This is a genomic window from Saccharopolyspora mangrovi, from assembly GCF_035320975.1.
GTDB classification, from domain to species: Bacteria; Actinomycetota; Actinomycetes; order Mycobacteriales; family Pseudonocardiaceae; genus Saccharopolyspora; species Saccharopolyspora mangrovi.
Map to the genome: position 1 here is coordinate 125378 of NZ_JAWLNX010000015.1, position 56759 is coordinate 182136.

Here is a 56759-nt window from a genome sequence, read left to right on the forward strand (position 1 = left end):
GGTGCTCAACGCGCCTCCCGCCCGACTGTCAGCGAAGAGCTCATCTTCCGCTCGCGCACGGTGATCGTCAACGGCCCGCCCGCGCCGCGGTGATCGCGCTCAGCGCCACCACCAGCAGCGTCATCGCCAGCGACAGGACCGTCACCGAGGCGTCCTGGGTGGGTCCGTGCCCGGCGAGCCCGGTCAGCAGCGCCTTGGCGCCGATGAACACCAGCACCGCCGAGAATCCCACGGACACGTCCGGGATCCGCGCGCACAGCCGGGCGGTCAGCCGCACCAGCCGGACCGCGCCGAGCAGCGCGAGCAGGTTCGCGCACAGCACCGTCGCGGACCCGCCGCCGGTGGCCGAGACCGCGAACGCGCCGAGCGCGACGGCGACCGGGATCGCGGCCGGTGCGACCGCCGCGGCTGCGGGAAGTCCGGGTTCGCCGTGCCGGAACAGCCACCACGCTCCGGCCAGCACCACCAGACCGAACAGCGCCGAAACCCACGCCAGGCCGGGGACGCCGGTGGCCACGAGCACGATCCGGGCCAGCACCGAGGCCGCCACGGCCAGCGAGACGAGTCGTCGCGCGCCGGGTGCGCGGTGCGCGAGCACCACCAGCAGGACGACCAGGTCGACGGTGACCGCGAAGGCCGAGCCCCAGGCCGCTAGGAACTCCCCGGCCCACCGCGGTGCGTCGAGGCTGAGGCCGGCTGCGACCAGCGGTGCGGCGCCGATTCCAGCGCCGGGTACGAGCAGGTCGTGCCGGGTGGGGGCGCGTCCGCGGGCGCAGGCGAGCAGGTCGGCGGTCACCGCTGCGAGCAGCACGACCACGGCTGCGGACGGGAGTAACGCGGGCACGCTCATGGGCGCCTCCGGCTTTGGGGAGCTCTCGTCGGTCCCCGCAGGCCTCGGCTCTCGGGCCTGGCACCGGTGGTTGTAGCCCGGCGGGGCGGTGGTGTCCAGGACCACACTGGTTATCCATCCGTTCGGCCCAAACCCTGGTCCACACTGGACGAATCGGTTGCGCCGGGCGCCACATCGGGCAAATCGGCTGGCATACTGTATGCTAAAGCCACGGGCTGAGCCCGCGGCCATCATCGGCACGAGCAACCGGAGCTGACCGCATGTCGCTGACCTCGAAACTGACCGAGGGCATCGCCGCTCGCCAAGTAGCGCGCCCGGTCCCGCTGCGCGAGACGGTCTACGAGGCCATCCTCGAACTGATCATCACCGGCGAGCTCAAACCGGGCCAGCACCTGGTCGAGAAGGAGCTGGCCGAGGCCCTGGGCGTGTCCCGCCAGCCGGTCCGCGAAGCCCTCCAGTGGCTCAAGAAGGACGAGTGGGTCGACCTGCGGCCCGGCTACGGCGCCTTCGTCCACAGCCCCACTCCCGAGGAGGCCGACCAGCTGCTGGGCGTGCGGACCCTCCTGGAAGCCGAATCGGCGCGGTTGGCCGCGCTGAACTCCACCAAGGACGGCGTCGCCGAGCTCAAGCGGATCTACAAGTCGGGCCTGGCCGCGCTCAAGGCCGACGACATCGAGTCCGTCGTGGCCGCCAACGCCGAACTGCACGCCACGATCACCGAGATGTCGGGCAACAAGGTCCTCAACGAACTGGCCGCGCAGATCAACCGCCGGGTCCGCTGGTACCACACGCCCGTCGCCAAGACCCGCGGCAAGCAGGCCTGGGACGAGCACTCCGCGCTCATCGACGCCATCTCCAAGAAGGACGCCGACACCGCGGCCCGCCTCATGCGCGAGCACACCGAGCACACCCGGCAGAGCTACCTCGACCAGAGCACCGAGGACTAGATCAACTCCACACGCTCGGCTTTTCCCGTTGTGAAAGTCCGGAGAAAGCTCGGTCGTGCACCATTCGTGGTGCCTGCCTGGGGCACGGGGCGTCCGGCTGATTCGTTTCGACGGTCGCTCAGGTGGCCGGGCGCCGGTTCGATGGGTGATGGGGGATTCATCGCACCGGCGCCGGCGTCACCGTTCAGGAGGGGGACCAAGAGGGCGGTCGCTTGTGGGGAGCGGCCGTCCTTCTCCCGTTTTCAGGGGACTTGCAGGAGCGGTCTGCCGCAGGTGGTCCTGCCGAGCTGGTCGAGGCACTGCTCGGCCGTCAGCTGGCCGTGGGCCGCGGTGTGGGCGTCGCGGAACCTGCGTTCCACACCGTAGTCCTCGCGGAAGGCGTGCTGGCCGCACACCTTGATGCCCAGTTCCGCCACCTGGATGGCGTTCTCGGCGCTGAGGGCCCGCGCTTCCAGCAGCCGTTGCAGGCCGTCGGCGTACCGGTGGGCCTGGACGGCGTCGGTGAGCACCAGGTCGCCGGTGTCGACCTTCATCCGCATGCGCGCCAGGTCGGCCCGGACCTCCGGTTGCCGGGTGGGCGGGTCCTGCCAGCGCGACCAGGACGGTTGCGGGCCGGTGACGCACTCGACGCTGCGCGCCAGCACCGACTGCATCAGGCCCAGCGCCAGCGCGGCCTGCAGCGCGCAGACCCACGGGGTGATCACCTCGATGAGGGCCTGCGCTGTTGCGCCGTCGGCGCCGATCACTGCGGATTCGGGCACGCGCACGGGATCTGCGGTGATCGTGGCGGTGGCGCTGCCGCGCAGCCCCACCGCCTCGGCGGTCGCGGGCACGCACAGCCCGGGCGCGTGGGCCGGGACCAGCCACAGCGACAGGCCGCCGCCCGCACCGGCGGGCGGGCTCGACCAGACGTAGCTGTCGGCTTCACCGGCGGCGGCGACCCAGTTCTTGCGCGCCGTCAGGGCGATCACTCCCCCGCCGCGTTCGGCCCGCCCACCGGGCACCAGCCCGGGGTTGCCGGTCTCGGCCAGGGCCAGGGTGCTGAGGTGGTGCCCGGTGGCGATGGCGCGCAGCAGGTCGGGTTCCGCGTGCCGGGCCAGGACCGCGGTGGCGGCGTAGTGGGAGGCCAGCACCGCTGCGGTGGAGGCGCAGACGCGGGCGAGGCGTTTGATCACCTCCACGGCTTCGCCGAGGTCGTGACCAGCGCCGCCGTGGCGCGTCGGCAGCGTCAGGCCCAGCAGTCCCGCGCGGGCGAGGGCGTCGACGTTCTGGCGCGGGAAGCGCCCTCGGTCGTCGACCTGCCGGGCGTGCGGCTCGATGGTGGTGCGCAGGACGCGGTCGAGGGCGTCCCGGTGGTTGCGGGCCGTCATGTCCGGCCCCGGGCCGGGCCCGCCGCTGGTGGGCGGCGGACCCGGCTGGTGCGGTCGAGCATGCTCACTCCCGTGGTGTCGGCACGGCCGCGGCGGGTTCGCGCGGGGTGACGCGTTGGCCGAGCAGGTCGCCGAGGGCGTTGACGGTGCGCAGCGTGGGGGCGTCGGCGCCCACCAGGTCGGCGAGTTCGACGACCGCGGTGAGCATCGCCGCCAGTTCCAGGGGTTTTCCCTTCTCCAGGTCTTGCAGGGTGGAGGTCTTGTGCTCGCCGGTGCGTTCGGCACCGGCCAGCCGGCGTTCGACGGCGATGTCGGGATGGCAGCCCAGGGCGGCCGCGATCTCGAGGGTTTCGCGCATCAGGGAGGCCACGACCTCCCGGACGTCGGGGTGCCGGCACATCCCGGCGAGGGTGGCGCCGGTGAGCGCGCTGATCGGGTTGAAGGCGACGTTGCCCATCAGCTTGATCCAGATGTCGCGTCGGATGTCGTCCTCGACCGGGCACTTCAGGCCACCGGCGATCATGGCGTCGCTGAACTCGCGGCAGCGCTGGGAATCGCTGCCGTCGGGTTCGCCGATGGAGAAGCGGGTTCCTTCCAGGTGCCGCACCACTCCGGGGGCGTCGAGTTCGGTGGCGGCGTAGACGACGCAGCCGATGGCGCGGTGCGGCGGCAGGACCCGGGTGACGGCACCGCCGGGGTCGACGGTGCTGACGCGGTGGTTCTCGTGGGGGCCGCGCAGTCCGTGGAAGTACCACCACGGAATGCCGTTCTGCGCGGCGATGATCGAGGTGTCCTCCTTGAGCAGGGGGTGGACGAGTGGTCCGCAGGTGGCGTAGGAGTAGGCCTTGAGGCCGAGGATGACGTGATCGACCGGGCCGATCTCGCCCGGATCGTCGGTGGCGTGCGGCTTGACCTGGAAGTCCCCTCGGAGGCTGATCACCTGCACGCCGCGGGCGCGCAGCGCGGTCAGGTTGTCCCCTCGGGCTATCAGGCTCACGTCCGCTCCCGCCCGATGCAGGCAGGCACCCATGTACGCGCCGATGGCACCGGCGCCGACAACAGCGACTCTCACCATTGATCTCCGCTCTGGTCATGCGGGCCAAGCGTGGGTGTCGGTGCATTCAGTATACAGTATGTGAATCCAACGGCAAACTTTTCGCCCTCCCCCGCCGCCACTCGCCACCGCGAAATGCCCTTCCACCAGGGAGAACGTGGCACGTTCAGTCCACACTGGACACCGGTGCTGCGTCCCGACTACTCGGCTCGGGCTATGGACACCCGCCCTTCGCTGCGGTATCCCTGAAACACACCTCATACGGTATGCAGTATGTCGACGACCGTGGACGCGTCTTTTCAAAGGGGATGAGCGCAGATGGCCCAGGCATCCGACAACGCAGGCGAACCCGAGCAGATCTCCGGCGGTCACCTCGTCGCCAAGGCGCTCAAGGCCGAAGGCGTGGACACGATCTTCACCCTCTGCGGTGGCCACATCATCGACATCTACGACGGCTGCGTCGACGAGGGCATCGACGTCATCGACGTGCGCCACGAGCAGGTCGCCGCCCACGCCGCCGACGGCTACTCCCGCATCACCGGCAAACCCGGGTGCGCGGTGGTGACCGCGGGCCCGGGCACCACCGACGCGGTCACCGGTGTCGCCAACGCCTTCCGCGCCGAGAGCCCCATGCTGCTCATCGGCGGGCAAGGTGCGCTGTCACAGCACAAGATGGGCTCGCTGCAGGACCTGCCGCACGTGGACATGATGAACCCGATCACCAAGTTCGCCGCGACCGTCCCGCACACCGAACGCGCCGCCGACATGGTCTCGATGGCCTTCCGCGAGTGCTACCACGGCTCCCCCGGCCCGTCGTTCCTGGAGATCCCGCGCGACGTGCTCGACGCCAAGGTGCCGGTGGCCGGGGCCCGCATCCCGCAGTCGGGCGGCTACCGCGCCAGCACCCGCTCGGCCGGCGACCCCGACGCCGTGCAGAAGCTGGCGGACCTGCTGGTCAAGGCCGAGAAGCCGTGCATCCTGCTGGGGAGCCAGACCTGGACCTGCCGAGCCACGGACTCGGCGGTGAAGCTGGTCCGCGAGCTGAACGTGCCCGCTTTCTGCAACGGTGCCGGCCGGGGCACGCTTCCGCCCGCGGACCCGCTGCACTTCCAGCTGGCGCGGCGCTACGCCTTCCAGAACTCGGACCTGATCATCATCCTGGGCACGCCCTTCGACTTCCGGATGGGCTACGGCAAGCGCCTGTCCGCCGAGGCGACCGTGGTCCAGATCGACCTGGACTACCGCACCGTCGGCCGCAACCGCGACATCGACCTGGGCATCGTCGGCGACGCCGACGCGGTGCTCACCGCCCTGTCGCAGGCCGCATCCGGGCGCACCGACAACGGTGCCAGCCGCCGCAAGGCGTGGGTGCAGGAACTGCGCGAGGTGGAGAACGCCGCTCTGCAGAAGCGCCTGCCGCGCCAGCACTCCGACGCCTCCCCCATCGACCCCTACCGGCTGGTGCACGAGATCAACGAGTTCCTCACCGAGGACTCGATCTACATCGGCGACGGCGGCGACATCGTCACCTTCTCCGGCCAGGTCATCCAGCCCAAGTCCCCGGGCCACTGGATGGACCCCGGGCCGCTGGGAACCCTCGGCGTCGGCGTGCCGTTCGCGATGGCCGCCAAGAAGGCCCGCCCCGACAAGGAAGTGGTGTGCCTGTTCGGCGACGGCGCGTTCAGCCTCACCGGCTGGGACTTCGAGACGATGGTGCGCTTCGACCTGCCGTTCATCGGCATCGTCGGCAACAACTCCTCGATGAACCAGATCCGCTACGGCCAGATCGCCAAGTACGGCGAGGACCGCGGCCGGGTCGGCAACACCCTCGGCGACATCTCCTACAGCAAGTTCGCGCAGATGCTCGGCGGCTACGGCGAAGAGGTCGACGACCCCGCCGACATCGCCCCCGCGCTGCAGCGCGCCCGCGAGTCCGGCAAGCCGTCGTTGATCAACGTCTGGGTCGACCCCGAGGTCTACGCCCCGGGAACCATGAACCAGACCATGTACAAGTGAAAACCCGGAAACTGGGCTTCCTCTGCGTTGCGGTGCCAGTAGCGGAACCTCAGAGCCCTTCTCAGTCCGGGATCCCCGACTTATGCATGCCAATGCACGGCGTCGGGGCTGTCCTCCCGAGAAGTGCTCTGAGAACCCGCGGCGGTGCCAGTTGCGAGAGTCGACCAAGCGGCTTCGCCGCTTCAAAGGCAAAGAGGTGTCAGTCATGAGTGCATTGGAAGGTGTGCGCGTCCTGGACATGACCCACGTCCAGTCCGGGCCGTCGGCGACGCAGATCCTGGCCTGGCTCGGGGCCGACGTGGTCAAGCTCGAGGCACCCACCGGAGACATCACCCGCAAGCAGCTGCGCGACGTCGACGACGCCGACAGCCTCTACTTCACGATGCTCAACTGCAACAAGCGCAGCATCACGCTGAACATGAAGTCCGAGGCGGGCAAGGAGATCTTCACCAAGCTGGTGGCCGAGTCCGACGTGCTGGTGGAGAACTTCGGCCCCGGCACCGTGGACCGGATGGGATTCACCTGGGAGAAGCTGCGCGAGATCAACCCCAAGCTGGTCTACGCCTCCATCAAGGGATTCGGCGACGGCCCCTACACCCACTTCAAGGCCTACGAGGTGGTCGCCCAGGCGATGGGCGGGTCGATGTCGACCACCGGTTTCGAGGACGGTCCGCCGCTGGCCACCGGCGCGCAGATCGGTGACTCCGGAACCGGGATCCACACCGTGGCCGGCATCCTCGCCGCCCTGCTGCAGCGCGAGCGCACCGGGGAGGGCCAGCGGGTGTCGGTGGCGATGCAGCACGCGGTGCTCAACCTGTGCCGGGTCAAGCTGCGCGACCAGCAGCGGCTGGCGCACGGTCCGCTGCGCGAGTACCCCAACGCCGAGTTCGGCGACGAGGTCCCGCGGTCGGGCAACGCCTCCGGCGGTGGCCAGCCCGGATGGGCGGTGCGCTGCAAGCCGGGCGGCGAGAACGACTACATCTACGTCATCGTGCAGCCGCAGGGCTGGGCGCCGATCGCCAACCTCATCGGCAGGCCGGAGCTGGTCGACGACCCGGACTGGGCAACCCCGGAAGCCCGTCTGTCCAAACTGGACAAGATGTTCAGCATGATCGAGGAATGGACGCTCGGGCACGACAAGTGGACCGTGCTGGCCGCGCTCAACGAGCACAACGTGCCGTGCGGCCCGATCCTGTCGACCAAGGAGATCATCGAGGACTCCTCGCTGGCCGACAACGACATGATCGTCAGCGTCGATCACCCCGAGCGCGGCGAGTTCAAGACGGTCGGCTGCCCGATCAAGCTCTCCGACTCCCCCGTGCAGGTCCAGCGCTCTCCCCTGCTCGGCGAGCACACCGCCGAGGTCTTCCGGGAACGGCTGGGCATCGACGAGTCCGAACTGGCCGACCTCAAGGCGAACGGAGTGATCTGAAGTGGCATACGACGGTGCCCGCGTGCGGGAGGTGCTCGACGCGGTGCGGTCCGAGGGCCGGGCGGCGCTGACCGCGCCGGAGGCCAAGCAGCTGTGCGACGCCTACGGCATCCCCACCGCCGGGGAAGGTCTGGCCACCAGCTCCGACGAGGCGGTGGCGCTGGCCGCCGAGTTCGACGGGCCGGTGGCGTTGAAGATCGTCTCGCCGGACATCCTGCACAAGACCGACGCCGGGTGCGTGCTCGTCGACGTCAGCGGCGCCGACGACGTGCGGGCCGGCTACGAGCGGATCCTGTCCAACGCCCACGCCCACACCGAGAACCCGGCCATCGCCGGGGTGCAGGTGCAGCAGATGGTCAGCGGCCAGGAGGTGATCGTCGGTGCCACCACCGATCCCACCTTCGGCAAGGTGGTGGCCTTCGGGCTCGGCGGCGTGCTGGTGGAGGTGCTCAAGGACGTCACCTTCCGGCTGGCTCCGCTGAGCGCGGACCAGGCGCGGGCGATGCTCGACGACATCGCCGCGGCCGAGGTGCTGCGCGGCGCCCGAGGCGCCGAGCCGGTGGACGCCGAGGCGCTCGCCGACGTGCTGCGCCGGGTGTCGGAGCTGGTCAGCGACTTCCCGGAGATCGCGGAGCTGGACCTCAACCCGGTGTTCGCGACGGCCTCGGGCGCGACGGCTGCGGACGTGCGGATCGTGCTGCAGACCGAGGAGCCGGTGGCGGTGCCGCAGCGCTCGCCGGAGGAGATCCTGGAGTCGATGCGGCGGCTGATGACGCCGAGCAGCGTGGCGGTGATCGGGGCCTCCAACGAGGAGGGCAAGATCGGCAACTCGGTGATGAAGAACCTGATCAACGGCGGCTACGCGGGCGAGATCCACCCGATCAACCCCAAGGCCGACGAGATCATGGGCCGCACGGCGTTCAAGAGCATCACCGAGGTGCCGGGGCCGGTGGACGTCGCGGTGTTCACGGTGCCGGCGAAGTTCGTGGCCTCCGCGCTGGAGGAGTGCGGCGCCAAGGGCGTGGCGGCGGCGGTGCTGATCCCCTCGGGGTTCGCCGAGACCGGCAACCACGAGCTGCAGGAGGAGGTCGTCGCGGTCGCCCGCGAGCACGGGATCCGGCTGCTCGGCCCGAACATCTACGGCTACTACTACACGCCGCAGAACCTGTGCGCGACGTTCTGCACGCCCTACGACGTGCGCGGCGGGGTGGCGCTGACCTCGCAGAGCGGCGGCATCGGCATGGCCATCCTGGGCTTCTCGCGGACCACGAAGATGGGCGTGTCGGCCATCGTGGGCCTGGGCAACAAGTCCGATGTGGACGAAGATGACCTGCTGACGTTCTTCGAGCACGACGACAACACCAACGTCGTGGCCATGCACCTGGAAGACCTCAAGGACGGACGCGCGTTCGTCGACGCCGCCAAGAGCATCACCAAGAAGAAGCCGGTGGTGGTGCTCAAGGCCGGGCGCACCGACATGGGCGCGCGAGCGGCCAGCTCGCACACCGGGGCGCTGGCCGGCAACGACAAGGTCTACGACGACATCCTGCGCCAGTCGGGCGTGGTGCGGGCACCGGGGCTCAACGAGATGCTGGAGTACGCGCGCGGCCTCCCGGTGCTGCCGACTCCGCAGGGCGAGAACGTCGTGATCATCACCGGCGCCGGCGGGTCCGGGGTGCTGCTGTCGGACGCCTGCGTGGCCAACGGGGTGACGCTGATGGACATCCCGCCGGACCTCGACGAGGAGTTCCGGCGCTACATCCCGCCGTTCGGCGCGGCGGGCAACCCGGTCGACATCACCGGTGGCGAGCCGCCGAGCACCTACGAGGCCACCATCCGGCTCGGGTTGCGCGACCCGCGGATCCACTCGCTGATCCTGGGTTACTGGCACACCATAGTCACGCCACCGATGGTGTTCGCCGAACTGGCTTCCCGCGTGGCCGAGGAGGCGCGCGCGGAAGGGATCGACAAGCCGATCGTGGTGTCGCTGGCCGGCGACACCGAGGTGGAGAAGGCGGCGGACTACCTGTTCGACCACGGCATCGTCGCCTTCCCCTACACCACCGAGAAACCCGTCGCGGTCCTGGGCGCCAAGTACCAGTGGGCCCGCTCCGCAGGACTCCTCGGCTGATCGGCTCCGGGCCCCGGGGCGAGGACTGCGGTGTTCGTCAGTGCGAGAACTGCGGTTCTCGCCCCGGGGCCCGGTGAGCACTCCCCACGGAAGGTCCAACAATGGACAAGGAGGTCCGATGTGGACGCTGAGAAGGCGCCCGGGAGAGACGATCAAGAACCGGTATTAGAAGGGGACGGCAGGGTTTGGCGCGCGGGCGGGCTGGAGCCGATGCCCATCCGCAAGTTGCCCGACGCACCGCCGTCCATCCACCTGCTCGGCCCCACCGTGTTCCTCGTGGCGCTCGGTGTGGGCATGGGCGAGTCCTACATGTGGCCCCGGCTGGTGCTGATCTTCGGCCCGGAGATCCGCTGGCTGTTCCTGATCGGGGTCACGCTGCAGGCCGTGGTCATGCTGGAGATGGCGCGCTACGCGATGGCCACCGGGGAGAGCATCTTCTCCGGTGCGGCGCGCGTGGCGAAACCGGTCATGTGGTTCTTCTTCATCACCGCCATCGCCGTCTACATCTGGCCCGGTCACCTCTCGGCGGGCGCGGCGGCGCTGGAGCAGATCACCGGAATACCCTGGTACGTCTCGGGATGCGTCGGTCTGCTGCTGGTCGGGGTCATCTTCACGATGGCCAAGGTGATCTACAGCCTGCTGGAGAACGTCCTGTCGATCCTGATCGGCCTGCTGGTGGTCGGCACCGCGGTGATCGCCTCGCTGGTGGGCAGCCTGCAGGACCTGACCAGCACGATCGCCGGGATGTTCCACTTCGGGTACTTCCCGGAGGCGGCGATGTCGCCGGAGTGGTTCCCGGTCGTGGTCGGCGCGATCGCCTTCGCGGGCCCGTCGGGCATGCAGCAGATGTGGTACACGCTGCACCTGCGCGATTCGGGTGCCGGCATGGGTTCGCACATCCCCCGCATCCGCGGCCTCAGGCACGCGGGCGAGGAGGAGGCCATGCCTTCGCGCGGGTTCATGTTCGACACCGACGACCCGGCCGAGCTGGCCAAGTGGAAGGGCTGGCGCCGCTGGGTCACCTTCGACGCGCTGCTGCTGTTCTGGGGCGTGACGATGCTGGTGACGATCTCGTTCACGGTGCTGGCCCAGGCCGCGTCGCGGGAGAACCCGGACGTGAAGTCGCTGATCGAGACCGGCGAGCGGGAAGCGGCGCTGTCGGCGATGTCCGATGCGTTCTCCTCGGCGGGGTCACCGGTGCTGGGCACGGTGTTCCTCGGGTTCATCGCCTTGATCGGGCTCAACGCGACGCTGGGCCTGTTCGACTCGTTCTCCCGGGGCCAGGCCGACATGACCTACAACTTCGTGCCCGGGGCGAAGCGGTTCGGGATCTCGCGCCTGTACGCCGCGTTCCTGTGGGGCGTGATCATCTTCGGGATCCTGATCCTGCTGTTCGGACCGGCCGACGGGCCGAGCGCGATCCTGGACATCCTCGCGTTCCTGTCCACCTTCGCGATGGGCGCCTACTGCGTGGTGCTGCTGCTGGTGAACAACCGGATGCTGCCCAAGCCCATCCGGCCGAGGTGGTGGTCCAACCTGATCATCGGGCTGGGCGCGGTGTTCTACCTCGGGATGCTGTTCTATAGCCTGGTGAAGTTCGGCGTGGTCGTGAGCTGAGATGACCGAGACGACGAGGATCACCGCGCCGGGTTTGGTCATCGGCGGCGTCGCGGGGTTGTTCACGGCGCTGTTCATGCTGGTCGCCGGGGCGCCGCCGGGCTGGGCGGTGACCGGCGGGCTGATGCTGGCGGTGCCGCTGGCGGCGTTCGGGGCCGGCTGCAGCGCGCTGCGGCTGCGCGGGGTGTTCCGCGGCGGGGCGTTCGCGCCCATCGCCCTGTACTGGCTGATCGCGTTCCCGCTGGCGCGGCTGGTGCAGGAGGTGGGCACCAGGCTGGTGGTGGACGAGAGCTTCTCGCTGCCGCCGCAGCCGGTTTCGTTCCTGGCCTACCAGGCGCTGATCAGCGTCGGGTTCGCGATCGGGTTCGTGTGGGTGCAGGAGCGGCTGGTGCGGGGTGGTGCCGGGACATGAGCGCACCGGGCACCACCACCGGCGATCAGCTGTGCGCGTCGACGAGTCGCCCCTCGTCGTCGTGCTTCGGCTCGGGCCGCGCGCCTCCGCGCCGGTCGTGCTGACGAGCCGATCGGATCGCGGCGGACGTGGCCAGTCCCAGCATGCGCCCGTCCGCCGCGTATCCACGCGGCATGCGTTCGAAATGGCGCAGGATGGTTCCGATGATCCGCATTGTCCTCACCTCCTCCCATCATCGTTCTGTGCATACAGTATGCCGCCGATCTGTCCGGTTGGCGAAGTCCTTGTGAGCAGCAACACCTCACCCCGCAGACGAAGCTGGTGATGTCGATGCGCGAGCAACCGGCGATGATCGGGCTGCACACCCCGCGGCTGGAGGTGCGCGACCACCACGGCCGCCGCTACCGCGTCGGCGAGCAGCCGCGCGAGCTCACCGGCCGCTCGCGCGCGAGCACGCTGTGGGCCTGCTGGCTTCCGATGCTGCTGGTCGGAGCCATGCAGTACGCCTTCGGCGCGGCGATCCCCGACCTGTTGGCCGCCGGCCACGACCTGGCCGGGCTGTGCTGGACGCTGGCCGGCTGGACCGTCCTGCAAGCAGGCGCCGGTTATCCCGCCGCGGTGCTGCGCCAGCACGGCCGGATCGGACCGCGAGCCATGCTGATCACCGGCGGCGTGCTGTGCGCGGCCGGGGCCTTCAGCCTCGGGCAGGGCGTGACCACCGGGTACTGGCTGCTCGGCGGGACCGGTGCGGGCCTGGTCTACGCGGTGTGCACCTCCACCACCGAGAAGTGGTTCCCGGAGAACTCCGCCGCGCGCGTCGGTGTGGTCACCGGCGCGTTCGCCTACGGCGCCACGCCTTTCGTCCTGCTGCTCGGCCTGGCGCCCGGCCACGTCGAGGCGGAGCTGAGCGCCTTCGCCGCCGTCCTGCTCGTCGCCGTGGCCGGGTGCGGGCTGCTGGTGGCCGACCCGCCTCGGCACTGGTGGCCGGCGCACGTCGACCACCGCCGCTGGGCGCGGGCGAATCCGCCCGCCGCGCGCGAGTTCTCGGCCGCCGAGGCCCTGCGGACCCCGGCGTTGCCGGTGCTGGCGGCGTGCCTGTTCTGCGCGGCGGCGGTGTCGCTGTTCGACGCGGCGTTCCTGGCGCTGCTGGCCGCTCCGCTGTCCCCGACCGCGGCGCTCGCGTTGTTCGTGGCCACCAACGGCGCGGGCCGGGCCGTGGCGATCCCGGCCTCGCACCGGCTGGGGCGGCGCCGCGCGCTGCGCTGGGTGATGGCCGTGCAGGCCCTGGGCCAGGTCCTGCTGCTGATCGCCATCACGCAGGGCTCGCCCGGGTGGCTGCTGGCCGGCGCGACGGTGGCCGGGGCCGGTGGTGGCGCGTTCTACCCGTTGTTCGCGGCGCTGGCGCGGGAGTGCTTCGGGCAGCGCCGCAGCATCGAGGTGCACGGGCTGGTCTACAGCGCGAAGGCGGTCAGCGGGGTGGTCGGGATCGGGCTCGGCTGGGCGGCGCTGGCGGCCTGGGGCGCGCCGGTGGCGCTGGCGCTGGCGGTCGTGCTGTCACTGGGCTCGGCGGTGCTGTCCGGACTGCTGCGCAGGCCCGGGTTCCCGAAAACCCTTCCCACCGGCGGGCCTTGATCGGTCTAGCGACGAATGCGAAGATCCTTCCGCTTTGTTGTGGTGATCATGAGCCCGGGTCCGGGCGCTCGGGAGGGTCGGCTGGATGAGTGTCGAGGTCGATGTCATCGTTGTCGGATCCGGCATCAACGGCATGGTCGCCGCAGCCGAGCTGGCCCGGGCGGGCCGCTCGGTCCTGCTGGTCGAGCGCAACGCCCGGCTGGGCGGGTTCATCGTCTCCGAGCAGCGCACCGTTCCCGGCTACATCCACGACACCTACTCGTCGTGGCACCCGCTGTTCCTGGCAGGCCCCGCCTACGCCTCCCTCGGCGAGCAGCTACACGAGCAAGGGCTGGTCTACCGCAACACCGATTCCTGGGCGGCGGCCAGCGTCGCCGACGACGGCCGGGTGACCTTGGGGCACCGGGATCCCGCCAAGACGGTCGAAGCCTTCGAGCACGACGTCGACCGCGCGGCTTATCTGTCCATGCTGGACAGGATCGGCGAGAACATCGCCGCCATCAACGGTTTCCTCGGCGGTGAGCTGCGGTCCTGGTCGCTGCTGTGGCACGGCGCCAAGCTGATCAACAGCGGCGGGGTGCGCGGCGCCGAGGGCTGGTTGCGGCAGCTGGCCACCAGCGGCCGGGCCTTCACCCGGCGCGAGTTCCGCGGCCGCGAGGTCGACCACCTCTTCACGCCGTGGCTGCTGCACGCCGGGCTGGGTCCCGACCACGCCTTTGGCGGCCTGATGACCGGACTGCTCGCGGCCGGGCTGCACGGCGCCGGTCTGCCCGTGGTGGAAGGCGGCGCGGACAAGTTCGTGGCCGCGTTCTCCAAGCTGATGGACTCGCTGGGCGTTCAGGTGCGCACCGACACCGAGGTCGAGCGGATCCTGGTCGACAACGGCCGCGCGATCGGCGTGGTCGCCGGCGGCCGCGTCCTGCGCGCCCGCACGGGCGTGCTGGCCTCCGTCGCGCCCTCGGCGCTCTACGGACGGCTGCTGCCGCCGAGCGCCGTGACACCGCACCTGGTGCGCCAGGCCGCGCAGTTCCGCTACGGGCGGGCGGCGATGCAGATCCACGTCGCGCTGTCGGCGCCGCTGACGTGGCGCGACGAGCGGCTGGCGGAGTTCCCGATCGTGCACCTCACCGATGGGTCGGCCAGCACCGGCATCGCCTGCGCCGAGGCCGAAGCGGGCCTGCTGCCGCGCCGCCCCACCGTGGTCGTGGGGCGGCAGTACCTCCTGGACGAGACCCGGGTGCCCAAGGGCGCGGCGTCGCTGTGGCTGCAGCTGCAGGAACTGCCGTTCCACCCCACCGGCGACTCCGCCGGGGAGCTCGACACCAGCCAGGGCTGGACCCGCGAGCTCGCCGAGGGCTACGCGCGCCGGGTCTTCGACCGGCTCGACGCCCACGCGCCCGGTGTGCACGACCTGGTGTGCGCGGTCGACATCATCACCCCGCCCGAGCTCACCGCCCACAACCCCAGCACCGCACAGGGCGACCCGTACGGCGGCAGCACCGAGCTCGACCAGAACTACCTGTGGCGGCCACTGCCCGCCGCCGGCAACCACGCCACCCCGATCCCCGGCCTGTGGCACATCGGCTCCGCCACCCACCCGGGCCCGGGCATGGGTGGCGGTTCGGGTTACGCGGCGGCAAACGCCGTCCTCAAGCGCAGCCGCTGAGGTCTCCTCGCGGTGATGCCCTCCCGGGTCGGGGGCCGTTCTCGAACCGTCCGTGATCGAGAACCCCTTCGCGCCCGGGCATTTCGGGCAAGAACTGCCGCTCGGCAACGTCACGCGCTCGTTCACATCAACGCGGAGCCCGTGCCCGCTACCGCGGGAGCGACGCCTGTCCGGCGCGTTTTCGGAGGGCGGAATCACGTTGTTGATCGCTTTCATGGATTCACCCAAGAAAAACGGGAATGTGGCTGGGAATTTTCGGATCAACCGACAAAAGCCACTTCCACCGCAGGTCATGCGACATCTGTTAGCGTTTCCCCACGGATCCGGAGCCCATTCGTCCTTGACTCGACCAGGGGCCCGAATTATGGTCCAGACCACTAACTGATTCGGCGAATCCCCTTCCGCGACAGGAATTCGAACAGTCGGCACCCACCATCGGCGCCGCTGTTCGGAATCGATTCACACTGCCGCGAATTCCCCCGAAGGAGCTGACAATGCCCAATCGCAAGATCTCCGCAGCCATCGTCGGTGCCGCCGTCGCACCGTTCCTGATCGCGATCCCCGCCGGGACCGCCAGCGCCCACGGCTACGTCGACGCGCCGCCGAGCCGCCAGGCCCAGTGCGCCGCGGGCACCGTGCAGTGCGGCTCGATCACCTGGGAACCGCAGAGCGTCGAAGGCCCCAAGGGCCTCAAGAGCTGCAGCGGCGGCAACGAGAGCTTCGCCGAGCTCGACGACGACTCCAAGGGCTGGACCGCCACCCCGGTCGGCACCCAGGCCACCTTCAACTGGAAGCTGACCGCCGCCCACAAGACCGCCACCTGGGAGTACTACATCGGCGACAAGCTGGTGGGCTCGTTCGACCAGGGTGGCCAGCAGCCGCCGCAGCAGCTGTCGCACAACGTCGACCTGTCCGGCTTCTCCGGCCCGCAGAAGGTGCTCGCGGTGTGGAACGTCGCCGACACCGCCAACGCCTTCTACGCCTGCATCGACGTCAACGTCGGCGCGATCAAGTAAGCAGCACCGAGTCGACGCACCGCTCCGGCGCGCGTCACCGCAGGCGGGCCCGGTCCCCGACACGCCGGGCCCGCCTTCTCGCACCTCGACCACAGTGGACACCGACCGAGTTTCCCCCACCGCGCATGTGGTGTATCCAGGGTCGGTGACCGAGTTGGTGCTGGGCCCGCTGCTGCGCTACGTCGACCGGAACCGGGCGACCGTGTGGGTGGAGACCGACGGTCCCTGCACCGTCGAGGTCCTCGACTCCGCCGAGGACACCTTCCACGTCGGCGGCCACCACTACGCCCTGCTCACCGTGCGAGCCACCGGCCCCACGCCCTACCAGGTCCGGCTGGACGGACGCGTGGTCTGGCCCGAACCCGGTTTCACCCCCAGCGTGATCCGCCCCGTCACCGCCACCGACCGTCTCACCGCGCTGTTCGGCTCCTGCCACTTCGACCGCCCCGCGTCGGGGCGCGACCGGCTCGGCCCCGACGCGCTGACCGCCACCGCCGCCCGCCTCGCCGGAACCCCCGAGGACGAGCGACCCGACGTGCTCCTGCTGCTCGGCGACCAGGTCTACGCCGACCAGCCCACCACCCACGTGCTCCGGGAACTGGCCGCCCACCGCGACCTGCACCGCCCGCCCGGCGGCGAGGTCGCCAACTTCGAGGAGTACACGCGCCTGTACCGGCACGCCTGGCAGGACCCGCCGGTGCGCTGGCTGCTGTCGACGCTGCCCAGCATGATGATCTTCGACGACCACGACGTGCGCGACGACTGGAACACCTCGCGGGCCTGGCGCACGGCGATGTCCGGCCAGGCCTGGTGGCGCGAACGCCTGCTGGGCGGGCTGATGGCCTACTGGATCTACCAGCACATCGGCAACCTCTCCCCCGACGAGCTCGAAGCCGATCCGGTCTTCCGCGAGGTGCGCGAGGTCGGCAGGCACGGCGACGCGCTGCCGGTGCTGCGCGAGATGGCCGCTATCGCCGACCGCGAGGAGCGCGGTCGGAAAGGCGTGCGCTGGAGCTACTTCCGCGATCTCGGCGGCGTGCGGCTGGTCGTGCTCGACACCCGCTGCGGCCGGATCCTGGAGACGGACGACCGCGCCATGCTCTCGAAGACCGATTTCACCTGGCTGACCGAGGTCGCCGCCGCCGACCGGCGGCACCTGGCGCTGGCGTCGTCGCTGCCCTGGCTGCTGCCGCCCGCCATCCACCACCTGCAGTCGTGGAACGAACACGCCTGCTCCGGAGGTCACGCGGCACTCGCCGAGAAGGTCCGCCAGGCCGGCGATCTGGAGCACTGGGCCGCTTTCCGCGATTCCTTCGACCGGCTCGCCGGTCTCATCGGCGACCGCGCGGCCGGGCCCGGCGCGCCCACCACGATCAGCGTCCTGTCCGGCGACGTCCACCACAGCTACTTCGCCGAGGCCGACTACCCGCGTCCGCTGAACTCCCGCATCACCCAGCTGACCTGCTCACCGCTGCACAACCAGGCGCCGAGAGCGCTGCGCGGACCGCTGCACGCGGCCTGGTCGAGCGCCCCGTCGCGGCTGCTGCACCGGATGGCGCTGCGCGCCGGGGTGCCACCGCTACCGCTGGACTGGCGCCGCACCGACGGGCCGTTCTTCGGCAACGCCATCGCTCAGCTCGACTACCGCGGCGACCACGCCCAGGTGACCCTCTGGGAAGCCACCTCCGACGACGAGCTGCAGGAGTCCTGCATCCGCCGCCTGACCTAGACCAGGAAGGAGAACAGGGGTGAACCGGGCGAGACCTGCTCGATCTGCAGAGGCGATTCCTTCATCCGCGTCAGCAGGTCGTCGAGGTCGTCGGCGTTGTCGAGTTCGATGCCGACCAGCGCCGGACCGGTCTCGCGGTTGTTCTTCTTGACGTACTCGAAGGCCACGATGTCCTGCCCGTCGACGAGCACGTCGTCGAGGAAGTGCCGCAGCGCACCGGGTTCCTGCGGGAACGTCACCAGGAAGTAGTGCCGCAGGCCCTCGTGCAGCAGGGAGCGCTCGACGATCTCGCCGTAGCGGCTGAGGTCGTTGTTGCCGCCGGAGACCACGCACACCACCGGGCCGCGCGGAGTGCGCTCCAGCATCCGGGAGGCGGCGCTGGCCAGCGCTCCTGCGGGCTCGGCGATGATGCCCTCGGTCTGGTAGAGCTCGATCATCTCGGTGCACACCGCGCCTTCGGGCACGGCGACGAGCTCGTCGACCAGTTCCCGCGCCACCTCGTAGCCGAGGTCGCCGACGCGGCCGACGGCGGCACCGTCGACGAAGGTGTCCACGGCGGGCAGCTTCACCGGCGCACCTTCGTCGAACGCCGCCCGCATGCTCGCCGCCCCCGCGGGTTCGGCGCCCACGACGCGGATCTCCGGGAAGTGCTCCTTGAGCCACAGCACGATGCCGGCGAGCAGTCCGCCACCGCCCACGGGAACGATCACGGTGTCGATCGGACCGTCGTGCTGCTCGGCGATCTCCAAGCCCACGGTGCCCTGACCTGCGATGGTGCGCGGGTCGTCGAACGGGTGGACGTAGACCGCGCCGGTCTCCTCCGAATCGGCCTTGGACGCTGCGCTGGCCTCGTCGAACGAGGAACCGGCGATGATCGGATCGACCCACTCGCCACCGATGGAGGCGATCCGCTTGCGCTTCTGCCGGGGCGTGTTGGCCGGCAGGTACACCCGGCCCTTGATCCGCAGCTCCCGGCAGGCGAAGGCCAGACCCTGCGCGTGGTTGCCCGCGCTGGCGCACACGACGCCGCGCTCGCGCTCGTCGGCGTCGAGTCCGGAGATCAGGTTGTAGGCACCGCGCACCTTGTAGGAGCGGCAGACCTGCAGATCCTCGCGCTTGAGGCGCACCGGGACCCCCAGCTCCGCGCTCAGGCGGCTGCTGGTTTCCAGCGGCGTGCGCCGGACCACCTGCCGAAGACGGGTGCCGGCCCGGAAGATCGCGGCGGGACTGAGCTCAACGGACACCAGATGATACTAAAGCCGCAGGTGAATCCAGAGGTCGCCGGGTGGCTCAGCTCTCAGGCGGATGCTGCCGCCACACGGCACCAGGGACAGCACCACGCCGATGGGCGCGATCTGCAGCAGCCCCCGGACCAGGACCCGCAGCACCCAGGTCCGGCAGGTCGCGTCGTGCAGCACCCAGTCCCGGTACCGCTCGGGCAACCGTCCCCCGTACTGGTGGAACACCCACCGAAGCGGCCCGGGACGAATCATCGGGCAAGCATAGGACCCGCAGGACCACCGTCTGGCGGACGCTGACATCCCCACCGTTCGCGGAGTGGTGATCTCAGGTGTTCGAGCTGCGAACCTGGGGCAACCCCCTGGTCAAAGCGAAGGACCCAGAGATGTTCAACGTGGAGAAAGTAAAGCTGGCCGGTGCTGGTGTGGAGCTTCCCCGGATGTTCCCCATCGAGCAGCGCTTCGCCGCCGAGTCGGTCGAGGACCTCGAAGGCACCATCCGCTCGCAGGTCGCCGAGCACGACCGCGCCCGCCCGGTCAGCGGCAAGCGGATCGCGGTGACGGTCGGCAGCCGGGGCATCGCCCAGCTGGATCGGATCGTGATCGCCCTGGTGGGGGCGCTGGCCGAGCACGGGGCGAAGCCGTTCGTGGTGCCCGCGATGGGCAGTCACGGCGGAGGCACCGCGGAGGGGCAGCGGCAGGTGCTGGCCGAGTACGGGGTCACCGAGGAGACCGTCGGCGCTCCGGTCATCTCGTCGATGGAGACGGTGGTGATCACCGAGCTGCCCGATGGCACGCCGGTGCACTTCGACGCGGAGGCGGCGCAGGCCGACAGCGTGGTGGTGCTGGGCAGGGTCAAGCCGCACACGGACTTCCGGGGCAGCCACGAGAGCGGCCTGGCGAAGATGATCGGGATCGGGCTGGGCAAGCACAAGGGCGCGGCGACGTTGCACCGGCACGGGTTCGAGAAGTTCGACACCTTGATCCCGGAGGTCGCGCAGGCAGCACTGGCGGTGGCGCCGTTCGAGTTCGGCGTGGCGGTGGTGGAGAACGCCTACGAGAACATCGCCCGGCTGGAGCTGGTCCCGACGGAGCGGATGCTGGAGCGCGAGGCGGAGCTGCTGGCGGAGGCGAAGTCGCTGATGCCGAAACTGCTGATGTCGGACATCGACGTGCTGGTGGTCGATGAGATCGGCAAGGACATCAGCGGTGCGGGCATGGACCCGAACATCACGGGCCGGGCCCCGGTCAACGCCGACAAGTTCCACGCCACACCGGTGAAGCGGATCGTGGTGCTGGGGCTGACCGAGCACACCAACGGCAACGCCTGCGGTCTGGGCCTGGCGGACGTGACGACGCAGGGGTGCGTGGACCAGATCGAGTTCGGGTCGTTCTACACCAACTCGCTGACCTCGGGTGTTCCGGATGGTGCTCGGATCCCGATGGCGCTGGCCAACGACCGGGACGCGATCGTGGCGGCCCTGCACCTCACCCGCGGCCCGCAGGAAAGCCCGGCGAAGGTGGTGCGCATCCGCAACACGCTGTCGATGCCGCGGGTGGAGGTCTCCGAGGCCTACGCCCAGGAGGTCGCCGAGCACCCGGACATGACGGCGCTGGGCGATCCGCACGACTGGGACTTCGACACCGACGGCCGCCTCCCCAAGCTCCCACCCATCCACTGACCCGTCCCCTCCCGGCCGGGGCACCCGCGCACCGGATTCCCGCTGAGATCAGGGTTCTGATTTCCATTGAAATCGTGGACCCGATTTCCATTGAAGTCGTGGCTCCGAGCTCTGCGGGCATCTGTGGTGGCGGTGCCGCGGCCGGGTTGGCTTTGATTTCGGTCGGCACTGACGGGATAGCTGCAAATTACATGTGCCTGGGGCGTGCGGTGGGCGGATAGAATTCTGGGGAACTCCCCCACAGCACTCGACCCGGCGGCTCCGCCGGTGCGTGGAAGGCGAGGGCCGGACGATGCAACTTCCGCTGACCACCGACCGGCTCGTGGTCCGGGACTGGACCACCGAGGACCCCGACGTGCAGGCCGCGCTGGACCTCTACGGCAGACCCGAGGTCACCGAGTGGCTCACCCCGGTGATCTCCAGCGTCGCCGACCTGGCCGCGATGCGAGCGGTCGTGCACTCCTGGACCGAATCGCAGCCCAACCTGGTCCCGCCGACGGGCCGCTTCGCGATGGTGCGCCGCGAGGACTCGCAGGTGATGGGCGGGCTGGTGCTGCGCATGCTGCCGCCCCACGACCACGACCTGGAGCTGACCTGGCAGCTGCGGCCCGCCGAGTGGGGGCACGGCTACGCCACCGAGGCCGCGATCGCGCTGCTGCACTGGGCCTTCACCTTCGACATCGACGAGATCTTCGCGCTGGCCAGGCCGGACAACACGCGCGCGATCGCCACCGCGCAGCGCATCGGCATGGAGTGGGTCGGCGAGACCACGAAGTACTACGACACGTCGCTGCAGGTCTACCGGGTGCGCCAGAGCGACCTGCCGGATGTTCCCGGCGCGGGCCGGACCGAGGACTGACCAGGCGCCATCACGTTGGGTGTCGAAATCGGCCGCGATCGAGTGATCAGAACAGGCCCGACTAGCGGTTTCGGGATGTAATCCTGGAGGCGTCGATCGAGCGCCGACCAGGGGCGCACCCGACGGAGGAACCTTGCCAACGCCACGCGACAGGAATCCGGTCCCGCCTCGGCGCCCCCGAGGGCGACCGCCGGCCCAGCCGGTTCCGCAGCGTCGACGCCGCAAGCCGATCGGGCCCAAGGTCATCGCCACCATCATGTCCCTGGTGGTGCTGCTGGTGACCGGTTACGGCTGGAGCAACTACCGGCACCTGCTCAACGGCCTGGCCACCAGCGATGTCGCCGAGGGCGGCGGCGCGGACGGCGCGGTGGACATCCTGCTGGTGGGGATGGACAGCCGCACCGACGCGCACGGGAACCCGCTGCCGGAGAACGTGCTGCGCGAACTGCACGCGGGCTCCAACGAAGGGTCGCTGACCGACACGGTCATCATGCTGCACATCCCCAACGACGGGACCAGCGCGGTCGGCTTCTCCTTCCCCCGCGACTCCTACGTGTCGATTCCCGGCCAGGGAAACCACAAGATCAACTCCGCTTACGGGCGGGGCAAGGAAGCCGAGGTCGTCAGCCAGCAGCAGCGCGGCGTCTCCGACCCGGCCGCGCTGGAGCGGGCGGGCAACGACGCGGGCCGCAAGCTGCTGCTGCGCACCGTCGAGAACCTCACCGGCACCTCCATCGACCACTACGCCGAGGTCAACCTGCTGGGCTTCGCCAAGATCACCGAATCCGTCGGCGGCGTCCCGGTGTGCTTGAACTCCGACACCAGCGACACCTACTCCGGTGCGGACTTCAAGGCGGGACCGCAGTCCATCGCGGGACCGGACGCGCTGGCGTTCGTCCGCCAGCGCCACGGCCTGCCGCGCGGCGACCTCGACCGCGTGGTGCGCCAGCAGGCGTTCCTGGCCGGTCTCGCGCAGACCGCGCTCTCCGGTGGGGTGCTGGCCAACCCGAACAAGCTGCGGGACCTGATCAACTCGGTGCAGGACTCGGTCGTGCTGGACCTGGGCGACGACTCCGACGTGCTGGACTTCGCCGAGCGGCTGCGCGGGCTGGCGGCCGGGGCGATCAAGTTCAACACCATCCCGATCGAGGACGCCGCCTACGACACGCCCGACGGCGAAGCGCTCAAGGTCAATCCGCGCGACGTCAAAGAGGCGGTGCGCGCGGCGTCGCAGCCACCGGGCGCTCCGAGCTCTCCCGCTGCGCAGCCACCGCCTACCTCGGCCTCGCAGGAAGCGGTGGCCACCCGGGTCGACGTGCTCAACGGCACCCGCACCTCCGGCCTGGCCTCGAAGGTGCAGGACCAGCTCTCCGGTCAGGGCATCGAGGTCGGCACCGTCGGCAACACCAGCAAGCGCAGCTCCTCGGTGGTGCGCTACGGGCCGGGGGCGGACGCGGCCGGCCAGGAGGTGGCTTCGCTGCTGGGCGGGATGCCGACCGAGTCCGACTCGTCGCTGTCCTCCGGCCGGGTCCAGGTGATCATCGGCTCGGACTACGACGGGCCCTCCGGTCCGCGCTTCTCCCCCGGCGGCGCCCTGGCGCTGGACGGGTCCGCGCGGCAGCAGGACCCGGAGGTGCCCTCGCAGGACTCGATCAGCGCGGCGGGGATCCCCTGCGTGAACTGAGGAACCGGGTGAGGTGGCCGAGGGTGTCCTCGGGAGCTTCTTCGGCGAGGTAGTGGCCGCAGTCCAGCTGGTGCCCCGATGCCTTCGGCGCCCAGGCGCGCCAGATCGCCAGCGGGTCGGGTTCGCGCCCGACCGGCCCGCCACCACCCCACAGCGCGAGGGTCGGGCAGTCGATCGTGGTGCCCCGGTCGTGCTCGTCATCGGCGACGTCGATGCTCGCGCCCGCGCGGTAGTCCTGGCCCATGGCGCGCACGACCTCCGGGCGCCGCCACGCCGCGCGGTAGTGCGCCACGGCCTCGGGGTCGAAGATCCCTGCCGGGCGGAGGAATCCGGTGAAGAACGCGTCCGGGTCGGCGGCGATGAGGCGTTCCGGGACGTCGGGTTGGGCCAGGAAGAACCAGTGCCAGGCACCGAGGGCGAACGTGGCGTCCACGCGGGCGAAGACGTCGGCGGTGGGCAGGATGTCCAGCACGGCCAGCGCGGTCACGACCTGCGGGTGGTCGAGCGCCATGCGGTAGGCGCAGCGCGCTCCCCGGTCGTGGCCGACGACTGCGAAGCGGTCGTGGCCCAGGGCTTCCATCGCCTCGACCAGCTCCGCGGCCATCGCGCGCTTGCTCAGCGAGGCGCCCGGGGCGGCGGTGCTGTCGCCGTAGCCGGGCAGGTCGGCGAGCACGACGGTGCGGGTGGCGGCCAGGTGCGGTGCGATCCGGTGCCACATCGCCGAGGTCTGCGGCCAGCCGTGCAGCAGCAGCACCGGCGGGCCGGACCCGCCCACCCGGGCCCGGATCCTTGCGCCGGAGCCGGTGGGCAGGTCGTGCGGCCGGAAGTCGTCGAGCATCAACGGATTCCGTACCACGCCGCGGCGTTGCCGCGCAGCACCGCGTCGCGTTCGGCGTCGGTGAGCGCGGCGAGCAGGCGCCCTCCCCCGCTGCCGTGGTCGTGCGGGTGGTCGCTGGCGTGCATCAGCAGCGTCCCCGGGCCGAGCAGGTCGAGGGCTTCGCGGACCTGCACCGGGTCCTGCGGCAGGTGGGCGGGTCCGGTGGTCAGCCGCACGTGGTCGGCGATCACCTCGCCGGAGCGGCGGTTGACCCAGGGGACTTCGCGCCACACGCCCTTCCAGTCCTTGTCGAAGCGCCACAGCAGGGGCGGCAGCCACGAGAAGCCGCACTCCAGCAGCGACACCCGCAGCTCCGGCAGCTGCGCGAACACGCCCTCGGCGAGCAGGCTGACCAGCTGCGCCTGCACGATGCTCTGCGAGTTGCCGAGATAGTCCTCCAAGTAGGTGTGGGTGAACCCGCTGGAGGTCATGGCGTTGCCGACCCGTCCCCACGCGTGCAGGCCCACCACCAGGCCCTTCTCGGCGGCAGCGCGCAGCAGCGGGCGGTGCCGGACGTTGCCCCACGGCTGGTCTCCGCGCACCGGCAGCAGCACCTGCACGATGCCCGGGTGCTCGCCGATGCGCTCGATCTCGGCCACGGCGGCCTCGGTGTGCAGGGTGGGCACGACCATGCTCGCGCGCAGCCGGTCGTCGGCGTCGAGCCAGTGCTCGATGAGCCAGTCGTTGATGGCGCGGGTCAGGGCCGCCTCGTAGTAGGGGTTGCGGTTGCAGCCGAACGACGTGGTGCAGTTGAGGATCGCCGTGCCCGGGTCCAGTTGGGCGCGCAGGTCGGCGAGGGTGTGCGGCGGCACCGATCCGGCTTCGCGCGCCTGCGGGGTGGCGGTGGTCGGCGCCAGCGGCGGGTACGCGCCGCCTTGGGCGTGGTTGATGCGCTGGGTCCCGTCGCGCAGGTACCCGCGCCAGTAGTCATCGAGGTAGGGCTCCAGGTCGGCGAAACCACCTGGGGCGCAGTGCACGTCGGTGTCGATCACGTCGGTGCGGGCCGGGGCGCTCATCGGGCCTCCTGCTGTCGTTGCGGGAGCCCGTACAGCCGGCAGGCGTTGGCGCCCATGACCTGCTCGCGGATGGCCGCGGGCAGCAGCCGGGGCGCCATGCGCGGGGAGTCGAAGTCCCAGTGCGGGTAGTCGGAGGCGAACATGATGCGGTCGTTCATGCCGATGTGCCGCAGCGCGGTCTCCAGGTGCGCGGGATCCGCGGGTTCTTCGATGGGCTGGGTGGTGAACCAGAAGTGCTCGCGGATGTACTCCGAGGGCGGTTTGCGCAGGTGCGGGACGTCTTCGCGGAGCTGGGACCACGCCTCGTCCAGCGCCCACATCAGCGGTCCGGCCCAGGCGATGCCGCCTTCGACGCAGATCACCTGCAGCGTCGGGAACTCCTGGAACACGCCCTCGCAGATCATGCTCGTGATCAGCGCGGACATGGTGTTGCCGTTCCAGACGTGCTCCTCGAGGTAGAACGAGGGCCAGCCGGGCCCGCGGTGCTGTTCGAGCCCGCCGGTGTGCGCGGCGACCGGCAGACCCGCCTCGACCGCGGCGGCGTAGATCGGCCAGTACTGGCGGCGGCCGAACAGCGCCTCTCCCCCGGTCGACAGCAGCACCTGCGCGAACCTGGGATCGTGCGCGCGCCTGCGGATCTCGGCGGCGGCGAGGTCGGGTGATTCCAGCGGGACGCCGATGGAGCTGCGCAGCCGCGGTTCAGGGTCGAGCCACTCCTCGACGATCCAGTCGTTGAGGGCGCGGCACAGCGCGTCGGCGAACTCGCGGGCTTCCACGCCCCAGCTGTGCGACTGCAGCGGGATCAGCACGCCGTGGTCGACGTCGAACTCGTCGAGCAGCTGCTGGCGCACCAGGGACAGGTCGTTGCCGGGGAACCCGCCTTCGGGCCAGGAGTCGAGGCGGTAGCCGCCGTTGCTCACCCGCGGGTAGATCTCAGGCGGTCCGGGCACGCGGCTGCCGAACATCTCGAAGCGGCGGCGGTTGCGGGCGTCGAGCCGGGGCAGGATGTCTCGCGGGAGCGCCTGCGGGTGGATGTCGGAGTCGACGATCGTGCGGGCCGCGCGGTTGCGGGCCTGGTTGCGCGAAGCGACGGTGCTGGTCATCGCTCACCTCCTGGGGCTGGTGTCGACCACGACGTGGGCGTCCTCGACGCTGACCGGGAAGGTCTCGGCCACGTAGGGTCCTGGTATCCGCCCGTTCTTGGGTTCCGCTGGTTCGCCTGCGGTTTCGAGGCGGACCTCGTAGGTGCGCACGGGTGGTTCTCCGGGCCCGAGGAACGACTGGCCGGTTTCCAGCTCGTACTCCCAGCCGTGCCAGGGGCACGCGATCAGCGCGTCCTCGCCCTGCATCGCGTACTCACCGGGTTGGCTGGAGACGACCCAGGGCTTGGTGTGGCCGACGCACAGCGGGCCGCCCATGTGCGGGCAGTGGTTGTTCAGGGCGTAGAAGCGGTCCCCGACCCGGAAGACGCCGATGGAGCGGCGTCCGGCCTCGACGACCTTGCGCGAGCCGGGCGGGAACTCGTCGAGCCTGGCCACCACGATTCTCATGCTTCGACGGTAGGGAGTTCAGCACCGCCGCCGGAAACTGAAAATCGGGATGTGGCGCATCGAGTTCTTCTATACCGGTGTGTCGCGGACGGCGTCGCGCACCGTTTCGCGCATCCACCGGTGGCCGGGGTCGGCTTCGTGCTTCTCGTGCCACCACAGGGTTTCCACGATCGGTTCCGGCTCGCCGGGGCAGTCGAGGATGCGCAGGTCTGGTCGGTCGGCGAGGCGGCGGGCGAGGCGTTCCTGCACGACGGCGACGCGGTCGGTGCCGCCGACGAAGTACGGTGTGGCGCGGTAGCTGTCGACGCGCACCGCGACCTCCGGGGTCAGCTGCAGCGAGGCCATCAGCGGGGCCAGCGGTGCGGTGGAGGGGTATTCGCGCCCCGGCTGGTGCGGCACGACCCACGGGCGCCGGCGCAGCTCCGAGGCCGGGAGCTTCTCCCAGCTCGCGGGCACGGTGGCGGCGTCGACGACGCACACCCAGCGGTCCCGGAACAGCTCGGTGCAGCGCATCCCGGACACCCGCAGCCGCGCGTTGGGGGTGGAGGCCAGGCCGTCCATCAGCCGCAGCGTCTCGACCAGGTCGGCCGGCAACCGGCCGGTGACCAGCATGATGTGCAGCTTCGCGCCGGGGGCCCGCCGGTGCAGGGCGCGCGAGATCGGTTCGCCGACTGCTTCGAGGACGTAGTCGGGCATCAGCAGCGTGTACTCCCGCTGCGTGCTGGCCGGGTCGAACGGTGCGGTGGTGAACAGCCGCTCGGCGGCTTCGCACAGCGGCTCGACCTGGGCGTCGAGTTCCACCGCCAGCGGCGAGAGGACGTAGCCGCCGCGCTTGCGCACCAGCAGTTCGTCGTCGAAGTGCCGGCGCAGGCGGGCGAGCGCGGCGCTGGCGGTGGGCTGGGTGACGCCGATGTTCTCCGCGGCGCGGGTGACGTTGCGGGCGCGCAGCAGTTCGCGCAGGAACACGACCAGGTTGAGGTCCAGGTTCGCCAACGTCGATCCGGTTTGCTTCACCTGATCAGCTCCCGCCGCGTCATCGCCCGGTCCCCGGCATCATTCACACCCACCGGGTTGGCGGTGTCAAGAAGTGCTTGCGCCGGTCATCGGCTGCCGATAGCGTGCACGCACGGGTTGTGGTCGAATCCTGGTGGCGTTGCGCCGATCGGATGTCGAACCGCCCGGGGGTTGAGCCAAACGGGTCGCGTTCTCGCACGTCGGGACGTCGGAGCACCGATTGGTTCGGAAGATGACACTTCCCATTGGCTTGCAGTACAGCTGAACCACCCCGCCGGACCGCACGCTCATTGAACGTGCGCAACGTTGACGGTGACCAGCCAGACGAACTGCCCGACTCACCCGTGACGAGCCGGGAGCAGGACGCGGTGCGGTTGTTGCTGCTGATCGATGGTGCCGCCGAACCGCTGTCCGTCCCGGTCCCGGACCCGGCGCTGTCCGACGCGGTCGGCGTCGTGACCGGGCAAACGCGGCTGCAGAAGCTGGACTTCTGGCTTCGCAGCCCGGATTTCCTCGCCGACGAGCTGCTCAACGAGTACGAGCGGACCGCCGAGGGGCAACTGCTGGAACTGGCCGGACGGATCCTCGACTCCGACGAACCCGAGGTGCGCCGCTACCCGATGCTGCGCCACCACTTCGGCGCCTACGAACCGCTCGACGACGCGCTGGCGGTGCTGCGCAGCGCGGGCCTGATCGTGCGCCGCCGACGTGGCCGAGTGGGCCACACCCGGCGGCACGACTACTACCTGCTGGCGCGGGGCAGGCAGGTGGCCCGCACGATCATCGCCACGGCACCGGCCTTCCGCTACTACGTCGACCGGGTTCGGCTGGTGCTCGACCTCGCCGACGGGCGCGGCGGCAACGAGCTCCGCGACCGCCAGTACCTGCAGGCCGAGTACGCCAGCACGCGGCGCGGCAGCCCGATCGCCACCATCGCCGAGCGGGTCCGCGACCGGCTCGACCGGCTGCGCGCGGAACTGCGCGCGGCGTAGGGGGTTTCGACGATGAGCACCGACACCTCACCGCTGCACGAACGGGTTTCGGCGATCACCGGCATGCCCGCGGAGACCGTGGCGCACCTGCTGGCTTCGGCCGGCAACTCGCCGACCGCGCAGGTGCGGCGGCGGATCGACGAGGCCGAGCGCAAGTGGGACCGGCTGGAGCAGCAGCACCGGTCGGCGCGGCACCGCCGTCAGACCGACGAGCGCGCCCTCAACGACACCAGGGAGAACGGTGTCGCGCGGGTGCTGTTCCACGGCCTGGAGCCGCATTCCTGCCCGCGCTGCGACACCCCGATCTCGGAGCAGCGGCGCCGCGAGGAGCGCGAGCACGACCGGTGCGCGGTGTGCACCAGCGACCTGTCGGCGTCCGCGGCGGACGCGGCGGAACCGGAGATGGCCGCGCGGCTGCGACTGGCTTCCAGCGAGGCGGCCGAGGCCTCCGCGCTGGCGAGGCTGCGCGGCGCCGAGGTCGCCTTGGCCGAACTGGTCGCCGAACTCGCCGAACCGCCGCGGCCGCGTCGCGGCGACAGCCCGACGGGTTCGCCCGCGCCGGACGGCCTGCGGTGACTCCGCCGGGCGCTGCCGCGGCCGGGCCTCTGGCTCCGGTGCAGGCCACGGCGCTGACGGCCGCGGCGAGCAGGGACGCCCCCGGCTGGCGGGGCGCGGCAGCGGAGTTCATCGACGGGTTGCCCGCGCAGCGCAGCCTGCTGGCGCTGGCGGCCAGCATCGACGAGCTGCTGGCCGGACCGCAGGTGGTCGAGGCGCACGGCGCGCGGCTGCACGACGCGCTGCTGCGCGATCTGGGCCCGGTCGTCGAACGGCATCCGCTGATCGCCGCGAGCCGGCTGGAAGGGGCCGTGCGGCTGGCGATCGCCGATGCGGTGGCGCCGTTCGCGGTGCTGGGCAGGCTCACCGACTTCCCGCCGGGGACGCCGGAGGAGTTCATCGAGGCGCTGCCGAGGCTGGTGGGCGCGGCGATGGACCGGTGGGCGGGCGAACTGGCGCTCACCACGCCGCTGCGCGGCGCGCTGGACCGGCTGCGCCACGAGGAGGCCGCGGCCGTGGACGCCGCGTTCGAGCTGGCCTGCGACGACCTCCGCGCGGCGCTGACCGCCACCGAGATGCCTGCCGTGCTGGAGGCGCTGACGGCGGCGCGGTCGCGGTTCGCCACGGTCGACGCCGCCGAGCAGGCCCGCCACGACGCCAGAGCGCACGCGGCCGTCTGCGACGCGGTCCTGGCCTTCGCGGCCCAGGACCGGCGGAGGCTGGCGGATGCTGCGGACCGGCTCACGGCCGCACTGGATCAGCGCTCCGCGTGGTTGCGGGGCACCCACCGACCGCAGTGGCTGCGCCCCAGGCACGCGGCCGAACCGGCGTGGCGGCGAGTGGTGCTGCTGCTGCGCGCGGCGTCGGATCGGCTGGCCGAGACGATCTGGATGGACGTCTGGGAGGCGCTCGGCGCGGTGCTGGACGCCTACACGCAGGTGCGGACGCTGCAGCCGCTGCCGGGGGCGCAGGCGGCGCCCGGGCTGGCGGTGGTGGTCGAGCCGACCATCGAGAACGCGATCGTGCGCAGCCAGAGCCGGTTGGCGGCGTTGCGGCGCACGGTCGTGGAGGCCTCGGCCGCCGAGAACCCGCCGCTGCCGCCGCGCACCGCCGAGCTGCTGCTCAGCCGCATCGAGACCGCCGCGGCGGATCGGCGGCCCGCACTCCCGCAGGCCTCGCGCACCCCGCCGGACGTCGACGAGGACGAGGACAGCCACGCCGCGGTGGCCCGAGCGCACCGCGCTGCGCCGGCCCTGGTGCGAGTGCTCGGTGAACGCCAGGCGGCCGGGCTCACGGCCGGGCTGGGCGACGAGGACCTGCGGCTGCTGGACGGGGTGGTGCACAGCAGCGAGATCGCCCGTTCCCGCACCGCGCACCCCGTGCTCGACCCGCTGCTGGACCGGTTGCTCGGGCAGCTCGCCGACTCGCCGGAGTTCACCGGGCGGGTGCGGGCGACGTTCGGGCTGCTGCTGGAGCAGACGCTGCGGTTCCTGGTCAGCCGCGCCGACCTCGAGGCCAGGACCTGGGGCGGCCCGGATGCCGATTACCGGCGGGCGCTGCGCGAGGGCGAGCGGCGTCCGCGCGAGGCGGAGCTGCAACGCGACTACCACCAGTGGCTGGCCACCGGGCAGCTCGGCGGGCTGGTCGCGGTGGAGGTCGGCGATGTGGCGCAGGGCCGTGCCGACGTCGCCACGACGTTCGGCTCGCTGCGCTACGTCACGGAGGTCAAGCGCGAGCTCCGCGACGCTTCCCGCGAGCACCTCGAGGCCGCGCACCTGGCCCAGGCCGCCGAGTACGGCGGCGCGAACGTGCCCTTCGGTCAGCTCCTGGTGCTGGACCTGACGCCGCACCCGCGCGGGGCTCCGCGCGTCGACGAGCGCGTGTGGCTGGCCAGGCACCGGCCGCCGGGTTCTTCGACCGACCGGTTCGTGGTGGTGGGCGTGGTCACCGGCAACCGCCGCACGCCCCACCAGCTGTGATCGGCTCTCCTGCCTTGGTTCTCGGCCGTCGCCGAGATCGCCCGCGTCCCCGGTTCCGCTGCCCGAACGCGGCGCCCCGGCGCGGTCGGGAAATTCGCTTCTGCGCGGCCGGTGGTGCGGGTTAGGTTGCCCGCATGGTTTCGCACCGGGTCCACCTGCCGTTCCGCTCGCCCGCGGCGAGGGGTCCTCAGCAGCAGTCGTCCAGTGGAGGTCGAGCCCTGACCGTGCCGTGAGCGGGGCGGTCCTCGCCGGGTTGCTGGCGGGTTTCGGCATCGCGGTTCCGGTCGGAGCCGTGGGCATCTACCTCGTGTCGCTGTCGGCGCGGAGCTCGTTCGCCGTCGCATCGGCCGCTGGCCTCGGGGTGGCCGCGGTCGACGGGGCCTACGCGCTGGTGGCGGTGCTCGGCGGCAGTGCGCTGCTGGAGGGCGTGCGCGGCTGGGCCGAACCGCTGCGCTGGGCCTCGGTGGTCGTGCTGGTCCTGGTCGCCGGCCACATCGCGCTGAGCGCCTTGCGAACGCGGGCGGACCAGCGGGTTCGGAGCTCGCTCACACCGCTGCGGGCCTTCCTCACCTCGATCGCCATGACCTCGGTCAACCCGACGACGGTCGTGTACTTCGCCGCGGTCGTGGTGGGCGGTGGTGCCGACATCGGCGGCGGTGCCGGTGAGCGCGCCGCGTTCGCGCTCTCCGCCTGGGCCGCTTCCGCGTGTTGGCAGCTCGTGCTGGTCGCGGGTGGTTCGCTGCTCGGGCGGGGCCTGTCCGGGCGGCGCGGGCGGGTCGCGACGGCGGTGGTCTCCAGCGTCCTGATCGTCGTCCTGGCCGTGCGCGCGGCGGTGAGCTGATCGTTCCCGGGGTTGCTCTTCGGCGACCGGGTGCTGACCATCTCCACCGTGCGGAGGGGGCACCGACCGCGCTGGGCGGCGAACCGCGAGGATGGCGTGGTGGTGCGTCCCGGCAGGAACGTGCGCCGCCACCGGATGACCGACGATCCGGCGGCGGCGCTGGCCGAGGTCTTGTCGGGTGTCCTCGATCTCGGAGGTGCGGCGTGAGCCTGGAATTCGATCACACGACGCTGGGTCAGCGGGTCCTGTTCGGGGCGGGCAGGGCCGCGGCGAACCTGGCCGAGGAGGTCCGGCTGCGGGGTTCTGCGGCGGTCATGGTGATCGCCGAGGGCCGCGAGGCCGAGCTCGCCCGCCGCGTGACCAGCGGTATCGATGTCGCTCTGCACCACGACGACGTGGCCCCGCACGTACCGGTCGCCAAGGCTGACAAGGCGCGCGCCGCAGCGCAGGAGCACGGCGTCGACCTGCTGGTGAGCGTCGGCGGCGGTTCCACGACGGGCCTGGCCAAGGCGGTCGCGCTGACCAGCGGGCTGCCGATCGTCGCGGTGCCCACCACCTACGCCGGTTCGGAGGCCACCAACGTGTGGGGTCTGACCGAGGCCGCCCGCAAGACCACCGGCGTCGACGACCGGGTGCTGCCCGAAACCGTCATCTACGACGCCGAACTCACCTGCTCGCTGCCGGTCGAGCTGTCGGTGGCCTCCGGCCTCAACGGGCTCGCGCACTGCGTGGACTCGCTGTGGGCGCCGCGCGCGGACCCGATCAACGCGGCGCTGGCCACCGAGGGGATGCGCACGCTGGCCGCCGGTCTGCCGAAGGTCGCCGCTGATCCGCACGACCTCGAGGGACGCGACCTGGCCCTCTACGGCGCCTACCTGTCGGCGGTCTCGTTCGCCTCGGCCGGTTCGGCGATGCACCACAAGATCTGCCACGTGCTCGGCGGCACCTACGACCTGCCGCACGCCCAGACGCACGCGATCGTGCTGCCGCACGTGCTGGCCCACAACGCTCCCGCCGCGCCCGAAGCCGCGGAGCGCATCGCGCACGCCCTCGGCGGCACCGACGCCGTCGCCTCGCTGGTGGCGCTGCGCGACGGGCTGGCGGCGCCAAAGGCGTTGCGCGACGTGGGTTTGCGGGAATCGGACCTGGACGAGGCGGCGGAGCTGTCCGCGGCGGCGATCCCGCCGTCCAACCCGAGGCCGGTCACCGTCGAGGGCGTTCGCCGCCTGCTCACCGCCGCGTGGACGGGAACCGCACCGGAGAGCTCATGACCGGTGGCGGAAAAGCCACCGAGGCAACCGTTCTCGACCCGTGCCGCTGGACCCACGTTCTGTCGCCGCAGGTCACCGGCCGAAGTCCTGGGTCCAGTAGTTGCCGCCGTACTCGACTCCCACGCCGATCGTGCGCAGCGAGCAGTCCATGATGTTCTTGCGGTGGCCGCGGGATTTGAGCCAGTCGCCGACGACCTGATCGGCGCTGGCGTGGCCGCGCGCGATGTTCTCGGCACCTGGCGCGGGGTACCCGGCATCGCGCAGCCGTTCGGCGAAGGTGACGCCATCCGGCGTCGTGTGGCTGAAGTAGCCGCGCCGCGCCATGTCCGCGCTGTGCTCGGTGGCGGCCTTGGTCAGCCTGTCGTCGATGGTGAGCGGAGCGCATCCCGCACCCGCTCGGGCTTGGTTGACCAAGGACACGACCTGGTCCTGCGCCGGAGGTGCCGGGGCGGCTGTCATGGACGCCGCGGCGATGCTCATCCCACCACCGATCAGGAGCGCGCCGGCCACTACGCTGAGCGTCGTCTTCGGGGTCATGGAATCCGAAGCTACGGCAGTTCCGGACGGGGTGTTCAGATCAAAAAGGTTGCTGCGGCGGGACTTCACACCATCTCGCTACTGGCGGTGACCGACCTGGACAGCATCGTGGAGGGCCGCCGCAGGCCCCGCCGGTGATTGTCCGCGACCCCACCGCGCTCGCCACTCTGCGCGGGCCCGTCCCGTGCGGTAGAGCATCCGCGACTGCCCCTCCCCCGGACCCCATCCGGGTGGCTAGGTTGATCACCATGTCCGTGCTGAGCCGTTCCACCGTCACGCGAGCCGCGGCCGCCGTGATCCAGGGCGTCACCTCGCTGGCCTCGCACAGCCGCCGCAGGCAGCGGTTCCCCGAGATCCCGGGCGCGACCCGCCGGATCGAGGTGCCCACCACCTACGGCCGGGTGCCCGCCACGCTGTACCTGCCGCCGGGAGTCGGGACGTCTCCGCTGCACGTCAACCTGCACGGCGGCGGGTTCATCATCCGCTACCCCGAGCAGGACGATCCGCTGTGCCGGTACCTGGCCGCCCGCGGCGGGGTAGCGGTGCTCAACGTGGACTACCCGGTGGCACCGCAGCACCCGTTCCCGATTCCGCCGAAGGCGTGCTTCGAGGTGGTGCGCTGGGCCGCCGAGCACGCCACCGACCTCGGGGTGGACCCGGACCGGCTCAGCGTCGGCGGGGCCAGCGCGGGTGGTTCGCTGGCCACGGCGGTGGCCCGGCAGGCCCGCGACGCGGGTGGCCCGCACCTGGCGCTGCAGGTGCTGCACTACCCGGCCCTGGATCTCGTGACCCCGGTTCAGGAGAAGCTGCGGGCTCGCACCCACGCCCAGCGGCCGTTCCTGAAACCGTGGATGGCGGCGGTGTTCCACGACTCCTACCTGCCCGATCGCGCGCTCGGCGCGGACCCGCTGGCCTCGCCCGCGCACGGCGACAACGGGCAGGACCTGGCCGGTACCGCACCAGCGCTGCTGATCACCACCGAGCTGGACCTGCTCAACGCCGAGGGGCTGCGCTACGCCGAGTCGCTGCGGCAGGCCGGGGTGCTGCGCGAACACCGCGACATCCCCGGTGTCGACCACGGCTACGACCAGCTCGGCGGCGACGACGCGCTGGTGCGGGAGATCTACGAGCTGATCTGCCAACACCTCCGGCGCGCGCACGACGAGCGCTAGGACGGGCGGTAGAGGAAGCCGAGGAACTCCTGCAGCAGTCGTTCCCGCAGCGCCGGCCGGGCGATCGCCAGCATCGCGTTGATCTCGGCCATGCGCTCGGGCAGCCCGGCGCCGCCACCCATGCCCGCCGCGGCGAGCAGTTCGCCGAACTCCTCCGCGGTGAGCGCGTCGGGGTCGAGGCCCTCGAGGAACGCGGCGATGCCCTCGTCGACGACCACGGGTCCCGCTTCGCGGGCGGCCGCGGCGGAGTGGCGGAGTGCTGCGCCGAACTCGGCTTCGCCGCCCCGGTTCGCGGCGGTGATCGTCAGGTGCAGGTTCGCCGGTGAGCTCTGGTGGGCGAACTGCGGTTGCACGTACCAGCCGCGGTCTCCCATCTCGTCGGCGAGGGTGAACAGGTCGAGGCCCTCGCCGTCAGTGGTGATCGCCAGCAGCGTCGAGTTGGGTTCGACGACCAGGCGGAGCCCGTCGATGTCCTCGATCTCCGCCCGCACCACCTCGACCGCGTCCAGCGATGCCTGCGCGAGCGCCAGGTATCCGTCGTCGCCGAGGTGGTGCAGCACCGCCCAGGCGGCCGCCAGCGGACCACCGGAACGGGTGGATTGCAGCGTCGAGTTGAGCATCGTGTAGCCCGGCCAGCCGGCGTCGGCGAAGAAGTGGCCGCGGCGCAGCTCCGCGTCGGCGTGCAGCAGGACCGACGTGCCCTTCGGGCAGTAGGCGTACTTGTGCAGGTCGACCGACACGCTGGTGACGCCGTCCACGGTGAAGCCGAACTCGGGCACGGAACGGCCGAGCCGCCGGAAGTAGGGCAGCACCCAGCCTCCGATGCAGGCGTCGACGTGCATCCGCACCCCGCGCGCGGCCGCGCCGGCGGCGATCTCGGCGATGGGGTCCAGCACGCCGTGGGCGTAGGACGGAGCGCTGGCGACCACGAGGACCGTGTCGTCGTCGATGGCGGCGGTCATGGTGTCCGGGTCGGCGCGGAAGGTCACCGGGTCGACCGGGAGGATCACGGGGCGAACCCGGAACAGGTGCGCGGCCTTGTGGAAGGCGGCGTGCGCCGTGGCGGGCAGAACCACGTTGGGTGCGATGACCTCGGTTCTGCCCTCGCGCGCCGCCAGCACCGCGAGCATGCAGGACTCGGTGCCGCCGGAAGTCACCGAACCGACCGCGCGGGGTGTGCCGCCCAGCAGCCGGGAAGCGGCGGCGACCAGGTCGTTCTCCATGCGCAGCAGGCTCGGGAACGCGGTCGGGTCCAGTCCGTTGGCTCCGGCCGCTTGCGCGTGCGCGGCGGCCGCGAGGTCGTCCACGCCGTCGAGCCCGCTGTCGTAGACGTAGGCCAGGGTGCGCCCGCCGCGGGTGGGCAGGTCGCCCGCGCGGAGCTCGCCCAGTTCGGCCAGGATCTCCTCGGCTGGTCTCAACGCCCCTCCAGCACGTCGCGCCGCAGCAGCGGCAGTCCCAGCAGCACCAGCGCACCCGGCAGCAGCGAGAAGCCGAGCAGGATCGCGATCACGGCGCTGTCCGGCTGCGGCACCATCCCGTCCACGCTGGACGCGTAACCGCCCAGGCCGAGGACGAGACCGAAGAGTCCGGGTCCCAGCGCCATTCCCAGTGTTTCGGCACCGGTCCACACGCCTGCGGCGATCCCGGCCCGGGTCTCCCCGGTGCGCTCCTCCTCGTCGGTGATCAGGTCCGGCATGATCGCCAGCGGGAACACCTGGATGCCGGCGTAGCCGACTCCGGCGAGTCCGACGAACAGGAACGAAACCGGCACCGGCAGCACCAGCGCCGCGCACAAACCCGCGCTGGCCACGCCGAAGGCGATGCAGGCCGCGCGGAAACCCCACAACTTGCCCCAGCGCCGCCCGACCCTGGGCCACAGCGGCATGGTCACCAGGGCCGGCAGCACGAAGCCCACGAACAGCCAGGTCTGCACCGCTGGATCGCCGAAGACGTAGCGGGAGGCGTAGTTGACACCGGCCAGCAAGGTCGCCAGCCCGAGCGCCTGCACCGAGTAGACGGCGACCAGGCGGCGGAACGACCGCCACCGCCGCATCGTGGTCACCAGTTCGCGCCAGCCCTGCGCGCTCGGGCGCAGCCGCCCGACCGGTGCGTCGCGGATGCCCAGCACCATCAGCACCGCGCCGAGCAGGATCACCAGGCCGGTCACCACGCCCATCACCCGGTAGCCGGCCACTCCCCCGATGCCGTTGGCGATGCCGGGCGCTGCGCCGCCGGAGAGCAGCACCGCCACCGCCAGGAAACCCATCCGCCAGCTGGTGAGCCGGGTGCGCTCGCCGTAGGAGTCGGTGAGTTCGGCGGGCAGCGCGTTGAACGGGACCTGGAACACGCCGAACGCGGTGGCGCACAGCAGGTAGATCACCATCACGTAGCCGGCGTCGAGCACCGGGTTGCCGAAGCCGGGGTGGGCGAAGATCGCGGCGAACAGCACTGCCACGCCCACCCCACCGCAGAGCAGGAACGGCCGCCTGCTGCCGTGGCGCACGAGGCCGGCATCCGAGAGCCTTCCGGCGATCGGGTTGAACACCACGTCCCACACCTTCGGCACCAGCACGATCGCGCCGGCGATCACCCCCGGGACGCCGAGGGTGTCAGTGAGGTACGGCAGCAGGAGAAGCCCGGGAACGGTGGTGAACGAGCCGGTGACCAGGGATCCGAACGAGTAGCCGATTCTGGCGCGGGGGCCGATGCGGCTCTGGACGGGAAGGGGCACTGATCTCCTCCAGGATCGCTCGCCTGTCCGCATCGTCGCACCGGCGTGCCGAATTCCGCGCCTGATCGGGTCGTTTCGTTACCCGAGGCCGCCATTCGTGTTGGCCGGTGAGTGAGCCGCGCCAAATTCGGGTGACCGAGCGAATCCGGTGCTCTACAGTGACCGCAGGCTCCTCGAACAGCGAAGCCGTTCTGCGAGGCGCGCCAGCGGCACCACTGCGGCCGACGCCCCGCTTCTCGTCATCGCTTCCCGTTCCAGGAGCACCCATGTCTTCGCTTGCCCGTGCCCGCCGGATGGACGGCGTCACCAGTTCCCCGGTGCGCGATCTGCTCGCGCTGACCCGCCGTCCGGGCGTGATCTCCTTCGCCGGCGGTTTGCCCGCCCCCGAGCTGTTCGACACCGACGGCTTGCGCGCCGCTTTCGCCCGGGCGCTCGCCGATCCCGACGCGGCCCGCGCCCTGCAGTACTCACCCACCGAGGGCGATCCCGCCCTGCGGGAGATCATCGCCGGCCGGCTCAGCGACCAGGGGCTCGCCACGGCGCACGACGACCTGCTGATCACCACGGGATCCCAGCAGGGGCTGAGCCTGATCGCGTCAGCGCTGCTGGATCCCGGTGCCGTCGTGCTCGTCGAAGAACCCGCCTACCTGTCGGCGCTGCAATGCTTCCAGCTGGCGCAGGCCCGGATCGTGCCGGTGCCCGGCGACGAGGAGGGAGTCGACCCCGACGCCCTCGAACGCATCGCCGCCCGGGAGCGGCCGGCGCTGCTGTACCTGGTGCCGACCTTCTCCAACCCCACGGGCCGCACCCTCGGCGCCGAACGCCGCGAGCGGATCGCCGAAATCGCCGCGCGGCTGGACTTCTGGCTCGTCGAGGACGACCCGTACCACGAGCTGCGCTACAGCGGCAGGCCGCTGACACCGGTGTCCGCACGCGTGCCGGACCGCTCGCTGTACCTGGGAAGCTTCTCCAAGCTCGTCTCACCGGGCATGAGGGTGGGTTGGTTGCGCGCACCGGCCGAGACGCTCACGCAGCTGACGATCCTCAAGCAGGCAGCCGATCTGCACACCTCCACGATCGATCAGGCAGCCGCCGCCGAGTACCTGGCGACGACCGATCTCGACGCGCGGCTGCGCGTGCTGCGCGAGACCTACCGGCATCGCCGCGACGCGATGCTCGCCGGGTTGCGCGAGATCACCCCGCCGGGCACCACCTGGACCGAGCCCGAAGGCGGAATGTTCGTGTGGGTCACCCTTCCCGGCCAGGTCGACACCGCCGAGCTGCTGCACGAGGCGTTGCGGCACGACGTGGCGTTCGTGCCCGGTGCGGCGTTCCAGGTGAGCGAACCGGACCGCGCGACGATGCGGCTGTCGTTCACGACCTTCTCCCCCGACACCATCGCCGAAGGCCTGCGCAGGTTGGCCAAGGCGCTGGGCTGATCGCGCTCCCCCGGGCGCCGTCCATCCGGAGGATTGCGCGCGTCCCGGGGCTGCAGCAGGCTACCCGGTGAAGCGCTCGCTGTGATGGCCGCCACCTGCGCCGTCCGGCGGAGTCACGGGGGAGGCTTGATGCAGGCGAGGTACGGTGCGCGCCCCACGCTGCTGGGCGCGCGCACGCCACGCGTCGAGGACGATCGGCTGCTGGCCGGGCGAGGCCGCTACATCGCCGACGTCGCGCTGCCGGGCATGGTCGAAGCCGCGTTCGTGCGCAGCGACGTCCCGCATGCTCGCGTGCGGGGCGTCGACGCGACGGCGGCCCGCGAATCACCGGGCGTGCGCGCGGTGTTCGCCGGGTCCGATCTGGACCTGCGGGCCGTGCCGGATCGGATGCCCTGGGTGCGGCCGGTCCAGCACTTCCCGCTCGCGCGCGACCGGGTCCGCTACGTCGGTTGCCCGCTGGCCGTCGTGGTCGCCGATGACCGCTACCTCGCCGAGGACGCGGCCGAGCTCGTCGAAGCGGACCTAGAGCTCCTGCCCACCGTCGGCACCGCCGAGGACGCCCTGTCCGCCGACGCGCCGCTGCTGTACCCGGAATGGGGCGACAACCTGCTGCTGTCCGTGGAGGGCGACGGTGGCGAGGTCGAGGCCGCGTTCGAGCAGCTGCGCACCGTCAGCGGCACCTTCACCACCCGGCGGCACACCGCCGCGCCGCTGGAAGGACGCGGCGTGGTCGCCGAGTTCCGCGACGACCGGCTGACGGTGTGGACCTCCACGCAGGCGGCCTTCGTCGTGCGGGCGATGCTCTCGGCGGTGCTGGGACTTCCGGAGCGCGACATCCGGGTGATCACCCCTGACGTCGGCGGTGGTTTCGGCCAGAAGAACGAGATCTACCCGGAGGAGTACCTCGTTCCGTGGCTGGCGATGCGGTTGCGCCGCCCGGTCCGCTGGATCGAGGACCGGCACGAGCACCTGATCGCCGCCACCCACGCGCGGGACACCAGCATCGAGCTCTCCGCGGCGGTGCGCGACGACGGCACGATCGCGGCGCTGCGCGGACGGGTCCGCACCGACCTCGGTTCCGGTGAGATCTTCCCCGCCGGCTACGGGCCGAGCCTGGTCGCGGTCGGGTCGCTGTGCGGTCCCTACCGGATCCCGCACCAGGCCATCAGCGTGCAGGGCGTGGTCACCAACAAGACGCCGACCGGCGGGTACCGGGGTTTCGGCGGCCCGGAAGGGACTTTCGCGATCGAGCGGCTCGTGGACAAGATCGGCCGCGAGCTGGGCATCGACCCGCTGGACCTGCGCCGCCGGATGATCCTGGCACCGCACGACCTCCCCTACGAGACCGCGGCGGGCGCGCGCCTGGAGTCCGGCACGCACCGCGAGGCGTTCGAGCGTGCCGTGCAGCTGGGCGAGCGGATGCTGACCGAGGAGCGCGAGAACGCCGGGCCCGGAGCCGCGCTGGGCGTGGGTTACGCCACCTACGTCGAGGGCGTCGCCTCCACGACGTTCTCCATCACCGGCACCTGGAGCAGCCAGGACTCCGCGGACGTCCGGTTCGACGCCGACGGCGGCGTCACGGTCGCCGTGGGAATCTCGGCGATGGGTCAGGGCGCGCACACCACGGTGGCGACCCTGGTCGCCGAGGCGTTGGCGATCCCGATGGAGCAGGTGCGGGTCGTCATGGGCGATACCGACACCGCGCCGTTCGGCCTCGGCAGCTGGGCCAGCCGCAGCACCCTGGTCGCCGGTGGCGCGATCGCCCGCGCGGCGGAGGTGTTGCGGCGCAAGGGCACCGACATCGCCGCCCACCTGCTGGAGGCGTCCCCGGACGACCTGGAGCTGGTCGAGGGCCGGTTCCGGGTTCGCGGTAGCCCGGGCAGCGCGGTCTCCTGGTCGCAGGTGGCCCAGTCGGCGTTGAACCGGACCTTCGAACTGCCACCGGGCGTGGAGCCGGGCCTGGAGGCCCGCGCCACCTACGAGCCGCCTGGGCTGGATCACGTGCCGCGCCCCGACGGCAAGATGAACGCCGCCGCCAGCTACACCAACGCCACCCACGCCGCCGTCGTGCGCGTCGACACCGCCACCGGGGTGGTCGAGGTGGTGCGCTACGCGGTGGTGCACGACTGCGGCCGGGTCATCAACCCGCTGACCGTCACCGGGCAGATCCACGGCGGGGTCGCGCAGGGCATCGGCGGAGCGCTCCACGAGCAGCTGCCCTACGAGGACGGGCAGCCCCTGGCAACCACGTTTACCGAGTACGTGCTGCCGAGCGCGCGCGAGATCCCCCCGATGATCGTCGAGGAGCTGGGCGGTCCTGCCCCGGAAACCCCGTTCGGCGTCAAGGGCGCGGGCGAGGCGGGCATCATCGGCCCGCCCGCCGCGATCGCCGGCGCCGTCGAGGACGCCCTCGCTCCCCTGGGCGTGACCGGTATCGACACCACCCCGCTGACCCCGTCGGTGCTGCGCGGGCTCATCGAGGAGGCCAGGTCGTGAAACCGCCGCCGTTCGACTACGTCCGGCCCGGCACCGCTGCGGAGGCCGTGGCGCTGCTGGCCGCCGACGAGGACGCGAGGCCCCTGGCAGGGGGGCAGAGCCTGCTGCCGATGATGAACTTCCGGCTGGCCCGCCCGAGCACCCTGGTCGACATCGGCCGCCTGCCCGAGCTGACCGAGCTGCACCGCGACGGCGACGTGCTGGTGATCGGCGCAGCCGCCCGCCAGCGCGCGGTGGAGACCTCCCCGCTGGTGGCGCAGACCTGCCCGCTGCTGCCCGCCGTGCTGCGCCACGTGGGCCACCACCAGATCCGCGCCCGGGGCACCATCGGCGGGTCGCTGGCCCACGCCGACCCGGCGGCCGAACTGTGCGCCGCGGCCTCAGCTCTCGATGCCGAGGTGGTCGCCGCGAGCCCGACCGCACAGCGCACCGTCGACACCGCCGCACTGCTCCTGGCGCCGTACCAGACGACGTTGCACCCGGACGAGATCATCACCGAGACCCGGTGGCCGATCCTCCCCCGCGCACGCCACGGATTCGCCGAGATCTCGCACCGCTCGGGCGATTTCGCGCTCGCCGGCACGGCAGCCGTCGTCGAGTTCGACGGCGCCGAGGTCGCCCGAGCTCGACTGGCCGGACTGGGCATCGCCGGAACGGTGCGCCGCCTTCCCGACGCCGAGCAGGTCCTGCTCAACCGCGCGCTCACCGCCGAGTCGATCACCGAGGCCGCCGAAGCCGCCGCCGCGTCGGTCGACCCGCCGGAAGACGTGCACGCCGACCCCGCAACTCGCCGCGCGGCCCTGCGGGCAGCCACGCGGCGAGCCTTGGAGCAGATGCGACATGACTGACACCCTCACCGCGGTCCGGGAAATCAGCCTGACGGTCAACGGCCGCGAGGTGCGCCGCGCCGTGCCCGCTCGGCGTCTGCTGGTCGACTTCTTGCGCGACGACCTGATGCTCACCGGCACCCACGCGGGGTGCGAGCACGGGATCTGCGGCGCCTGCACGATCCTCATCGACGGCGAACCGGCGCGGTCCTGCATCACGCTGGCCGTGCAGGCCGACGGCTGCGAGGTCACCACCGTCGAGGGCGTCACACCGGACGACGGGTTGAGCCCGATGCAACGCGCGTTCAAGGACTGCCACGGGCTGCAGTGCGGGTTCTGCACCCCGGGCTTCCTCGTCACGCTCGCCGCTGCCGAACCGGACGACCACCCGACCGACGCCGACATCCGGGAACTGCTGGGCGGCAACCTCTGCCGCTGCACCGGATACCAGCACATCGTGGACTCGGTGCGGCAGGCGTGGGGCCGGTCCTGACATCGCCGTCCCCTCTTGTGGATTTGTCAAACAACAAGGCCGCGCGGGCGTCGAAAGCGTTGCTAAGTCATCAGTCGTCGCGGTCAGTTGGTCATCGCAGGGGTGGGGTCTCACCCGCACCTTCGCTTCGAACTCATGAACCAATGGTGCACCCAACGATTCGAAAATGCGAGCGAACGGCCATCGCTTGATGAGGTGATCCTCTCGATCACGCTCCGAAACCAGGTGGTGCGGAGCTTTTTTCAGCCCGCCGCCGCGACCCGCTCGCGAGAAGCCATCCCCGCCAGCGGTTCGGGCACCGAATCCACGCACACCACGCCCAGCCGCCGGGTCGCGCGCGTCATCGACACGTAGAGATCGCTGCGCCCGAACCCGCCACCGCCGAGGATCCCCGCCGGTTCCACGATCAGCACCGAGTCGAACTCCAACCCCTTGGCCTGCCCCGGTTCCAGCACCACGACCGCGTCGGTCAGCTCGACCGGCAACGGCACACCCAGCTCCGCGGCGAGCTCGCCCACCAGATCGGGCGGAGCGATCACCGACAGCTGCCCCTCCGCGTGCTCGGCGACGACCTGCCGCACCAGATCACCCAGCGATTCCCGGGAAACCCACTCCAGCCAGGGGTTCTCGCCCGAGGAGCGGACCGATCGCGGCGGCCGCAGCCCGGTGCCCTCGAGCAGGCCCGCCGTCGCCGCCATGATCTCCGAGGGGGTCCGGTAGTTCACCGTCAGCTCGGCCAGCCGCCAGCGGTCCGCCACGTGCGGGGCCAGCATCCGCCCCCACGACCGAGCACCGGCGCCGCTGCCGGTCTGGGCGAGATCGCCGACGATGGTCATCGACCGCGACGGGCAGCGGCGCATCAGCATCCGCCACTGCATCTCCGAGAGCTCCTGCGCCTCGTCGACGACGACGTGGCCGAACACCGCCCTGCCGGCACCGTCCCCGAGCAGCGACGCCGCCTCGTCCAGCAGCGCGACGTCGGCCGAGGTGCGCGGCGCAGCACCGATCACGTCGGTGACGACCTCCTCCGGAGTCAGCTCCGGCCACAGCTCGTCGAGGGCGTCCGCGATCCGCTCATCGGCCAGCAGCGATCCCCGCAACGCCTCCCGGTCGGCCGAGTCGACGAGCTCGCGCGGCGCGTCGTCGTCGGGATCGACGACGACCCCGGCGGCCGAGAGGGCCTTGAGATCGGCGGCGCCGAGCCTCCCGTCGGCGCTGCCTCCGTCGAGCGCCCGGCCGTCCTCGGTGAGCAGCGCCGATTCCATCCGCTCGACGAGCAGCTCGGCCAGCGCTGCGACGAGCTCGTTCTGGAAGACCAGTCGGGCCTGGTTGTGCGGCAGGCCGGTGTCCCGGGCCTTGGCCGCGGCGTCCCGGCAGGTCTCGGGCTCCAGCGACAACCGCTGCTGCTCGAAGTCGACCAGCACGGGCTGGTCCGGGATCCGCACGCGGGAGGAGATCGCGCGCGCGATCTCCTCGGCCATCCGCGCCGATCCCTTGCGCACGGCGTCGGAATCGGATTCGGTGATGTCGACCCCGGCGCGCAGCTCGGCGATGGTGGCGGCGACCACCCGGTTCTCCCCCAGTCCCGGCAGCACCTGGCCGATGTAGTCCAGGAAGATCCGGCTCGGCCCGACCACCAGCACGCCCCGGTTGCGCAGGTGTTCGTGGGTGTAGAGCAGGTAGGCGACGCGGTGCAGCGCGACCGCGGTCTTGCCGGTGCCCGGCCCGCCCTGCACGACGAGGATGCCGCGTTCCTCGGACCGGATGATGGCGTCCTGCTCGGCCTGCAAGGTGGTGACGATCTCGCGCATCCGGCCGGTGCGTTCGGCGGTCACGGCCGCCAGCAGCGCGGCCTCGCCGACGAGGTGCTCCTCGCTGCCGTCGGAGTCGAGGAGTTCGTCGTCGACGGCCACCACGGTCCGGCCGCGGGTGCTGATGCGGCGCCGGCGGCGCACGCCTTGCGGGTCGGCGGCGGTGGCGGTGTAGAAGGCGCGGGCCAGCGGTGCTCGCCAGTCGACCAGCAGCTGTTCGTCGTCGGAGTCGCGGAACACCCCGATGCGGCCGATGTAGGAGCAGGTCCCGTCGGTCATGTCGAGGCGGCCGAAGCACAGGCCCTGCTCGACGCCGTCGAGGCGCGCCAGCTCGGCCTGCCAGACCGCGACCGCATCCGGATCACCGCCTGCCTCGACCCGCTCGGCCGCCTCGTCCCGCAAGGCGTCGACGTGGGCGTACAACTCGGAAAGGTGTTCCTGCTCTAATTCGAGCTCGTCGCCGCTCAAGCCCCAGACTCCCCCGCGTTCGGACGTTCGACCAACCCAGAGTGCCCGAGTGCGGCCGACAATTCCAGTCGCGCCGTCCCGTCCGGTGTGGACGGAGGTCAGCGGCGCAGGACCGCGTCGATCTGCTCCACCGCTCGGCGGACATCGTCGGCGATGCCTGCCGAGACCTTCTGGTCGAGCTGGTCGACGGAGGAGAACGCGCTCGAGAGCACCATCCGCGCACCCGCACCCGAGGGTTCCAGCGTCACCTTCACGTGGGTGACGCCGAAGCTGGTGGCGCGACTGCCGTCGGCGTCGGCGACGCCGTCTTCGAACTCCAGCCGGTGCGGCTGGTCGATCGCGCAGATATGCCACCAGCCGCGGGATTCGGTGCCGTCCGGGCCGTTCATCCAGTAGCTGGCACGGCCGCCGGGCCTGAACTCGTGGGTGTCGAAGGTCGCCGTCCAGCCCGGTGGCCCCCACCACCGCTCGAGGCTGCGCGGATCCGCCCACACCTGCCACACCCGGTCGACGGTCGCGGCGAACTCCGCGGTGACCGTCAGGGTGAGCTCTTCGGCGTCGGTGACGACTTCGAGCACGGTCATGGGCGCTCCTGGTCCGGTGGGGCCTCCTCAGCCTGGGTATCTGTCACCGCACCGCCGCGCAACCCGCGATCGGGTGCGTTTCCGCTGGAATCACGGCAGATCCGGCATTCCGCTCGAGGCCGCATCCCGATCGCACCGGGTGGTGAACGGGTGTTTAGATCGATCCAGCAGCGACCACGAGGAGGACAGCGCTCATGACTGCCGCACACGGGATCACGGTGGACATCACCACGCCGGACGGCGTGGCCGATGCGTACCTCGCACACCCGGGAGGCGACGGGAAGCACCCCGCCGTGCTGTTCTACATGGACGCGTTCGGCTTGCGGCCGCACCTGCACCGGATGGCCGACCGGCTGGCCACGCAGGGCTACACCGTGCTGGTGCCCAACCTGTTCTACCGGGCTGGTCGCACGCCGGTGGTCGAGCTGCCGGAGTTCATCGACCCCGGTGAGCGCCCGGAGATCTTCCAGACCATCGGGCCGATCATGCGCCAGCTCACCCCCGAGCTGGCGATGCGCGACGCGGGGGCCTACCTGGAGTGGCTGGCCGACAGCCCGCTGACCACCGGGGAACCGGTCGGGGTCACCGGTTACTGCATGGGCGCGGTGATGGCGCTGCGCACCGCCGGGAACTTCCCGGAGCGCGTGGCGGCGATGGGCGGGTTCCACGGCGGCAACCTGGCGACCGAGGCCCCGGACAGCCCGCACCTGGTCGCCGACAAGATCACCGCGGAGGTCTACTTCGGCCACGCCGACCAGGACCACGCGCTGCCGCCGGAGCAGATCGAGCACCTAGACCGCGCGTTGACCGAGGCGGGGGTGCGCTTCCGCGCGGAGGTCTACGAGGGTGCTGCGCACGGCTACACCCAGGCCGACACCGCCGCCTACGACGAAGCGGGGGCCGAGCACCACTGGGTGGCGCTGCTGGACCTGTTCCAGCGCAACCTGCGCTGATCAGCACTGCGGCAACGCCGGTCCCATCGCGGTGGGGCCGGCGTTGTCATTCCGCGTCCTCGCCAGCTTCGGGCACGCCGGCGAGCTCGTGGGCTCCGGTGTTGCAGGACGGGCAGGTGGGCCAGAGCCAGCCGATGTCGGAGTTGTCCACGGTGACCTCCTTCAGGCACAAGGTGCGCACGACGACGCCGTGGTAGCCGTGGCGCGGCTTGGGATCGGTGGTGGCGTGGCGCTGGCCATCGGCGGGCACCCAGCTGAACGGATGCGGGCGGTACATCACGCCACCGCTTCGCGCGGGCGCGGTGAGCGGCCCGGCCACCCGCCCCCGGTCGACTCGATCACGCCCGCCACGATCTTGAACGCTACCCGAACGACGACCGATCACACGCAACCCGTTCGGAGTAGTTGACCTCCCCGCAAGCACGAGGGACCAGCCGAGACCACCACGCGGGGTGACTAGTCCGTGACATCACCGCACCGCGAATGCCCCCTAAACCCCGAACCGCCCATTGCGGACATCACCGCCGGTGTTCACCCTCGGGCAGCGTGAGGACCCGGGGACCGTCGGCCGTGATGGCGATGGTGTGCTCGGAATGAGCGGTGTTGGAGCCGTCGGCCGAGCGCAGGGTCCAGCCGTCCGGGTCGGTGACGATGCGGGCGGTGCTGCGCGCGAACCAGGGTTCGACGGCGATCGTGAGCCCAGGCTGCAGCTTGAGCCCCCGGCCCGGCTTGCCGCGGTTGGAGATGTGCGGGGCTTCGTGCATGGTGCGCCCGAGGCCGTGCCCGCCGAACTCGGTGTTGACCGGGTAGCCGTAGTCGTTGGCGACCGCCTCGATCGCGGCCGAGATGTCGCCGATGCGGTTGCCGGGCTTGGCGACGTCGATCGCCGCTTCCAGGGCTTCTTCGGTCGAGCGCACGAGCCTGCGGTCCTCGGCCTCCTCGGTGCCGACGATGAACGTGCGGGCGGCGTCGGCGACCCAGCCGTCGATGCTCACCGCGAAGTCGGCGGTGAGCACGTCGCCGTCGCGCAGCGCGTAGTCGTGCGGGAGCCCGTGCAGCACGGCGTCGTTGACCGACAGGCAGATGACGTTGCGGAACGGCCCTTCACCGAACGACGGCGCGTAGTCCCAGTAGCAGGACTGGGCCCCGCGCGCCTCGATCCGCCGGCGCACGTGGTGCTCGAGGTCCATCAGGTTGACGCCGACCTCGGCCATCTCGCCGACCTCGGCGAGGGTCTCGGCGACGAACGCGCCGGTGACGGCCATCTTGTCGATCTCGGTCGGCGTCTTCAGCTCGATCACGCGCACTCCCACGACTTCTCCACTGGCGGTATTTTAATACCAGGCTAGCACTTGCAGGTATTTAAATACCACCGTAACCTTCACCTCGTGGTACGCCTTCCCCTCACCCCCGATCAGGTCGAGTCCGGTGCGCGCGTCGGCAAGATGCTGCGGGACGCGCGGGCGGGACGTGACGCCGCCGAGATCGCCCGCGCGGCGGGGATTTCCCCGGAGACGCTGCGCAAGATCGAGTCCGGCAGGCTGCCGACCCCGGCGTTCGGCACCGTGGTGGGCCTGTGCGATGCCCTGGACCTGCCGGTGCACGAGGTCGCCGAGGTCTGGCGCAGCGGAGCGAGCCTGCGCAGCGCCTCCTAGCGTCAGCGCAGCCGCCGCGCCCGCAGCACCACGTCGTGCGGGTGGTCCTGCTTGCCCTCACCGGTGCGCGGCCGGATCTCGTCCAGCTCGACCTTCCAGTCGTCGTCGAGGAGCGCGGCGACGTGACCGGGCATCACGTACTCGGTGGGGTCGAACTCGGCGTCGGGCGGGAACGCGGAGATGTCGTGTCCGACGTAGAGCAGCGTCCCGCCGGGGGCCACCGCCGCCAGCAGAGCGCGCAGCGGTTCTTCGCCGCGTTCCTTCTTCAGCGCGAAGTACTGGGCGTTGACCAGGTCGAACGAGCTGTCCGGCGGGTGCTCGACGGCCAGGTCCGCGCGGGCCCAGGCGATGTTGGCGGCGACCTCGGCGGCGCTGTCGGCGGCGATGGCCGCGCCGCGCTCGACCGCCACCCGCGAGATGTCGGTCGCGGTGACCTTCCAGCCCTGGCGGGCCAGCCAGATCGCGTCTCCGCCCTCACCGCAACCGACGTCGAGCGCCTGCCCGGGCTCCATACCGGCGACCTCGGCGACGAGGACGTCGTTCGGGTCATCGCTGAACAACCGGTCCTGACCGCCGTACCGCTGGTCCCATTCCGCCGCGCTCGCCCGCGACGCGTCATCGGGCAGCAGCCCGTGGCGGCGTTCGCCCATCGCGACCTCGCAGGTCCGGTTCTCCGCGGCCCGGGAGAACGGGGCGTTGGCCACCGCCCGGGCGGTCTCCTCCTCGACCAGGTCGGCGTTGATCATCGCCCCGGCGTTGGCCCCCTCGGCCGCGGCGACGATGACGGTCGCGCGCAGATCGCCCGTGTTGCCGGCCACCCACACGCCCGGGACCGCGGTGCGGCCGTTGCCGTCGGCGGGGATGTGCTGTCCGCCGCTGGGGTGCGCGGCGGGTTCGAGCCCGAGTCCGGCGGCGAGCTCGGAGCGGGCGACCATCCGCGTCGCCACCGCCACGGCTCGCAGCGGCACGACACCTCCGCCGCTGAGGCGTACTCCGGTCAGCGAGTCCCCGACGACCTCCAGCCCTTCGACCGGTTCCGGGACGACCTCGATGCCGCGCGCGGCCAGCTTGGCCGCCTCCTCGCCGGTCGGTGGCTCGGATCCGTTGAGCAGCACGGTGATCCGGTCGCTCCACTGCCGGAACAGCAGCGCCTGGTGCACGCTCATCGGGCTGGTCGCGAGCACGCCGATCGGCTCGTCGCGGAACTCCCAGCCGTGGCAGTACGGGCAGTGCAGGACGTCCCTCCCCCACCTTTCGGCCACGCCGGGCACGTCGGGCAGCTCGTCCCGGAGACCGGTGGCCAGCAGCAGCCGCTTGGCGCTCACCCGTCGGCCGTCGGCCAGCTCCACCGCGAATCCCGACCCCGCCGGTACCGCCGAAACCGCCTGCCCGGCAACGATCTCCACCCCGTACCCGGTCACCTCGCGGCGACCGGCCGCCAGCAGCTCAGCCGGCGCTGCTCCGTCGCGCGAGAGGAAGCCGTGCATGTGCGCGGCGGGAGCGTTGCGCGGCTCCTCACCATCGATCACCAGGACGTCGCGCCGAGCGCGCCCCAGCATCAGCGCTGCGTTCAGACCCGCCGCGCCGCCTCCCACGATCACCACGTCATACCTGGTCACGGCCTGTTCTGCCATCGCTGACCACCTCCAGGGACCACCATGCCCACCCCCTACGCGAGATGGCAACATTCTTTGCCGCTTCGGCAAAACGCGGGCGAGTCCCGCCCCTCGGGACGCCCGGATCCGCGATTGACACCTCCGCGCGGGCGCTGGTTCGATCGACGACATGACAGCGAACATCGCTCTGGTCGAGCGCCGCTACGTGGACTGCCTCCGCGTCGCCAGCGCCCGCTGTCGCTGACCTCTCACCGCCGCCGGATCGCTCCGCGGCTCCTCTCTCCCTTCACCCTCACCACTTTCGCGACCTCGATCCGTCGCGCCCCAATCCGTTCCCGGTTCACCTAGAAGACGGGTTTTCCAGCTGTGCCTTCCTCACCACGGCGTCCCTTGGGACGCCGCGACTTCCTGCGCCTCGGTCTGTCCACAGTGCCCGCCGCGACCGTCCTCAGCGGATGCGCCACCTCCTCCGCCGCACCGAGCGGCGAGACGAAGGTGGTCCGCTACCAGGGGTGGTCGGGCCAGGTGATCTTCCCGGAGCTGGCCGCCGATCTCGGCTTCCTCGGCGACATCCGCCTGGAGTGGATCGGCAACACCACCAGCGGACCGCAGGACATCCAAGCCGCCGTGACCGGCGACGTCGACATCGGCGGCGCGTTCAACGGCTCCGTCCTCCGCCTGGTCGCGGCCGGTGCGCCGATCACCTCCGTGGTCTCCTACTACGGCTCCGACGCGCTGAGCAACGCCGGTTACTTCGTGCTCGACGGAAGTCCGCTGCGCGGTGCCGCCGACCTGCGCGGCGCGGCGGTCGGGATGAACACCGTCGGGGCGCACCACCAGGACGTGCTCGGGATCTACCTGCGCCGCAACGGTTTCTCCGATTCCGACATCAGTGACGTGCAGCCGGTGGTGGTGCCGCCGGTGAGCTCGGAGCAGGCGCTGAGGTCCGGTCAGCTCGACGTGTCGACCATGACCGGTGCGATCGCGGAGAAGGCCAAGGCGCGCGGCGGGATCCGGCCGCTGTTCACCGATTTCGAGCTGCTGGGCGCCTTCAGCGCGGGCTGCTACGTGCTGCGCGACGACTTCATCGCCGCCAACCCCGGCACGACCCGCGCGCTGGTCAGCGGGATCGCGCGGGCCGTGCGCTGGACGCAGACCAGGCCGCACCAGGAGGTCGTCGCGCGCTTCACCGACATCATCCGGCGGCGCGGCCGCAACGAGGACACCAAGACCGTCGCCTACTGGCGCTCCAGCGGGGTAGCCGGGCCCGGAGGCGCGATCGCCGACCGGGAGTTCTCGATCTGGCTGGAACGGCTCGTCGAGTCCGGCGTCATCGAACCCGGTGCGGTCGAGGTCCCGCGCATCTACACCAACGAATTCAACCCGTACGCCTGACACGAAGAGGCAACCATGACAGACATCGTTCTCGACGGCGTCACCAGATCCTTCCGGGGACGGGACTCCGAGGTCACCGCGCTCGACGGGGTCGACCTGCACATCGCCTCCGGTGAGCTGGCCGTCATCGTCGGGCCCAGCGGTTCCGGCAAGTCCACCCTGCTGGACCTGCTGGCCGGGCTGGACTTCCCCACCAGCGGCCAGATCCGCATCGGCGGCCACCCCGTCACCGGGCCGGGGCTCAACCGGGGCGTGGTGTTCCAGCAGTACGCGCTGCTGCCGTGGCGCACCGCGCAGGCCAACGTCGAACTCGGCCTCGAGGCCAACTCCGTTCCCCAGGCGCAGCGGCGCGAACGGGCGCGGGAGTACCTCGAGCTGGTGGAGCTCTCCGACTTCGCCGGGCACTACCCGCACCAGCTCTCCGGCGGGATGCGCCAGCGCGTGGCCATCGCGCGCAGCCTGGCGTTCGACCCCGGCGTGCTGCTGATGGACGAACCCTTCGGCGCCCTCGACGCGCAGACCCGCGAGCGGCTCCAGGAGGAGCTGCTGGGCATCTGGCAGCGCACCGGCAAGACGATCGTGTTCATCACCCACGACATCGACGAGGCCGTCTACCTGGGCCGCAAGGTCACCGTGCTCACCTCGCGGCCCGGCCGGGTCAAGGACACCGTCGACATCGACATCGCCGAGCGCCCCAGCCGCGAGGACACGTTGCGCAGGCCGGAGTTCGCCGAGCACCGGCACCGGATCTGGTCGCTGCTGCACGCCGCCCCGGAGGTGATCGGCGTTGGCTGACACGCTCACCCCCACCCGTCCGGCGGCCCGCGCCACGGGCGTGCGACTGGCCCGCGCGGCCCGGTCGTCGGTGGCGATCCTGGCGTTCCTCGCGGTGTGGGAGCTGGTGCCGCGGATCGGCTTGGTGGACAGCATCTTCCTGCCACCGGTGAGCCGGGTGGTGGTCACCTGGTTCGAACTCGCCCTCGACGGGCAGCTGTGGCAGAACCTGGGCGCGAGCCTGGCCCGCGCGCTCGCCGGTTTCGCCATCGCGCTGCTGATCGCGGTCCCGCTGGGGCTGGTCATCGGCTGGTACCGCGCGGCCGACCAACTGCTGACACCGCTGCTGGAGGTCTTCCGCAACACCGCCGCGCTGGCCCTGCTGCCGGTGTTCGTGCTGCTGCTCGGCCTGGGCGAGACCTCGAAGATCTCGCTGATCGTGTTCGCCTGCGTGTGGCCGGTCCTGCTCAACACCATCAGCGCCGTGCGCACCGTGGACCCGCTGCTGATCAAGTCGGCGCGATCGCTCGGGTTCGGTTCGGCAGCGGTGTTCGGCAAGATCGTGCTTCCCGCGTCGGTGCCGACCGTGTTCACCGGGATCCGGCTGGCCGCTGCGGGTTCGATCCTGGTGCTGGTGGCCGCCGAGATGGTCGGGGCCAAGGCCGGGCTCGGCTACCTGATCAACGCCGCCCAGTACAACTTCGAGGTCCCGCAGATGTACGCCGGGATCGTCACGATCTCGCTGCTGGGCATCGCGTTCAACCACGCCCTCACCGCCGTCGAGCGACGTCTGTCGCGCTGGCGCAGCTGACCCGCCGGCGCGGGAGGGTCCCGCGCCGCGTCCGCACCGATGAAGGAGAAACCCGTCATGACCGCGATTCCGCAGCAGAAGACCGCCCTCGACGTCGTCAAGCTGGGAGCCAACATCGGCGCCCGCATCGACGGCGTGCGCCTGGGCGGCGACCTGGACGAGTCGACCGTGGCCGAGATCCGGTCGGCGCTGCTGGCCAACAAGGTCGTGTTCTTCCGCGACCAGCACCACCTCGACGAGACCGCGCAGCAGGAGTTCGCCTCCCTGCTGGGCGATCTGACGCTGGCGCACCCGACGACCCGGAGCCGGGCGATCGGCAACATCCTGCCGATCGACTCCGAGTACGGGAAGGCCAACAGCTGGCACACCGACGTCACCTTCGTCGACCGGGTGCCGGCGATCAGCGTGCTGCGCGCCGTGCAGCTGCCCAGCTACGGCGGCAGCACGACGTGGGCGAACACCGCCACCGCCTACGACGGCCTGCCGGAGCCCTTGAAGGCGTTGGTCGACGAGCTGTGGGCGGTGCACACCAACGACTACGACTACGCGGCCCGGGTGGACGAGACCCGCACCGGTGGCGTCGACGTCAAGGAGCGGACGCACCGCGCGGAGTTCGTCTCCGACCTCTACGAGACCGAGCACCCGGTGGTGCGCGTGCACCCGGAGACCGGCGAGCGCGCTCTGCTGCTCGGGCACTTCGTGAAGCGGTTCGTGGGGTTGCGCAGCACCGAGTCGCAGGCGTTGTTCCGGTTGCTGCAGGACCGGGTGACCAGCCTGGAGAACACGACCCGCTGGCAGTGGCAGCCCGGTGACGTCGCGATCTGGGACAACCGCGCGACCCAGCACTACGCGGTCGCCGATTACGACGACCAGCCCCGCAAGATGCACCGGGTCACCATCGCCGGTGCCGTCCCGGTGGCCATCGACGGCCGTCGCGGCGAGACCCGGGTCGGCGACCCTTCCGCGTACTCGGCTCTCCCGGCCTGACCGAGCACGCGTCCCGGCGAGTCGGCGGGACTCGCCGGGGCGCGGCCGTCGCGTCAGGGACGGGCCAGGGCGTCGGGCGCCCACGGGAGCTCGGCGGTTCCGTGCTTGGCCGCGCGGACGTCGCCGGAGCGGGCGTGGCCCTCGAAGAGCTCGACCCGGGCGGCGCGGCCGCAGATCTCGCCGAGTTCGGCGCTGGCGGCGGGGTCGGTGACCTCCTGGTAGGTCACGGTCTTGAGGTACTTGCCGACCCAGAGGCCGCCGGTGTAGCGCGCGGCGCCGCGGGTGGGCAGCACGTGGTTGGTGCCGATGACCTTGTCCCCGTACGAGACGCAGGTGCCCTCCCCGAGGAACAGGGCGCCGTAGTTGCGCATCTTCGCCAGGGCCTCGCGGGGGTGTTCGGTGAGGATCTGCACGTGCTCGCTGGCGTAGGTGTCGGCCAGCCGGTAGGCCTCGTCGAGGGCGCCGACGACGTGCACCTCGCCGTGGTCGCGCCAGGCGGGCTCGGCGTTGTCCCGGGTGGGCATGTCCGGCAGCAGCGCCTCGACGTGCTCGATGACCTCGCGCCCGACCGATTCCGAGGTGGTGATCAGCACGGCAGGTGAGTCGGGTCCGTGCTCGGCCTGGCTGAGCAGGTCGACGGCGACCACGAACGGGTCGGCGTGCTCGTCGGCGACGACGAGCACCTCGGTCGGGCCGGCGAACAGGTCGATGCCGATCTCGCCGTAGAGCTGCCGCTTGGCCTCGGCGACGAACGCGTTGCCCGGACCGGCGAGCATGTCGACCGGTTCGAACGTCTCGGTGCCCAGCGCCATGCTCACCACCGCCTGCACGCCGCCCAGCAGGTAGATCTCGTCGGCACCGGCCAGGTGCATGGCCGCGACGGTGGCGTCGGGGATCTCGCCGCGGATCGGCGGGGTGCAGGCGATCACCCGCGGCACCTCGGCGGCCTTGGCGGTCAGGATCGTCATGTGCGCGGAGGCCAGCAGCGGGTAGCGGCCGCCCGGCACGTAGGCGCCGGCCGCGGCGACCGGGATGTGCTTGTGCCCGAGGTGCACGCCCGGCAGCGTCTCCACCTCGATCTCGCGCATCGACTCCAGCTGCTTCTCGGCGAAGCCTCGGACCTGCTGCTGGACGAACCGGATGTCGGCGATGACCTGCTCGGGGACCCGCGCCAGGATCTCGTCGATCTGGGCTGGGGAGAGCCGGAACGACTCCGGCTCCCACTTGTCGAACCGGGCCGAGTGCTCCCGGACCGCCTCGTCACCGCGCGCCCGGATGTCGGCGATGATCGCGGCGACCTTCTCCTGCACGTCGGGCAGCGAGGTCGTGGTGGCCGCCGAGCTCCGCTCGGCCCGCTTCAGCGCGAACGCCATGAATCCCTCCCAGGATGTTTACGTACACATGGAGACTAGGACGCGTCGGTGTTTACGTAAACCCCGTAGGATGTCCTTCCTCGACGCAGATCCGAAGGAGGTGCCCGGTGGTCACCAGCCGGGACGTGGCACGGCTGGCCGGCGTGTCCCAGATGACCGTGTCGCGGGTGCTGCAGGACAACGGCAAGGTCGCCCCGCAGACCCGGGAACGCGTGCTGGCGGCGATGCGCGAGGCCGGTTACCGGCCGCACGCCGCCGCGCGCACGATGCGCACCCGCCGCACCTCGACGGTCGGCGTGGTGGTCGCCGACATCACCAACCCCTTCTACCCGCAGCTGCTCGAGGCCGTCGCCGAAGCGCTCGACGCTGCCGGTCAGCGCATGGTGCTGTGGAACGGGCCGGACGGCTCGGGCGCGCTGGAATCACTCGACGAGGGCACCGTGGACGGGCTGATCTTCACCACGGTCACCGAAGCGACCCCGCAGCTCACCGATGCGGTGAACCGCGCGGACCCGATCGTGCTGCTGCACCGCGGCCTCGACGAGCTCGCCTGCGACCAGGTCACCACCGACAACGCCGGCGGCGGCCGGGCGGTGGCCGACTACCTGGTGGCCGCCGGGCACACCCGGATCGGGTTCCTGAGCGGTCCGGAGCTGCCGAGCACGGCGCGGCACCGCGAGCGGGGTTTCCGGGAACGCCTGGCCGAGCTCGGCCACCCGCTGTCCGACGAACTCAGCCTGCCGGGCGGGTTCGCCCACGACCGCGCGCGCTCCGCGATGCGCGAGCTGCTGGGGCGCGCGGAGCCGCCGACGGCGGTGTTCTGTGCCAACGACCTCACCGCGCTGGGCGCGGTCGACGGCGCGGTGTCGCTGGGCCGCCGCGTCCCGGATGACGTCTGGGTGATCGGCTACGACGACATCGCGCTGACCGCCTGGGACTCCTACGACGTCACCACCGTCCGCCAGCCCATCGCCGAGATGGCCCGCGCCGCCGTGCGGCTGCTGCTGGAACGCCTCGGCGACCGCGACCTGCCACCCCGCTCGGAGTGCTTCCCCAGCGAACTGCTGGTGCGCGGATCGACGGCCCGCACCGCGCATCCGGCGAGCTAGCCGGGCCTCTGCCAGACTCGGATGGCGTTGTGCGGCCAGGACGTCGAGGGGCTGGCGATGAATTCGTTTCCGACGGCGTTGGGTTTGTCAGCCGAGCA

Annotated in this window: 53 protein-coding genes (2 of these 53 running past the window's edge); 32 read left to right on the forward strand and 21 right to left on the reverse strand. The window is 71.3% G+C overall.

Going from position 1 to position 56759, the window contains the following annotated elements:
* Both R4I43_RS21240 and R4I43_RS21245 read right to left on the reverse strand, forming a co-directional pair.
* Positions 1 to 9: the 5' end (the start) of an amidase gene (locus R4I43_RS21240; protein ID WP_324267419.1), read on the reverse strand. 1335 nt of this gene lie to the left of the window's left edge; 9 of the gene's 1344 nt are visible here — the first part of the coding sequence; the start codon lies at positions 7 to 9; its stop codon lies off the left edge, out of view.
* A 58-nt stretch (positions 10 to 67) separates the two neighbouring features.
* Complete coding sequence (locus R4I43_RS21245) at positions 68 to 850, reverse strand: hypothetical protein (RefSeq protein WP_324267420.1); 783 nt, start codon at positions 848 to 850, stop codon at positions 68 to 70.
* 260 nt (positions 851 to 1110) lie between these two features.
* Here R4I43_RS21245 and R4I43_RS21250 point away from each other — a divergent pair, with 260 nt between their 5' ends.
* The gene (locus tag R4I43_RS21250) at positions 1111 to 1797 is read left to right on the forward strand and encodes a GntR family transcriptional regulator (RefSeq protein WP_324267421.1); all 687 of its coding nucleotides are present in this window, start codon (positions 1111 to 1113) and stop codon (positions 1795 to 1797) included.
* Between the two features lie 242 nt (positions 1798 to 2039).
* Here the strand turns inward: R4I43_RS21250 and R4I43_RS21255 are convergent, their stop codons facing one another.
* On the reverse strand, positions 2040 to 3167 hold the full coding sequence (locus R4I43_RS21255; protein ID WP_324267422.1) for an acyl-CoA dehydrogenase family protein: 1128 nt from the start codon (positions 3165 to 3167) through the stop codon (positions 2040 to 2042).
* 64 nt (positions 3168 to 3231) lie between these two features.
* Positions 3232 to 4239 (reverse strand): 2-dehydropantoate 2-reductase, encoded by a 1008-nt coding sequence (locus R4I43_RS21260; RefSeq protein ID WP_324267423.1) that lies wholly within the window; start codon positions 4237 to 4239, stop codon positions 3232 to 3234.
* Positions 4240 to 4539: 300 nt separating this feature from the next.
* On the opposite strand from R4I43_RS21260, the gene R4I43_RS21265 reads away from it, so the two are divergent.
* The 5 genes from R4I43_RS21265 (at position 4540) to R4I43_RS21285 (ending at position 11829) form a co-directional block, all read left to right on the forward strand.
* A complete protein-coding gene (locus R4I43_RS21265) occupies positions 4540 to 6237 on the forward strand; it encodes a thiamine pyrophosphate-binding protein (protein WP_324267424.1) in 1698 nt (565 codons plus the stop codon).
* Between the two features lie 205 nt (positions 6238 to 6442).
* Positions 6443 to 7669, forward strand: a complete 1227-nt coding sequence (gene frc, locus R4I43_RS21270; protein WP_324267425.1) for a formyl-CoA transferase — start codon at positions 6443 to 6445, stop codon at positions 7667 to 7669.
* Between the two features lies 1 nt (position 7670).
* Positions 7671 to 9800: an acetate--CoA ligase family protein gene (locus R4I43_RS21275; RefSeq protein ID WP_324267426.1), complete on the forward strand. Its 2130-nt coding sequence runs from the start codon at positions 7671 to 7673 to the stop codon at positions 9798 to 9800.
* Between the two features lie 210 nt (positions 9801 to 10010).
* Positions 10011 to 11417, forward strand: coding sequence for an Nramp family divalent metal transporter (locus R4I43_RS21280; protein ID WP_324267427.1), 1407 nt, complete (start codon positions 10011 to 10013; stop codon positions 11415 to 11417).
* 1 nt (position 11418) lies between these two features.
* The gene (locus R4I43_RS21285) at positions 11419 to 11829 is read left to right on the forward strand and encodes a hypothetical protein (RefSeq protein WP_324267428.1); all 411 of its coding nucleotides are present in this window, start codon (positions 11419 to 11421) and stop codon (positions 11827 to 11829) included.
* A 25-nt stretch (positions 11830 to 11854) separates the two neighbouring features.
* On the opposite strand, the gene R4I43_RS21290 is transcribed toward R4I43_RS21285, so the two are convergent.
* Complete coding sequence (locus R4I43_RS21290) at positions 11855 to 12043, reverse strand: hypothetical protein (RefSeq protein WP_324267429.1); 189 nt, start codon at positions 12041 to 12043, stop codon at positions 11855 to 11857.
* 116 nt (positions 12044 to 12159) lie between these two features.
* Between R4I43_RS21290 and R4I43_RS21295 the strand changes: the two genes are divergently transcribed.
* The 4 genes from R4I43_RS21295 (at position 12160) to R4I43_RS21310 (ending at position 17872) form a co-directional block, all read left to right on the forward strand.
* The gene (locus R4I43_RS21295) at positions 12160 to 13461 is read left to right on the forward strand and encodes an MFS transporter (protein ID WP_324267430.1); all 1302 of its coding nucleotides are present in this window, start codon (positions 12160 to 12162) and stop codon (positions 13459 to 13461) included.
* Positions 13462 to 13546: 85 nt separating this feature from the next.
* A complete protein-coding gene (locus R4I43_RS21300) occupies positions 13547 to 15127 on the forward strand; it encodes a phytoene desaturase family protein (RefSeq protein ID WP_324267431.1) in 1581 nt (526 codons plus the stop codon).
* A 494-nt stretch (positions 15128 to 15621) separates the two neighbouring features.
* On the forward strand, positions 15622 to 16143 hold the full coding sequence (locus tag R4I43_RS21305; RefSeq protein ID WP_324267432.1) for a lytic polysaccharide monooxygenase auxiliary activity family 9 protein: 522 nt from the start codon (positions 15622 to 15624) through the stop codon (positions 16141 to 16143).
* Positions 16144 to 16288: 145 nt separating this feature from the next.
* Complete coding sequence (locus tag R4I43_RS21310) at positions 16289 to 17872, forward strand: alkaline phosphatase D family protein (RefSeq protein WP_324267433.1); 1584 nt, start codon at positions 16289 to 16291, stop codon at positions 17870 to 17872.
* Here the strand turns inward: R4I43_RS21310 and ilvA are convergent.
* Complete coding sequence (ilvA, locus tag R4I43_RS21315) at positions 17869 to 19119, reverse strand: threonine ammonia-lyase IlvA (RefSeq protein WP_324267476.1); 1251 nt, start codon at positions 19117 to 19119, stop codon at positions 17869 to 17871. The genes R4I43_RS21310 and ilvA overlap by 4 nt on opposite strands.
* A gap of 6 nt (positions 19120 to 19125) precedes the next feature.
* Positions 19126 to 19365, reverse strand: coding sequence for a DUF5313 family protein (locus tag R4I43_RS21320; RefSeq protein WP_324267434.1), 240 nt, complete (start codon positions 19363 to 19365; stop codon positions 19126 to 19128).
* Between the two features lie 131 nt (positions 19366 to 19496).
* Here R4I43_RS21320 and R4I43_RS21325 point away from each other — a divergent pair, with 131 nt between their 5' ends.
* The 3 genes from R4I43_RS21325 (at position 19497) to R4I43_RS21335 (ending at position 23335) form a co-directional block, all read left to right on the forward strand.
* Positions 19497 to 20792 (forward strand): nickel pincer cofactor-dependent isomerase, group 22, encoded by a 1296-nt coding sequence (locus tag R4I43_RS21325; protein ID WP_324267435.1) that lies wholly within the window; start codon positions 19497 to 19499, stop codon positions 20790 to 20792.
* A 292-nt stretch (positions 20793 to 21084) separates the two neighbouring features.
* Positions 21085 to 21651: a GNAT family N-acetyltransferase gene (locus tag R4I43_RS21330; RefSeq protein ID WP_324267436.1), complete on the forward strand. Its 567-nt coding sequence runs from the start codon at positions 21085 to 21087 to the stop codon at positions 21649 to 21651.
* A 256-nt stretch (positions 21652 to 21907) separates the two neighbouring features.
* Complete coding sequence (locus R4I43_RS21335; protein WP_324267437.1) at positions 21908 to 23335, forward strand: LCP family protein; 1428 nt, start codon at positions 21908 to 21910, stop codon at positions 23333 to 23335.
* On the opposite strand, the gene R4I43_RS21340 is transcribed toward R4I43_RS21335, so the two are convergent.
* From R4I43_RS21340 to R4I43_RS21360, 5 genes are all read right to left on the reverse strand, one after another.
* On the reverse strand, positions 23304 to 24173 hold the full coding sequence (locus R4I43_RS21340) for an alpha/beta fold hydrolase (RefSeq protein WP_324267438.1): 870 nt from the start codon (positions 24171 to 24173) through the stop codon (positions 23304 to 23306). The two genes, R4I43_RS21335 and R4I43_RS21340, sit on opposite strands and share 32 nt — an antisense overlap.
* On the reverse strand, positions 24173 to 25228 hold the full coding sequence (locus R4I43_RS21345) for an amidohydrolase family protein (protein ID WP_324267439.1): 1056 nt from the start codon (positions 25226 to 25228) through the stop codon (positions 24173 to 24175). The genes R4I43_RS21340 and R4I43_RS21345 overlap by 1 nt, the downstream gene beginning before the upstream one ends.
* Positions 25225 to 26331, reverse strand: a complete 1107-nt coding sequence (locus R4I43_RS21350) for an amidohydrolase family protein (RefSeq protein ID WP_324267440.1) — start codon at positions 26329 to 26331, stop codon at positions 25225 to 25227. The genes R4I43_RS21345 and R4I43_RS21350 overlap by 4 nt, the downstream gene beginning before the upstream one ends.
* Before the next feature lie 3 nt (positions 26332 to 26334).
* Positions 26335 to 26778 (reverse strand): Rieske (2Fe-2S) protein, encoded by a 444-nt coding sequence (locus R4I43_RS21355; RefSeq protein ID WP_324267441.1) that lies wholly within the window; start codon positions 26776 to 26778, stop codon positions 26335 to 26337.
* A 69-nt stretch (positions 26779 to 26847) separates the two neighbouring features.
* Positions 26848 to 27792 (reverse strand): LysR family transcriptional regulator, encoded by a 945-nt coding sequence (locus R4I43_RS21360; RefSeq protein ID WP_324267442.1) that lies wholly within the window; start codon positions 27790 to 27792, stop codon positions 26848 to 26850.
* A gap of 296 nt (positions 27793 to 28088) precedes the next feature.
* On the opposite strand from R4I43_RS21360, the gene R4I43_RS21365 reads away from it, so the two are divergent.
* The 6 genes from R4I43_RS21365 (at position 28089) to R4I43_RS21390 (ending at position 33430) form a co-directional block, all read left to right on the forward strand.
* The gene (locus R4I43_RS21365; RefSeq protein WP_324267443.1) at positions 28089 to 28784 is read left to right on the forward strand and encodes a hypothetical protein; all 696 of its coding nucleotides are present in this window, start codon (positions 28089 to 28091) and stop codon (positions 28782 to 28784) included.
* 12 nt (positions 28785 to 28796) lie between these two features.
* Complete coding sequence (locus R4I43_RS21370; RefSeq protein ID WP_324267444.1) at positions 28797 to 29360, forward strand: hypothetical protein; 564 nt, start codon at positions 28797 to 28799, stop codon at positions 29358 to 29360.
* The gene (locus R4I43_RS21375; protein ID WP_324267445.1) at positions 29357 to 31318 is read left to right on the forward strand and encodes a hypothetical protein; all 1962 of its coding nucleotides are present in this window, start codon (positions 29357 to 29359) and stop codon (positions 31316 to 31318) included. The genes R4I43_RS21370 and R4I43_RS21375 overlap by 4 nt, the downstream gene beginning before the upstream one ends.
* Before the next feature lie 229 nt (positions 31319 to 31547).
* Positions 31548 to 32159 carry a LysE family transporter gene (locus tag R4I43_RS21380; RefSeq protein ID WP_324267446.1) on the forward strand — a complete coding sequence of 204 codons (612 nt, stop codon included), beginning with the start codon at positions 31548 to 31550 and terminating at the stop codon, positions 32157 to 32159.
* 12 nt (positions 32160 to 32171) lie between these two features.
* Complete coding sequence (locus R4I43_RS21385) at positions 32172 to 32366, forward strand: hypothetical protein (protein WP_324267447.1); 195 nt, start codon at positions 32172 to 32174, stop codon at positions 32364 to 32366.
* Positions 32363 to 33430 (forward strand): maleylacetate reductase, encoded by a 1068-nt coding sequence (locus R4I43_RS21390; protein WP_324267448.1) that lies wholly within the window; start codon positions 32363 to 32365, stop codon positions 33428 to 33430. The genes R4I43_RS21385 and R4I43_RS21390 overlap by 4 nt, the downstream gene beginning before the upstream one ends.
* 72 nt (positions 33431 to 33502) lie before the next feature.
* Here the strand turns inward: R4I43_RS21390 and R4I43_RS21395 are convergent, their stop codons facing one another.
* Complete coding sequence (locus R4I43_RS21395; RefSeq protein ID WP_324267449.1) at positions 33503 to 33967, reverse strand: CAP domain-containing protein; 465 nt, start codon at positions 33965 to 33967, stop codon at positions 33503 to 33505.
* Positions 33968 to 34215: 248 nt separating this feature from the next.
* Here R4I43_RS21395 and R4I43_RS21400 point away from each other — a divergent pair, with 248 nt between their 5' ends.
* The gene (locus tag R4I43_RS21400; protein WP_324267450.1) at positions 34216 to 35139 is read left to right on the forward strand and encodes an alpha/beta hydrolase; all 924 of its coding nucleotides are present in this window, start codon (positions 34216 to 34218) and stop codon (positions 35137 to 35139) included.
* Here the strand turns inward: R4I43_RS21400 and R4I43_RS21405 are convergent.
* Both R4I43_RS21405 and R4I43_RS21410 read right to left on the reverse strand, forming a co-directional pair.
* Positions 35136 to 36557 (reverse strand): pyridoxal phosphate-dependent decarboxylase family protein, encoded by a 1422-nt coding sequence (locus tag R4I43_RS21405; protein WP_324267451.1) that lies wholly within the window; start codon positions 36555 to 36557, stop codon positions 35136 to 35138. The genes R4I43_RS21400 and R4I43_RS21405 overlap by 4 nt on opposite strands.
* Positions 36554 to 37870: an MFS transporter gene (locus R4I43_RS21410; RefSeq protein ID WP_324267452.1), complete on the reverse strand. Its 1317-nt coding sequence runs from the start codon at positions 37868 to 37870 to the stop codon at positions 36554 to 36556. Before R4I43_RS21410 ends, R4I43_RS21405 begins: the two co-directional genes overlap by 4 nt.
* Before the next feature lie 266 nt (positions 37871 to 38136).
* Here R4I43_RS21410 and R4I43_RS21415 point away from each other — a divergent pair, with 266 nt between their 5' ends.
* From R4I43_RS21415 to R4I43_RS21430, 4 genes are all read left to right on the forward strand, one after another.
* The gene (locus tag R4I43_RS21415; protein WP_324267453.1) at positions 38137 to 39309 is read left to right on the forward strand and encodes an aminotransferase-like domain-containing protein; all 1173 of its coding nucleotides are present in this window, start codon (positions 38137 to 38139) and stop codon (positions 39307 to 39309) included.
* Positions 39310 to 39438: 129 nt separating this feature from the next.
* Positions 39439 to 41805 carry a xanthine dehydrogenase family protein molybdopterin-binding subunit gene (locus tag R4I43_RS21420; protein ID WP_324267454.1) on the forward strand — a complete coding sequence of 789 codons (2367 nt, stop codon included), beginning with the start codon at positions 39439 to 39441 and terminating at the stop codon, positions 41803 to 41805.
* Positions 41802 to 42653: an FAD binding domain-containing protein gene (locus R4I43_RS21425; RefSeq protein WP_324267455.1), complete on the forward strand. Its 852-nt coding sequence runs from the start codon at positions 41802 to 41804 to the stop codon at positions 42651 to 42653. Before R4I43_RS21420 ends, R4I43_RS21425 begins: the two co-directional genes overlap by 4 nt.
* Positions 42646 to 43125, forward strand: coding sequence for a (2Fe-2S)-binding protein (locus R4I43_RS21430; protein WP_324267456.1), 480 nt, complete (start codon positions 42646 to 42648; stop codon positions 43123 to 43125). The genes R4I43_RS21425 and R4I43_RS21430 overlap by 8 nt, the downstream gene beginning before the upstream one ends.
* Before the next feature lie 242 nt (positions 43126 to 43367).
* On the opposite strand, the gene R4I43_RS21435 is transcribed toward R4I43_RS21430, so the two are convergent.
* Positions 43368 to 45404: a HelD family protein gene (locus R4I43_RS21435; RefSeq protein ID WP_324267457.1), complete on the reverse strand. Its 2037-nt coding sequence runs from the start codon at positions 45402 to 45404 to the stop codon at positions 43368 to 43370.
* Positions 45405 to 45502: 98 nt separating this feature from the next.
* Entirely contained in the window at positions 45503 to 45988 is a 486-nt protein-coding gene (locus R4I43_RS21440; RefSeq protein ID WP_324267458.1) for an SRPBCC family protein, read from the reverse strand.
* Between the two features lie 194 nt (positions 45989 to 46182).
* On the opposite strand from R4I43_RS21440, the gene R4I43_RS21445 reads away from it, so the two are divergent.
* Positions 46183 to 46941, forward strand: coding sequence for a dienelactone hydrolase family protein (locus R4I43_RS21445; RefSeq protein ID WP_324267459.1), 759 nt, complete (start codon positions 46183 to 46185; stop codon positions 46939 to 46941).
* 46 nt (positions 46942 to 46987) lie between these two features.
* On the opposite strand, the gene R4I43_RS21450 is transcribed toward R4I43_RS21445, so the two are convergent.
* A complete protein-coding gene (locus R4I43_RS21450) occupies positions 46988 to 47218 on the reverse strand; it encodes a zinc finger protein (RefSeq protein ID WP_324267460.1) in 231 nt (76 codons plus the stop codon).
* Between the two features lie 241 nt (positions 47219 to 47459).
* A complete protein-coding gene (gene map / locus R4I43_RS21455) occupies positions 47460 to 48242 on the reverse strand; it encodes a type I methionyl aminopeptidase (protein ID WP_324267461.1) in 783 nt (260 codons plus the stop codon).
* Positions 48243 to 48329: 87 nt separating this feature from the next.
* On the opposite strand from map, the gene R4I43_RS21460 reads away from it, so the two are divergent.
* Positions 48330 to 48596: a helix-turn-helix domain-containing protein gene (locus R4I43_RS21460; RefSeq protein WP_324267462.1), complete on the forward strand. Its 267-nt coding sequence runs from the start codon at positions 48330 to 48332 to the stop codon at positions 48594 to 48596.
* A gap of 2 nt (positions 48597 to 48598) precedes the next feature.
* On the opposite strand, the gene R4I43_RS21465 is transcribed toward R4I43_RS21460, so the two are convergent.
* Complete coding sequence (locus tag R4I43_RS21465) at positions 48599 to 50230, reverse strand: FAD-dependent oxidoreductase (RefSeq protein ID WP_324267463.1); 1632 nt, start codon at positions 50228 to 50230, stop codon at positions 48599 to 48601.
* A gap of 372 nt (positions 50231 to 50602) precedes the next feature.
* Between R4I43_RS21465 and R4I43_RS21470 the strand changes: the two genes are divergently transcribed.
* Genes R4I43_RS21470 through R4I43_RS21485 form a run of 4 tightly spaced genes read left to right on the forward strand, consistent with a single transcriptional unit; the run spans position 50603 to position 54179 of the window.
* Positions 50603 to 51607: an ABC transporter substrate-binding protein gene (locus tag R4I43_RS21470; RefSeq protein WP_324267464.1), complete on the forward strand. Its 1005-nt coding sequence runs from the start codon at positions 50603 to 50605 to the stop codon at positions 51605 to 51607.
* Positions 51608 to 51622: 15 nt separating this feature from the next.
* A complete protein-coding gene (locus tag R4I43_RS21475) occupies positions 51623 to 52402 on the forward strand; it encodes an ABC transporter ATP-binding protein (RefSeq protein ID WP_324267465.1) in 780 nt (259 codons plus the stop codon).
* Entirely contained in the window at positions 52395 to 53192 is a 798-nt protein-coding gene (locus tag R4I43_RS21480; protein WP_324267466.1) for an ABC transporter permease, read from the forward strand. Before R4I43_RS21475 ends, R4I43_RS21480 begins: the two co-directional genes overlap by 8 nt.
* A 57-nt stretch (positions 53193 to 53249) precedes the next feature.
* On the forward strand, positions 53250 to 54179 hold the full coding sequence (locus R4I43_RS21485; protein ID WP_324267467.1) for a TauD/TfdA dioxygenase family protein: 930 nt from the start codon (positions 53250 to 53252) through the stop codon (positions 54177 to 54179).
* Positions 54180 to 54232: 53 nt separating this feature from the next.
* Here R4I43_RS21485 and hisD read toward each other — a convergent pair whose 3' ends face one another.
* Positions 54233 to 55552 (reverse strand): histidinol dehydrogenase, encoded by a 1320-nt coding sequence (hisD, locus tag R4I43_RS21490; protein WP_324267468.1) that lies wholly within the window; start codon positions 55550 to 55552, stop codon positions 54233 to 54235.
* Between the two features lie 107 nt (positions 55553 to 55659).
* On the opposite strand from hisD, the gene R4I43_RS21495 reads away from it, so the two are divergent.
* Both R4I43_RS21495 and R4I43_RS21500 read left to right on the forward strand, forming a co-directional pair.
* The gene (locus R4I43_RS21495) at positions 55660 to 56661 is read left to right on the forward strand and encodes a LacI family DNA-binding transcriptional regulator (RefSeq protein ID WP_324267469.1); all 1002 of its coding nucleotides are present in this window, start codon (positions 55660 to 55662) and stop codon (positions 56659 to 56661) included.
* A gap of 57 nt (positions 56662 to 56718) precedes the next feature.
* Positions 56719 to 56759, forward strand: partial view of an Acg family FMN-binding oxidoreductase gene (locus R4I43_RS21500; RefSeq protein ID WP_324267470.1) — the start only. It continues 943 nt past the right edge of the window; 41 of the gene's 984 nt are visible here — the first part of the coding sequence; the start codon lies at positions 56719 to 56721; its stop codon lies off the right edge, out of view.

What these genes read in the sequence shown, in the direction of transcription:
- R4I43_RS21245 (WP_324267420.1), bottom strand. Translation starts at nt 850, where the DNA reads ATGAGCGTGCCCGCGTTACTCCCGTCCGCAGCCGTGGTCGTGCTGCTC.
- R4I43_RS21250 (WP_324267421.1), top strand. Translation starts at nt 1,111, where the DNA reads ATGTCGCTGACCTCGAAACTGACCGAGGGCATCGCCGCTCGCCAAGTA.
- R4I43_RS21255 (WP_324267422.1), bottom strand. Translation starts at nt 3,167, where the DNA reads ATGACGGCCCGCAACCACCGGGACGCCCTCGACCGCGTCCTGCGCACC.
- R4I43_RS21265 (WP_324267424.1), top strand. Translation starts at nt 4,540, where the DNA reads ATGGCCCAGGCATCCGACAACGCAGGCGAACCCGAGCAGATCTCCGGC.
- frc (WP_324267425.1), top strand. Translation starts at nt 6,443, where the DNA reads ATGAGTGCATTGGAAGGTGTGCGCGTCCTGGACATGACCCACGTCCAG.
- R4I43_RS21280 (WP_324267427.1), top strand. Translation starts at nt 10,011, where the DNA reads ATGCCCATCCGCAAGTTGCCCGACGCACCGCCGTCCATCCACCTGCTC.
- R4I43_RS21285 (WP_324267428.1), top strand. Translation starts at nt 11,419, where the DNA reads ATGACCGAGACGACGAGGATCACCGCGCCGGGTTTGGTCATCGGCGGC.
- R4I43_RS21290 (WP_324267429.1), bottom strand. Translation starts at nt 12,043, where the DNA reads ATGCGGATCATCGGAACCATCCTGCGCCATTTCGAACGCATGCCGCGT.
- R4I43_RS21295 (WP_324267430.1), top strand. Translation starts at nt 12,160, where the DNA reads ATGCGCGAGCAACCGGCGATGATCGGGCTGCACACCCCGCGGCTGGAG.
- R4I43_RS21300 (WP_324267431.1), top strand. Translation starts at nt 13,547, where the DNA reads ATGAGTGTCGAGGTCGATGTCATCGTTGTCGGATCCGGCATCAACGGC.
- R4I43_RS21305 (WP_324267432.1), top strand. Translation starts at nt 15,622, where the DNA reads ATGCCCAATCGCAAGATCTCCGCAGCCATCGTCGGTGCCGCCGTCGCA.
- R4I43_RS21320 (WP_324267434.1), bottom strand. Translation starts at nt 19,365, where the DNA reads ATGATTCGTCCCGGGCCGCTTCGGTGGGTGTTCCACCAGTACGGGGGA.
- R4I43_RS21325 (WP_324267435.1), top strand. Translation starts at nt 19,497, where the DNA reads ATGTTCAACGTGGAGAAAGTAAAGCTGGCCGGTGCTGGTGTGGAGCTT.
- R4I43_RS21330 (WP_324267436.1), top strand. Translation starts at nt 21,085, where the DNA reads ATGCAACTTCCGCTGACCACCGACCGGCTCGTGGTCCGGGACTGGACC.
- R4I43_RS21335 (WP_324267437.1), top strand. Translation starts at nt 21,908, where the DNA reads ATGTCCCTGGTGGTGCTGCTGGTGACCGGTTACGGCTGGAGCAACTAC.
- R4I43_RS21340 (WP_324267438.1), bottom strand. Translation starts at nt 24,173, where the DNA reads ATGCTCGACGACTTCCGGCCGCACGACCTGCCCACCGGCTCCGGCGCA.
- R4I43_RS21345 (WP_324267439.1), bottom strand. Translation starts at nt 25,228, where the DNA reads ATGAGCGCCCCGGCCCGCACCGACGTGATCGACACCGACGTGCACTGC.
- R4I43_RS21350 (WP_324267440.1), bottom strand. Translation starts at nt 26,331, where the DNA reads ATGACCAGCACCGTCGCTTCGCGCAACCAGGCCCGCAACCGCGCGGCC.
- R4I43_RS21355 (WP_324267441.1), bottom strand. Translation starts at nt 26,778, where the DNA reads ATGAGAATCGTGGTGGCCAGGCTCGACGAGTTCCCGCCCGGCTCGCGC.
- R4I43_RS21370 (WP_324267444.1), top strand. Translation starts at nt 28,797, where the DNA reads ATGAGCACCGACACCTCACCGCTGCACGAACGGGTTTCGGCGATCACC.
- R4I43_RS21395 (WP_324267449.1), bottom strand. Translation starts at nt 33,967, where the DNA reads ATGACCCCGAAGACGACGCTCAGCGTAGTGGCCGGCGCGCTCCTGATC.
- R4I43_RS21400 (WP_324267450.1), top strand. Translation starts at nt 34,216, where the DNA reads ATGTCCGTGCTGAGCCGTTCCACCGTCACGCGAGCCGCGGCCGCCGTG.
- R4I43_RS21415 (WP_324267453.1), top strand. Translation starts at nt 38,137, where the DNA reads ATGTCTTCGCTTGCCCGTGCCCGCCGGATGGACGGCGTCACCAGTTCC.
- R4I43_RS21420 (WP_324267454.1), top strand. Translation starts at nt 39,439, where the DNA reads ATGCAGGCGAGGTACGGTGCGCGCCCCACGCTGCTGGGCGCGCGCACG.
- R4I43_RS21430 (WP_324267456.1), top strand. Translation starts at nt 42,646, where the DNA reads ATGACTGACACCCTCACCGCGGTCCGGGAAATCAGCCTGACGGTCAAC.
- R4I43_RS21440 (WP_324267458.1), bottom strand. Translation starts at nt 45,988, where the DNA reads ATGACCGTGCTCGAAGTCGTCACCGACGCCGAAGAGCTCACCCTGACG.
- R4I43_RS21445 (WP_324267459.1), top strand. Translation starts at nt 46,183, where the DNA reads ATGACTGCCGCACACGGGATCACGGTGGACATCACCACGCCGGACGGC.
- R4I43_RS21450 (WP_324267460.1), bottom strand. Translation starts at nt 47,218, where the DNA reads ATGTACCGCCCGCATCCGTTCAGCTGGGTGCCCGCCGATGGCCAGCGC.
- R4I43_RS21465 (WP_324267463.1), bottom strand. Translation starts at nt 50,230, where the DNA reads ATGGCAGAACAGGCCGTGACCAGGTATGACGTGGTGATCGTGGGAGGC.
- R4I43_RS21475 (WP_324267465.1), top strand. Translation starts at nt 51,623, where the DNA reads ATGACAGACATCGTTCTCGACGGCGTCACCAGATCCTTCCGGGGACGG.
- R4I43_RS21485 (WP_324267467.1), top strand. Translation starts at nt 53,250, where the DNA reads ATGACCGCGATTCCGCAGCAGAAGACCGCCCTCGACGTCGTCAAGCTG.
- hisD (WP_324267468.1), bottom strand. Translation starts at nt 55,552, where the DNA reads ATGGCGTTCGCGCTGAAGCGGGCCGAGCGGAGCTCGGCGGCCACCACG.